General features: G+C 68.7%; 42 protein-coding genes and 3 tRNA genes. 22 read left to right on the top strand and 23 right to left on the bottom strand.

Annotation, left to right across the window (positions count from 1 at the left end):
* Positions 1-52: 52 nt before the first annotated feature.
* Together WEF05_00260 and WEF05_00255 are read right to left on the bottom strand one after the other, a co-directional pair.
* Positions 53-2005 carry a delta-60 repeat domain-containing protein gene (locus tag WEF05_00260; GenBank protein ID MEX1100332.1) on the bottom strand — a complete coding sequence of 651 codons (1953 nt, stop codon included), beginning with the start codon at positions 2003-2005 and terminating at the stop codon, positions 53-55.
* A gap of 139 nt (positions 2006-2144) precedes the next feature.
* Entirely contained in the window at positions 2145-5255 is a 3111-nt protein-coding gene (locus WEF05_00255; GenBank protein MEX1100331.1) for a hypothetical protein, read from the bottom strand.
* 191 nt (positions 5256-5446) lie between these two features.
* Here WEF05_00255 and WEF05_00250 point away from each other — a divergent pair.
* Together WEF05_00250 and WEF05_00245 are read left to right on the top strand one after the other, a co-directional pair.
* Positions 5447-5520 (top strand) — tRNA-Ile (locus WEF05_00250).
* 24 nt (positions 5521-5544) lie between these two features.
* Positions 5545-7593 carry a spermidine synthase gene (locus tag WEF05_00245; GenBank protein ID MEX1100330.1) on the top strand — a complete coding sequence of 683 codons (2049 nt, stop codon included), beginning with the start codon at positions 5545-5547 and terminating at the stop codon, positions 7591-7593.
* 22 nt (positions 7594-7615) lie between these two features.
* Here WEF05_00245 and WEF05_00240 read toward each other — a convergent pair whose 3' ends face one another.
* The 4 genes from WEF05_00240 to WEF05_00225 all read right to left on the bottom strand — a co-directional run bounded on the left by WEF05_00240 (position 7616) and on the right by WEF05_00225 (position 15137).
* On the bottom strand, positions 7616-11038 hold the full coding sequence (locus WEF05_00240) for a hypothetical protein (GenBank protein MEX1100329.1): 3423 nt from the start codon (positions 11036-11038) through the stop codon (positions 7616-7618).
* A 269-nt stretch (positions 11039-11307) separates the two neighbouring features.
* Positions 11308-12690: a class II fumarate hydratase gene (gene fumC / locus WEF05_00235; protein ID MEX1100328.1), complete on the bottom strand. Its 1383-nt coding sequence runs from the start codon at positions 12688-12690 to the stop codon at positions 11308-11310.
* A 118-nt stretch (positions 12691-12808) separates the two neighbouring features.
* Positions 12809-13891, bottom strand: a complete 1083-nt coding sequence (locus WEF05_00230) for a hypothetical protein (protein MEX1100327.1) — start codon at positions 13889-13891, stop codon at positions 12809-12811.
* Between the two features lie 118 nt (positions 13892-14009).
* A complete protein-coding gene (locus tag WEF05_00225) occupies positions 14010-15137 on the bottom strand; it encodes a hypothetical protein (GenBank protein MEX1100326.1) in 1128 nt (375 codons plus the stop codon).
* A gap of 264 nt (positions 15138-15401) precedes the next feature.
* Here WEF05_00225 and WEF05_00220 point away from each other — a divergent pair, with 264 nt between their 5' ends.
* Together WEF05_00220 and WEF05_00215 are read left to right on the top strand one after the other, a co-directional pair.
* Complete coding sequence (locus WEF05_00220) at positions 15402-20210, top strand: NAD-glutamate dehydrogenase (protein ID MEX1100325.1); 4809 nt, start codon at positions 15402-15404, stop codon at positions 20208-20210.
* Positions 20211-20368: 158 nt separating this feature from the next.
* On the top strand, positions 20369-20902 hold the full coding sequence (locus tag WEF05_00215; GenBank protein MEX1100324.1) for a hypothetical protein: 534 nt from the start codon (positions 20369-20371) through the stop codon (positions 20900-20902).
* Between the two features lie 44 nt (positions 20903-20946).
* On the opposite strand, the gene WEF05_00210 is transcribed toward WEF05_00215, so the two are convergent.
* Both WEF05_00210 and WEF05_00205 read right to left on the bottom strand, forming a co-directional pair.
* On the bottom strand, positions 20947-22911 hold the full coding sequence (locus WEF05_00210) for a PAS domain-containing protein (protein ID MEX1100323.1): 1965 nt from the start codon (positions 22909-22911) through the stop codon (positions 20947-20949).
* Between the two features lie 142 nt (positions 22912-23053).
* On the bottom strand, positions 23054-24682 hold the full coding sequence (locus WEF05_00205; GenBank protein ID MEX1100322.1) for a gamma-glutamyltransferase: 1629 nt from the start codon (positions 24680-24682) through the stop codon (positions 23054-23056).
* 39 nt (positions 24683-24721) lie between these two features.
* On the opposite strand from WEF05_00205, the gene WEF05_00200 reads away from it, so the two are divergent.
* The 3 genes from WEF05_00200 (at position 24722) to WEF05_00190 (ending at position 26344) form a co-directional block, all read left to right on the top strand.
* A complete protein-coding gene (locus tag WEF05_00200) occupies positions 24722-25156 on the top strand; it encodes an META domain-containing protein (GenBank protein MEX1100321.1) in 435 nt (144 codons plus the stop codon).
* A gap of 56 nt (positions 25157-25212) precedes the next feature.
* Positions 25213-26226 (top strand): hypothetical protein, encoded by a 1014-nt coding sequence (locus WEF05_00195; protein MEX1100320.1) that lies wholly within the window; start codon positions 25213-25215, stop codon positions 26224-26226.
* Positions 26227-26272: 46 nt separating this feature from the next.
* A tRNA-Val gene (locus WEF05_00190) sits at positions 26273-26344 on the top strand.
* Between the two features lie 18 nt (positions 26345-26362).
* On the opposite strand, the gene WEF05_00185 is transcribed toward WEF05_00190, so the two are convergent.
* A complete protein-coding gene (locus tag WEF05_00185; protein MEX1100319.1) occupies positions 26363-28579 on the bottom strand; it encodes a hypothetical protein in 2217 nt (738 codons plus the stop codon).
* Between the two features lie 113 nt (positions 28580-28692).
* The gene (locus tag WEF05_00180; protein MEX1100318.1) at positions 28693-29547 is read right to left on the bottom strand and encodes an adenylate/guanylate cyclase domain-containing protein; all 855 of its coding nucleotides are present in this window, start codon (positions 29545-29547) and stop codon (positions 28693-28695) included.
* Positions 29548-29773: 226 nt separating this feature from the next.
* Between WEF05_00180 and WEF05_00175 the strand changes: the two genes are divergently transcribed.
* Entirely contained in the window at positions 29774-29932 is a 159-nt protein-coding gene (locus WEF05_00175) for a hypothetical protein (protein ID MEX1100317.1), read from the top strand.
* On the opposite strand, the gene WEF05_00170 is transcribed toward WEF05_00175, so the two are convergent.
* Entirely contained in the window at positions 29929-30300 is a 372-nt protein-coding gene (locus WEF05_00170; GenBank protein MEX1100316.1) for a DUF488 family protein, read from the bottom strand. The genes WEF05_00175 and WEF05_00170 overlap by 4 nt on opposite strands.
* A 183-nt stretch (positions 30301-30483) precedes the next feature.
* Here WEF05_00170 and WEF05_00165 point away from each other — a divergent pair, with 183 nt between their 5' ends.
* Together WEF05_00165 and WEF05_00160 are read left to right on the top strand one after the other, a co-directional pair.
* Positions 30484-30840 carry a hypothetical protein gene (locus WEF05_00165; GenBank protein ID MEX1100315.1) on the top strand — a complete coding sequence of 119 codons (357 nt, stop codon included), beginning with the start codon at positions 30484-30486 and terminating at the stop codon, positions 30838-30840.
* A 39-nt stretch (positions 30841-30879) separates the two neighbouring features.
* A complete protein-coding gene (locus WEF05_00160) occupies positions 30880-32523 on the top strand; it encodes an acetolactate synthase large subunit (protein ID MEX1100314.1) in 1644 nt (547 codons plus the stop codon).
* 13 nt (positions 32524-32536) lie between these two features.
* On the opposite strand, the gene WEF05_00155 is transcribed toward WEF05_00160, so the two are convergent.
* Together WEF05_00155 and WEF05_00150 are read right to left on the bottom strand one after the other, a co-directional pair.
* Positions 32537-34231 (bottom strand): MFS transporter, encoded by a 1695-nt coding sequence (locus tag WEF05_00155; GenBank protein MEX1100313.1) that lies wholly within the window; start codon positions 34229-34231, stop codon positions 32537-32539.
* A 23-nt stretch (positions 34232-34254) separates the two neighbouring features.
* Positions 34255-34650, bottom strand: a complete 396-nt coding sequence (locus tag WEF05_00150) for a nuclear transport factor 2 family protein (GenBank protein ID MEX1100312.1) — start codon at positions 34648-34650, stop codon at positions 34255-34257.
* Positions 34651-34794: 144 nt separating this feature from the next.
* On the opposite strand from WEF05_00150, the gene WEF05_00145 reads away from it, so the two are divergent.
* Positions 34795-35802, top strand: coding sequence for a DNA polymerase domain-containing protein (locus tag WEF05_00145; GenBank protein ID MEX1100311.1), 1008 nt, complete (start codon positions 34795-34797; stop codon positions 35800-35802).
* Here WEF05_00145 and WEF05_00140 read toward each other — a convergent pair.
* From WEF05_00140 to WEF05_00115, 6 genes are all read right to left on the bottom strand, one after another.
* The gene (locus tag WEF05_00140; GenBank protein MEX1100310.1) at positions 35794-36894 is read right to left on the bottom strand and encodes an ATP-dependent DNA ligase; all 1101 of its coding nucleotides are present in this window, start codon (positions 36892-36894) and stop codon (positions 35794-35796) included. The genes WEF05_00145 and WEF05_00140 overlap by 9 nt on opposite strands.
* A 12-nt stretch (positions 36895-36906) precedes the next feature.
* Entirely contained in the window at positions 36907-37338 is a 432-nt protein-coding gene (locus WEF05_00135) for a cyclic nucleotide-binding domain-containing protein (protein ID MEX1100309.1), read from the bottom strand.
* Positions 37339-37470: 132 nt separating this feature from the next.
* Positions 37471-38535 carry a DNA topoisomerase IB gene (locus WEF05_00130; GenBank protein ID MEX1100308.1) on the bottom strand — a complete coding sequence of 355 codons (1065 nt, stop codon included), beginning with the start codon at positions 38533-38535 and terminating at the stop codon, positions 37471-37473.
* A 1-nt stretch (position 38536) separates the two neighbouring features.
* Positions 38537-38749 carry a hypothetical protein gene (locus WEF05_00125; GenBank protein MEX1100307.1) on the bottom strand — a complete coding sequence of 71 codons (213 nt, stop codon included), beginning with the start codon at positions 38747-38749 and terminating at the stop codon, positions 38537-38539.
* 348 nt (positions 38750-39097) lie between these two features.
* Entirely contained in the window at positions 39098-39304 is a 207-nt protein-coding gene (locus WEF05_00120) for a cold-shock protein (protein MEX1100306.1), read from the bottom strand.
* Between the two features lie 157 nt (positions 39305-39461).
* The gene (locus tag WEF05_00115; GenBank protein MEX1100305.1) at positions 39462-39656 is read right to left on the bottom strand and encodes a hypothetical protein; all 195 of its coding nucleotides are present in this window, start codon (positions 39654-39656) and stop codon (positions 39462-39464) included.
* 111 nt (positions 39657-39767) lie between these two features.
* Between WEF05_00115 and WEF05_00110 the strand changes: the two genes are divergently transcribed.
* Genes WEF05_00110 through WEF05_00100 form a run of 3 tightly spaced genes read left to right on the top strand, consistent with a single transcriptional unit; the run spans position 39768 to position 41682 of the window.
* Complete coding sequence (locus tag WEF05_00110) at positions 39768-40319, top strand: TIGR00730 family Rossman fold protein (GenBank protein MEX1100304.1); 552 nt, start codon at positions 39768-39770, stop codon at positions 40317-40319.
* 25 nt (positions 40320-40344) lie between these two features.
* Positions 40345-40731, top strand: coding sequence for a globin (locus tag WEF05_00105; protein MEX1100303.1), 387 nt, complete (start codon positions 40345-40347; stop codon positions 40729-40731).
* A 12-nt stretch (positions 40732-40743) separates the two neighbouring features.
* The gene (locus WEF05_00100; GenBank protein MEX1100302.1) at positions 40744-41682 is read left to right on the top strand and encodes a TIGR03560 family F420-dependent LLM class oxidoreductase; all 939 of its coding nucleotides are present in this window, start codon (positions 40744-40746) and stop codon (positions 41680-41682) included.
* Positions 41683-41724: 42 nt separating this feature from the next.
* On the opposite strand, the gene WEF05_00095 is transcribed toward WEF05_00100, so the two are convergent.
* The 3 genes from WEF05_00095 to WEF05_00085 are packed head-to-tail and all read right to left on the bottom strand — an operon-like array spanning position 41725 to position 47297.
* Entirely contained in the window at positions 41725-46182 is a 4458-nt protein-coding gene (locus WEF05_00095; protein ID MEX1100301.1) for a DEAD/DEAH box helicase, read from the bottom strand.
* Positions 46183-46221: 39 nt separating this feature from the next.
* Entirely contained in the window at positions 46222-46509 is a 288-nt protein-coding gene (locus WEF05_00090) for a hypothetical protein (GenBank protein ID MEX1100300.1), read from the bottom strand.
* Positions 46510-46556: 47 nt separating this feature from the next.
* Entirely contained in the window at positions 46557-47297 is a 741-nt protein-coding gene (locus WEF05_00085) for an SURF1 family protein (protein MEX1100299.1), read from the bottom strand.
* 206 nt (positions 47298-47503) lie between these two features.
* On the opposite strand from WEF05_00085, the gene WEF05_00080 reads away from it, so the two are divergent.
* The 8 genes from WEF05_00080 (at position 47504) to WEF05_00045 (ending at position 54821) form a co-directional block, all read left to right on the top strand.
* Positions 47504-49462, top strand: a complete 1959-nt coding sequence (locus WEF05_00080) for a hypothetical protein (protein ID MEX1100298.1) — start codon at positions 47504-47506, stop codon at positions 49460-49462.
* Between the two features lie 204 nt (positions 49463-49666).
* Positions 49667-49738, top strand: a tRNA-Val gene (locus WEF05_00075).
* Positions 49739-49850: 112 nt separating this feature from the next.
* Positions 49851-50960 carry a tyrosine-type recombinase/integrase gene (locus WEF05_00070; GenBank protein ID MEX1100297.1) on the top strand — a complete coding sequence of 370 codons (1110 nt, stop codon included), beginning with the start codon at positions 49851-49853 and terminating at the stop codon, positions 50958-50960.
* A gap of 761 nt (positions 50961-51721) precedes the next feature.
* Positions 51722-52057: a hypothetical protein gene (locus WEF05_00065; GenBank protein ID MEX1100296.1), complete on the top strand. Its 336-nt coding sequence runs from the start codon at positions 51722-51724 to the stop codon at positions 52055-52057.
* A gap of 103 nt (positions 52058-52160) precedes the next feature.
* Complete coding sequence (locus WEF05_00060; protein ID MEX1100295.1) at positions 52161-53156, top strand: AAA family ATPase; 996 nt, start codon at positions 52161-52163, stop codon at positions 53154-53156.
* Positions 53157-53291: 135 nt separating this feature from the next.
* On the top strand, positions 53292-53543 hold the full coding sequence (locus WEF05_00055; GenBank protein MEX1100294.1) for a hypothetical protein: 252 nt from the start codon (positions 53292-53294) through the stop codon (positions 53541-53543).
* Positions 53533-53904, top strand: a complete 372-nt coding sequence (locus WEF05_00050) for a hypothetical protein (protein MEX1100293.1) — start codon at positions 53533-53535, stop codon at positions 53902-53904. Before WEF05_00055 ends, WEF05_00050 begins: the two co-directional genes overlap by 11 nt.
* Positions 53905-54017: 113 nt before the next feature.
* On the top strand, positions 54018-54821 hold the full coding sequence (locus WEF05_00045) for a hypothetical protein (protein ID MEX1100292.1): 804 nt from the start codon (positions 54018-54020) through the stop codon (positions 54819-54821).
* Between the two features lie 1011 nt (positions 54822-55832).
* Here WEF05_00045 and WEF05_00040 read toward each other — a convergent pair.
* On the bottom strand, positions 55833-56141 hold the full coding sequence (locus WEF05_00040; GenBank protein MEX1100291.1) for a hypothetical protein: 309 nt from the start codon (positions 56139-56141) through the stop codon (positions 55833-55835).
* Positions 56142-57671: the final 1530 nt, after the last annotated feature.

Raw genomic sequence — 57671 nt, 5'->3', positions numbered from 1 at the left:
GAGCCTCGAACACGGTGGCGGGGAGTGTCGGAGGGGCCGGCCGACGTGCCGGTCAGGAGACGAACAGGCCGCGTGATGTCCAGTCGATCCCGTCGATCCCCGGGCCGCTGATCGGCGTGGCCGGTCCGTCGGGAACGCCGTTCGTGAACGGGGCGGAGGCGAGCCGGTCGGCGGCGTCGACCACGAAGAGCTGCCCGTCAGCCATCGTCATGCCCTGCAGCGAGCCGTAGTCGATCCCATTCGCGCCGGAGGTATCGGCGACGTGCAGGACCGCACCGACGATCCTCGAGGAGGGGGTGAAGTAGCGGTAGTACAGGCGCGGCTCTCCGGCGACGGTGTAGTACAGGCGCCCCTGATCGAAGAACATCCCGGTCGCGTTCATCAGATGGCGATCGAACCGGGGGACGGGAAGGTTCGTGCCGGGGATGCGGAACGCGCTGGCCGGATCCCGGCTGTCCAGGTCGTACAGCTCGACCGTCTGGGCCGGGCCGGTGTTCGTCCCGTCGAAGGTTCGCGCGATCAGCCGCCCGTCGTCTCGGCCCGTGTACAGCACCCCGCTCACCTCGAAGGATCCTCGTGCGGTGGCCCAGTTCACGCCGGGCGCGACCGTCGATGGCGAACCGAGGTCCGATCCGTCGAACGAGCGGCGCACCATGTTGCCGTCGCTGCGGCGTAGCTCGTAGAGCTGGCCGGGAAGGGTGCCGACCACGCTGGGCGGAACGCTCCTGCCGCCCGCGAGCGGGAAGAACCCGACGCGGGAGTGGAACTCACCTCCGAGCCCGTCCGTGTCACTGCCGACCCACATCCCCTGGGAGGTCGGAACGAACGAGAACACCCCGACACCGCGATCGCGTGTGGGGTCCCAGTTCAGCGGGAGCCCGTTGAGGGGGTCGAGGGCCGCGATGCCCTCCCGCGGTACGGCTCCCGCACCCGCGGCGTTGGATGCATAGGGGTTGTTCCACCAGCGGAAGTGCCCGCCGACATACACCGCGGTTCCCGTCGTCGAGACCGAGTAGATCGTGTCCCCGCCGGTCCAGTCGATCCACGTGGGCTGCACGTTCAGGCTCTTGGCTCCCAGCTCCCAGCGCGAGGCGCTGTCGCACAGGAGGGTGGGGCGCCAGGCGCCGGTCGTGACGACCACGAAATAGCGCCCCTGCGGGTCGACGTCGACATCCCGCATGTAGGAGTCGAACGCCGGCGAGCATTCCTCCTCGAACCCGCGCGCACGCCAGTGAACCACCCTCGCCGGTGCCTTCGCGATGTTCAGGACGGCGACCTGGGAGCGGATCCTGCCGTTCACGCGCGTGAAGTTCCCGACCGCCACGAGCCGTCGTCCGGCGGGGTTCGCATCGATCTTGCGCACCGCCTGCGTCCCCTGTCCCAGGAACGGCTGCGTGAACGGCACGTTCACGCCGGGGTCGATCGCGCCCGTGGCGACGTCCACGGCCGCGAGCCCTTCGCGGTCCACCCCCTCGACCCCGTGGAACGCCCCCGCCACGAAGAGCCGCTGCCCGACCACGAGCAGGTCGAGGACCTTGGCGTCGAAGTCGGCTTCGAAGGCTTGGTCGAGGGCCCCGTCGCTCGCGCGGATCCGAGCCACCTTCCGCCGCGATTGCCCGTCGATCGTGTTGAAGCTGCCGCCCACGAGCACGTGGGCGCCATCGGGCGCCGGCTGGAGTGATTCGACCACGTCGTCGGGTCGAGGGTTGAAGTCGGTGTCGATCCGGCCGGTCGCCGCGCTGAAGGCGAACAGGTTGCGGCGCGTCAGCACCGTCTGGGAGCCTTGGTTGCGGACCTCGCTGAACGTTCCCCCGACGACCACCTGGTCGCCGACCTGCGCGATCGCGCGGACCTGGCCGTCGAGCACGTGCGGAGTGATGTCGATCGGGTTCTCGGAGACGAGGATCGGGTGCCCGACGGGCTGCGCCTTCGCGACCGGGGCGATCATGCCCGCCGTCAGGATCGTCGCGACCCCGAGGATGGAACCGAGCTTCTTCGCGAGCACTTTTCCCCCATTGGAGTTGGCACCGGCGACGGTCCGTCGTCGCCGCTCCGACACATGTTCGCCCGCGTCGATTCTGTACCCCGATCGGGGGACCGTGAAGCCTCCCGGACGGTTTCTCCTCCGGAACGACCCGGAGGAACTAGTTCGGCTCGCCGTCGGCCACCACGTCGTCCCAGTTCGCGGTGGCGGTCTTGCTGTTCGTGTCACCGATCTGGATCCGGCCGATGTCGGTGGTCCCGACGTCGGCCTGCCAGGCGTCGACGATCTTGGTGCCGTTCAGGTACAGGTCCCAGGTGCTCGTGGTCCCGACCTCGCCGCACATCTCCAGCTCGTTCCATCCGGTCGGAAGCGTTGTCCCCGACAGCTTCTGGGTGGCGGCCAGCTCGGAACGCAGGACGAGGACGTTCGAGCTGTTCACATAGGTCTTCGTGACCTTCCCATCGCCGGCGGTCCGAACGCGGAGCAGGTCGAGGCCGCTGGTGCCGCGGTCGAAGACGCGGATCCGGGCGCTCATGCAGATCTCATCGACCGGCGCCGGGAGGTTCACACGCAGCGACGCGTTGTTGCCGGCCGTCTCGTAGCGGGCGCTCGGCGGAGCGAGGCCCCCCTGGGAGTTATCGATCGTCATCTGGTCGATGTCGTCCCACGCGGCGAGGTTTCCCGACGAGAAGTCGTCGGCGAACAGCACGCCGCCGGTCGTGATCGGAGCGGACGCGGCGCTCGTGGCCGTGTTCCCGGCCTCGTCCTCGACCTCGATCACGTAGGTGTGGGTCGATCCCGGATCCAGTCCCGTATCGGTGAAGGGGATCGTTCCCGTTGCCGCGGAATCGAACTCGCCGACCGGCGTGGGATCGCCGTCCCGAAGGACCCGGTAGGTGAGCGTCGTGCTGCGGTCGTCGGTCGCCGCCTGCCATTGGAGGTCGATCTTCGTCTTGCCGTTCGCGACCCCGGTGGGCGTTCCGAGCCCGGTCGGATCGAGGGTGTCGGGGCCGAGCACGGTGACCTGGTTCGAGACCGCGCTCGTGGCGGTGTTCCCGGCCGCGTCCTCGACCTCGACGGTGTAGGTGTGCTGGGCCCCCGGCGTCAGGCCCACGTCGGTGTGGGTGACCTGGCCCTGGTCCGCGGTGTCGAACTCGACGATCGGGGCCGGGGTGCCGTTGCGGAAGACGCGGTAGGTCAGCACGTCCGATCCGGAATCGGTCGCCGCCTGCCAGGCGAGGTCGACCTCTCCCTCGCGCACGCTCGCTGCCGTGGGCGTTCCCGGCGTCGAGGGCGGGAAGGTGTCGACGAGCTGATCGAGGACGAAGAGCCCGCGCGCCGTCCACGTCTCGCCGTCGATCCCGGGGCCGCTGATCGAGGTCGGGGGTCCGCTGGGGTCTCCGTTCCCGAAGTCCGCCTCGGACAACACGCCGGAGGCGTCGACCAGGAAGAGGGAATCGCCGGCCATCGTCATCCCGCGCACCCCGCCCCAGTCGATGCCGCTCTCGGCGGTGGTGTCCGCGACGTGCAGCATCGCGCCGACGACGCGCGACGACGGCGTGAAGTACCGGTAGTACAGGCGTGGGTCGCTCTGCACCGTGTAGTAGAGACGCCCCTGGTCGAAGAACATCCCGGTGGCGTTGGTCAGGTGCACGTCGAGGCGCGGGACGTTCAGGGTGGTGCCGGGGATACGGAACGAGCTTCCCGGCGCGATCACGTCGAGGTCGTGCAGGTCCACGGTCTGCGCGGCACCGAGCGTGGTTCCGTCGAAGCTGCGAGCCAGCAGTGTGCCGTCGCTCCACCCCGTGTAGAGCGTGTCGTTCACCGTGAAGGCCCCGCGGGCCGAGTTCCAGTTGACGGCGGTCGTCTTCTTCACGCGCGGGCCCAGCGTCGTCCCGTCGAAGGCGTAGCGGAACAGCTGGCCCTGGTTCGTCCGGCGCATCACGTAGAGGTCGTTCGGCAGCTGCGGGACGTCGCTGGGCGGCACGGTCACGCCGCCGGCGAGGGGAAGGAACCCGATCTTCTCGTGGTTCTCGTGCCCGAGCGTGTCGGTGTCGCTGCCCACCCACAGTCCCGCATCGGTCGGAACGAACGAGAACACGCCCACACCCCGATCGCGTCCCGGGTCCCAGTCGAAGGGAAGCCCGTTGACCGGGTCGAGAGCGGCGATCCCCTCGCGGGGGACGGCCCCGGCGCCCGCTTGGTTCGAGGTGTAGGGGTTGTTCCACCAGCGGAAGTGCCCGCCGACGTACACCGCATGGCCGCTGAGCGAGACGCTGTAGGTCGTGTCTCCGCCCGCCCAGTCGATCCAGGTCGGCAGGATCGAGGTGCCCGTGACGTTCAGTTCCCAGCGAGACACGGTGTCGCAGAGCAGGTTCGGCCGCCAGGCTCCGGTGGTCGTGACCGCGAAGTAGGTTCCGTCGGGGGAGACGTCGACATCGGTGGGGTAGGAGTCGAACGCGCCCGAGCACGTCGGTTCGAACGAGCTCGTCTTCCAGTTCGCGAGCTTGGCCGTGGGCTCGGCCAGGTTCAGCACGGCGAGCTGCACGCGAGCCTTCCCGTTCACGCGCCTGAAGTTGCCGATCGCGACGAGCCGGCTGCCGTCGGGGGACAGGGCCATCTGCGCCACCTCGGAGTCACCCTCGAACGCCTGCGTGAACGGGAGGTTCACGTTTGGGTCCACGGCGCCGGAGTTCAGGTCGAGGGCGGCGAAGTGGCTGCGCAGCGAGCCGGTGGAGCCGTTCACCGTGGTGAACGCGCCGGCGACGTAGAGACGGTCGTTGGCGACCTCGAGGTCGAGCACCTCGGCGTTGAAGTTTGCCTCGAACGCCGTGATCAGGTTGCCGGTGCTCGCGCTCAGCTTCGCGACCTTGCGCCGCAGCGTGCCGTTGATGTTGTTGAAGACGCCGCCGAGATAGACGGCCTGCCCGTTCGGCGACAGGACCAGGGACTCGATCACGCCGTCCACGTTCGGGTTGAAGTCGGGGTCCACGACTCCCGTCGTGGCGTCGAAGGCGAAGATGTTGCGGCGCGTCAGGAAGGTCGAGGTCCCCGAGTTCCGCACCTGGTCGAAGTTGCCGGCAGCGATGACTAGGTTCCCGGTCTGGACGATCGCGTTGACGCGCCCGTCGACCACATGCGGGGTGTCGTCCTGCGGGTTCTCCGACGTCAGGCCCGGGTGCACGACGGGCTGGGCTGCAGCGGGGACCGCCGGGAGGGCGAGGGTCAGGAACGCGATGGCGACGACCGTGCTGCGGATGCTCTTCGCCACCAGATCGGCTCCTGTAGGACTCGATGCGTGCGGTCGACCCCGAGCGGGACCGGACGCCCGGAGAGTTCCCCCGAAGCGCACATGGTAGCCCCGGACGGGGGATACGGCATCGGGCGGAAGCCCCAGGACCTACGGTCCCCGGGCGGCTAGAGGCGCCGGCTGCCCCGGCAGGGTAGGTTCAGGGTCGGACAGGGGCGGTAGCTCAGTCGGTTAGAGCAGCGGACTCATAATCCGTCGGTCGCAGGTTCGAGCCCTGCCCGCCCCACCCCACACGGTAGGGTTCTCGCTCATGGCCGGGCCAGGGAACCGTTCTCGACTCGTCCTGCTGAGCTTCCTGATGCTGTTCGTGGAGCTCGGCCTGATCCGGTGGGGCGGCGCGTACAACGTCTACCTGTCGTTCTTCACGAACTTCGTCCTGCTCGCGAGCTTCCTGGGGATCGGGGTCGGGTTCCTGCGCGCGGGGGCCGATCGGGACCTGTTCCGGTTCGCTCCGCTGGCTCTCGCCGTCCTCGTGCTCTTCATCGCCCTGTTCCCCGTGCAGGGCGGCCGTATAGACGGGGTGCTGCAGGTCGTGGGCGGGTTCGGGTGGCCGGCGCTGCCCAAGTGGGTGTCGTTGCCGGTCATGTTCGTCCTCGCGTTCGTCGTGATGGCCACGATCGCCGAGGGCGTGGCTCGGACCTTCGCGCGGTTCTCACCGCTGGAGGCCTACCGACTCGACATCCTCGGCAGCATCCTCGGCATCGTCGCGTTCTCCGTGCTCGCCTTCGCGGGTCTGCCCCCCGTGATCTGGGGACTGGCGGTCGTTGCCGTCCTGATCGCGGCGAACCTGCGGACCGCGTTCGCGGTCGGTTCGCTCGCAGTGTTCCTCGTGGTCCTCGCCACGCTCTCGCTCGCGGCACGGACCTCGTGGTCGCCCTACCAACGCATCTCCCTGTCGGAGACGGCCGAGGACGGCAGCATCGACATCAGCGTCAACGGTCGTCCGCATCAGCGGATCATGCCCCTGTCCTACCTGCGGGCCGAGCAGCAGTTCCGCTTCGAACCGTACGAACGCTCTCCCGACAATCCTCTGCGGAACGTCCTGATCGTCGGCGCGGGCAGCGGGAACGACGTCGCGATCGCGTTGTCGCAGGGCGCGCAGCACGTCGATGCGGTCGAGATCGATCCGACGCTCGCCGATCTCGGGCGGGAGCTGCATCCGGATCTCCCGTACGGCGATCCGAGGGTCTCGGTGCACGTGCAGGACGCGCGGGCGTTCCTGCACGACACCGACACCCGGTACGACCTCGTGCTGTTCGCGATCCCGGACTCGCTGACGGCGCTGGCCGGCCAGTCCTCGCTCCGCCTGGAGAACTACCTGTTCACGCGCGAGGCGATCGAGGAGGTGCGCGACCACCTGACCGGCGAGGGTGTCGTGTCGATGTACCACTACTTCCTTCCGAGCGTCGTGGACCGCTACGCCGACACCCTGGACGGCGTGCTGGGCTCGCCGCCCTGTGTCGACGTCTCGCCCGGGGCGGGGCCGCGCCCGCGGGTCGCCCTGACGGCCGGGGTGGGAGCTTCGAACGTGGTCTGCGAGGAGGTCTGGAAGCGCCCCGCGACGAGCCCGGTGCCCGATACCGACGACTTCCCGTTCCCCTACCTCGCCGAGCGTGGGATCCCCGGGTTCTACCAGCTGGCGCTCGTGGCGATCCTGCTCGCCTCGGCGCTCGCGATCCGGCTGTCGGGGGCGCGCTTCGGGCAGATGCGGCCGTACCTGGACCTGTTCTGCATGGGGGCGGCGTTCCTGTTGCTCGAGACGATGAACGTCGTCCGGTTTGCCTTGCTGTTCGGCACGACGTGGTTCGTGAACGCGCTCGTGTTCGCCGGCATCCTCGTCTCGGTCTACCTTGCGGTGGAGATCACCCGCCGGTGGCCCGTCCGGCGGCCTCGGCTGCTGTACGTGCCGCTGTTCGCGTCGATCGCGATCGCGTGGGCGATCCCGCCGGGTGCGCTGCTGGGCCTCGATCTCGTGCCGCGGTTCGCCGCCGCCGTGGCGCTCGGGTTCGCGCCCGTGATGTTCGGGAACCTGATCTTCGCGGATCGGTTCCGCGACGTGGGGTCGTCCACGATCGCGTTCGGAACGAACCTGTTGGGAGCGATCGCGGGTGGGGTCCTCGAGTACGGCGCGCTGATGGTCGGCTACCGCGCTCTGTTCGTGCCGGTCGCGGTCCTCTACGCCCTCGCCCTGGTCCTGGGCCGCTCACATCTCGGGCGCTCGAGTGACGCGGGCTCGGGCCGGATCGTTCGCGAGCCTGTCGGATACACGTCGGGGGGCGTCCCGGCCACCGAGGCCTGACGCAACTCCGGGTTCGTGTGTGCTACTCGGGAACGGTGTCGACGATCACGTCGTCCCACCCCGCGGTGACCGTCTTGCTCAGGGTGTCGCCGATCTGGACGCGTCCCACACCGAGGGTGCCGGTGTCCGCCTGCCACGCGTCGACGACCTTCGACCCGTTCAGGTACAGGTCCCAGGTCGAGGTCGGTCCCGGTGAGCCGCACAGCTCGATCTCGTTCCATCCCGCAGGCAGGCTCGTCGAGGAGTTCTTCTGCGTTGCGGCGAAGTCGCTCCGGATGAAGAGCACGCCGGCCGCGGACACGTAGCTCTTGACGAGCTGTGTGTTTCCCGGCCCGCGGAGGCGCAACAGGTCCAGGGCGGAGCCGCCGGTGCTCTGCACGTTGACGCGCGCGCTGACGCAGGCGGTCGCGAGCGCGTCGGGGAGGGTGACGAACGCGTTCGCACTTTCGGAGACCGTTTCCATCTTCGCGCTCGGAGCCGAGGGGCTGCCGTCGGTCGCGTCGATCGACATCCGCACAGAGTTCGTCCACTTCGAGAAGTCCTCGGTCGAGAAGTCGTCGGAGAACACGATGCCCAGCGTGGCGACCGGCTCGGACGGATCGCTCGGGGCGCTCGTGTTGTCGGCCTCATCGGTCGCATCCACGGTGTAGGTATGAGTGCTCGCGGGCTCGAGCCCCGTGTCGGTGAAGTTCACGAGACCGTCGGCACTGGTGATCTCGCCGACCGGCGTGGGATCCCCGTCGCGGAACACGCGGTAGGTGATCTGCGCGCTGTGATCGTCGCTCGACCCCGCCCACCACAGGTCGATCTTCGTCTTCGACAGCGCGGTGGCGTTCGGGATGCCCGGAACGGTCGGCGGGGTCGTATCGGGGGCCAGCACCTGGATCGGCGCGGACGCCGGGCTCTCGGCGGAGGCGTTGTCGAGCTCGTCCCGCGCGTCGACGGTATAGGTGTGCGTCGCGCCGGGAACGGCGGTCGTGTCGGTGAACGTCACGGTCGTCGTCGACGAGCTGGACACCTCTCCGACCGGCGTCGGCTCGGCGTCCCGGTAGACGCGGTAGGTCAGGTCATCGCTCGTTTCGTCGTCGGACGCTCCCCACTCCAGGTCGACCTCGCCGATCCGCGTGCTCGTCCCGCTCGGTGTCCCGGGGATCGACGGGGGAACCGAGTCCGGTGCCTCCACAGTGATCGGATCCGAGGCCGGGCTCTTCGCGGAGGCGTTGTCGGTCGCGTCTCGCGCGTCGACGGTGTAGGTGTGCATCGCGCCGGCAACGGCAGTCGTGTCGGTGAATGTCACCGTGGACTTCGACGAGCTGTCGACCTCGCCGACCGCGACCGGGTCTCCGTCGCGATAGATCCGGTAGGTCAGGCTGTCGCTGACGGTGTCGTCCGAGGCCGCCCACTGCAGGTCGACCTCCCCGATCCGCGTGCTGGTCCCGCCCGGCGTACCCGGGACCGTGGGGGCGTTGGTGTCGACGGCTTGTGCGAAGGCGAAGATGCCGCGCGAGGTCCAGTCGTAGTTGTCCGGGGTGCCCGACCCTCCGACCTGGACGGAGGACCCCGTGGGCTTCGAGCCGTTCCACGCGACGCGGTACAGCTTCCCGTCCGTGAGGGCGTAGTACAGGTTGCCGTTCGCGAGGGTGACGCCGCGGACGTTGTTCCAAGCGACGCCGTCGGCGGTGGTCGACGCCACGAAGAGCTCGGCACCGACTATGTCGCTCTCGGGATTGAAGTGACGCGCGTACAGGCGGGAATCTCCCGAGATCGTGTAGTAGAGGCGGCCGGCGTCGTAGAACATCCCTGTCATGAGCTTCAGGTGATCGCTGAACTTCGGGATCGTCGTGGTCGTACCCGGGATCTTGAACCTCGTTCCGGGCGTCGTGTCGACACCCGCTATCGGCACCAGTTGCGCTGCCCCGAAGGTCGATCCGTTGAAGGAACGGACATAGAGCCTTCCGTCGCTCCAGCCCGTGTAGACCTTGCCGTTCAACGCGAACGCGCCGCGTGCGTTGGCCATGCTCGGCACGGACAGGGTGGTGCGGGTACCCATCGTCGTCCCGTCGTAGGAACGGCGGATCAGCTGACCGTTGCCCCCGCCGGAGACGGCCGAGATGTTGACGAGGTCGTTCGGCAGGCGGTAGGGACGATTCGCCGGCACGATCGCGCCGCCCTGCAGGGGGAAGAAGCCGATCCGCGCGTGGAACTCACCGGCAAGCATATCCGTGTCGCTACCGACCCACAGGCCCGCTGCGGTCGAGACCAAGGAGAAGACGCCGACACCACGCTGGCGACCCGGGTTCCATCGGAACGGGATCCCGTTCTGCGAGGACAACGCCGCGAGGCCCTCGCGGGGGACCGCGAACGGTCCCTCGGCGTCGGCCCGGTACATGTTGTTCTGCCAGCGCTGGTGACCGCCGACGTAGACGACCTCACCCGTGATCGCGGCGCTGTAGGTCGAGTCGCCGCCCGTGAAGCTCACCCACGTCGGCTGCAGGTCCGTGCCGACCGAGCCGGTCTCCCATCGCGCGATCGTGTCGCACAGGCTCGGCGGTCCCCCGCCGTAGCCACCGGTCGTCGTGACGACCAGCCACGAGCCATCCGGAGCGATGTCGAGGTCGCGGACGTAACTGTCGAAGTCGTCGTAGCACTGGAACTTGTATCCGTTCGTCTGCCAGTTCGCGACGGTGGCGGGAAAGGTGGTCAGGTCGATCGCGGCGATCTGGTACCGGTCGAGTCCGCCGACGATCGTGAAGTTGCCGATCGCGAAGAGCCTCGAGCCGTCCGGCGTGACCTCGATCTTGCGCACCATGCGAACGCCGTTCGCGGGCACCGTGAAGGGAACGGCAACGTTCGCGTCGACCGCACCGGTGTTGAGGTCCACGGCGGCGAATCCCTCGCGAGGGATGCTGTTGATCTTCTTGAACTGGCCCGCGATGTAGAGGCGGTCGTTCGCGATCGCGAGGTCCATCACCTTGCCGTCTGCCGCGGCCTTGAACGCGGTGACGACGTTGCCGGTGGCCAGGTCGATCTTCACGACCTTGCGGCGCTTGATGCCGTCGATCGTGTTGAACTCGCCGCCGAGATAGACGTGTTGCCCATCCGGGTGGGCGACGACCGCGTTGACCTGCCTGTCGAGCACCGGCGCGAAGCTCGTGAGCTTGCCCGTCGAGGCCAGGAACGACGCCGCGTTGGTCCGGGATTGGATCGTCGGGCTGCCGCTGTCGCGCGTCTGGGTGAACTTGCCGGCCACGACCACGCGATCGCCGATCTGGGCCATGTCGTTGATCCGGCCGTCGAGGACGTGGGGGGTGCCGTCGTCGGGGTCTGGCGAGACGATCGAGGGGTGGGGAACCGGTTCGGCAACGGCGGGCGCCGCCGGGAGGGCCAGCACGATGCCGGCCAGCAGGAAGAAGGTGAGGAGTACGCGCAGTGACTTGAGCCCCATACGATCCGCTTCCGTCCGCCTTGTGCCGGGGCCCGACGCCCCGCCGCCACGCCCGGGGGAGTCCGGTGTCGGCCTCGGGCAACGGTAACCGGTTCAACCGCCTACGGCATCCGCCATAGGACGCATCCGAGGGGCGTAGGACGCCCGCCCTCCGACTACCCTCGAACGGCCGGGCGCCGCTGATCGGCGGTCGATCCTGCCTCAGGCTAGGCTGGCAGGCATGGGAGGCGGGAAACAGGAGCACGACGCGGGGCGCTGATCATCCCGGATCAGACCATGTCCTCGGGGCGGACCCATTCGTCGTACTCGGCGTCGCTGAGGTAGCCGAGGGTGAGGGCGGCCTCGCGCAGGGTCGTTCCCTCCTCGTGGGCCTTCTTGGCGATCTGTGCCGCCTTGTCGTAGCCGATCCGCGGGTTCAGGGCGGTGACGAGCATCAGCGAGTCGTTCAGCAGCTGATCGATCCGCTCGCGGTTCGGCTCGAGTCCCTCGATGCAGAACTCGCGGAACGTGCGGCACGCGTCGGCGAGGATGTTCGCCGAGTGCAGGAAGTTGCGCACCATCACCGGTTTGAACACGTTCAGCTCGAAGTTGCCCTGCGAGCCCGCGAACTTGATCGTCGTGTCGTTGCCGAGGACCTGGCAGCAGACCATCGTCATCGCCTCGGCCTGCGTCGGGTTCACCTTTCCCGGCATGATCGACGAGCCCGGCTCGTTCTCCGGCAGGGCAAGCTCCCCGAGACCGCTGCGGGGGCCGGAACCGAGCCAGCGGATGTCGTTCGCGATCTTCATCAGGCTGCCGGCGAGCGTCGCGAGCGCTCCGGACGCGAATACGACCGCATCGTGGGAGGCGAGCGCCGCGAACTTGTTCGGCGCGGTCGTGAACGGCAGCCCGGTCAGGTCGGCGATCTTGGCCGCGGCCGCCTCACCGAAGCCCTCGGGCGCGTTCAGGCCGGTGCCGACGGCGGTGCCACCGATCGCCAGTTCGTACAGCCCCGGCAGCGTCTGTTCGAGTCGCTCGAGATCGTCATCGAGCTGCGCGACGTAGCCGGAGAACTCTTGTCCGAGCGTGATCGGCACGGCGTCCTGCAGGTGCGTGCGTCCGATCTTCACGATGTCGGAGAACGCGGCGGCCTTCGCGTCGAGGGCATCGCGGAGGGCACGCACGCTGGGAACGAGGTGCTCGACGATCGCCGTCGCGGACGCGACGTGCATCGCGGTCGGGAACGTGTCGTTCGAGGACTGCGACATGTTCACGTGGTCGTTCGGGTGGACCTGATCCTTGCGACCCGGCTCTCCGCCGGCGAGCTCGGCGGCGCGGTTCGCGATCACCTCGTTCGCGTTCATGTTGGTCTGGGTGCCCGAGCCGGTCTGCCACACGTACAGGGGAAAGTGCTCGTCGAGATCGCCTGCGATCACCTCGTCGGCGGCGGCCACGATGTGCCCCGCGACCGCGGGGTCGAGGCGGCCGGCGTCCTGGTTCGCCAACGCGGCAGCCTTCTTCAGGACCCCCATCGCGCGGACGATCTCGTCCGGCATGCGGTCGTCGCCGATCGAGAAGTGGTGAAGAGAGCGCTGCGTCTGCGCCCCCCAATACTTCGAGCGGTGGACGTCGATCTCGCCCATCGTGTCGGATTCGGTGCGGTACTCGCTCATGGGTAGCCGGATCTCCCCTCGGTTCCCGGGCGCACGGGCCCGGGAACGCACAGCCCTGGTGGACCGAGGTCATCCTAGTCAGGCAGGGAACCGCCCGGCGGCGGTCCCGCGTGGAGGGTCAACGCTCGGCGAGCGCGGCGGCGACCTCCGACCCGCAGGATCTGGCGCCCTCACCCCTGGCCGCCGCGTGCCAGGCCTCCAGGTACGGGGTGAGGAAATCCGCGAACTCGTGCGTCCTCTGGGGCAACAGGTGCACGCCGTCGGGCTGGAGCGCGTCGTCGGGAACGGCGCGGTTCCAATCGGCCAGCGTCGCGTTCGGGGCCGCAGCAACCGCGCGACGGATCTGCCGGTTGACCTCGACAGCGGGCTCCATCGGCGACCGTACCGTCACCCAGACGACCACCGGAGTTCGCGCGAAGCTCTCCAACATCGTCGCCGCGCTTTCGGCCAGCAGCGCCGGATCGGCGTCGTTGGTCCCGAGCTCGATGACCGCGACCGTGGGGCCGGTGCCGCCCGTGGCGGCCTGCGAGGTCATGTGCTCCTGTGCCGAGACGATGCCGGCCGCCGAACCCCGTCCGATCTCCGCGTCGATCGTCGTCACCCATCCCGCGAGGTCGGCCTCGAGCTCGTACCGTGCGCCGTCGAGGATCGAGTCGCCCAGCAGGAACGCTTCCGGAGGGTCGCTCACCCGGCCGGCCGCGGGCATCTCGAGCCACCGACGGATCGTCCCGGCCTCGTCCACGTAGACGGTCTGACCGCCGGAACCGTCGTCGATCGTCCACACGACTGCGGCGTCGGTGGCACCGATCCGGCGCGCTCCCTCGGGGAGCTCGCGCACCCCGACCGAGAACCGTCCGCCGATGAACGAGCGCGGGTGCGCACCGGCGAGCCGGAGCACGACGACGGGGTCGAGGCGACGCCCGCACCGATAGGCGACGAGCCGTCCGGCGTCCACGCACGCCTTCGATCGCGTTCGGAACGTCGTCACGGTCCCCGTCGCGGCGTCGATGTGGGCGCAGTCCTCCTGTGGGGTCGGCTCACCGACGGGAGGAGCGGCCCCGATCGCGGCGCTCGGTGAGGGCACATCCTCCGTGGAGCCGGTGCACGACGCCAGCAACGCGACCAGCGCGAGCACCGACAGCGTGTGAACGGCTCGGAACCGTTCGCGCGCGGATCGAGTGTGGGGCCGGCGAGTCTGCATACGAGCGGATGGGCCGGGTCGGCGGCCGAGGCGAATCCTGCAACCGAACGTCCTGCCCCGTCAACGGGGCTCGGAACGTTCGTGCCTGACTGGGATGTCGTTGGGCGCCGCGGGTCCGCTAGAGAGCCGCGCCACAGGAGCCGCAGACCGACGCGGTCGGATCGTTCGGCTCCCAGCAGTAGTTGCAGACGCGGCGACCGCGCCGGGGCGCCTCGACCTGCGGCTCGGCGACCGCCGTCGCGATCGAAGCCGTCTGCTCGGTTCCGGAACCCGCACCGCCTGCTCCTCCTTGGAGCGGAGCCTCGCCGGAGGCTGCCGCCGGGTCGAGCTGCTCCCAGGCGATCTCCCCTCCGGCCGCGGCGATCCGCTGCGGCTCGGCACCGGGATGCGGCGTCGCGGGCGCCGGCGGAGCGGCCGGAGCGGGCGGCGCAGCGGGATCGGTGTTGGGTTGAGTGCCCCAGACCTCCTCGAACTCGGGTGGTGTCGGAGCGTGCGCGGGAGCGACCGGCACCGGTGCGGGTGGCACCGCTCCCGCGGGTGCCTCGGCAACGAACGGGTCGGGGGTCTCGCCCATCGAGTCGGGGAACAGCGGCCCTTCGTCCTGGTCCTTCTTCCGACGACGACCGCGGCGCTTCGTGCTGCCGTCGTCGGCGTCGGCCTCCGGGGCCGGTCCCGCTTCCTTGCCCTTGCCCACCGGTTGGTTCAGCTTCTTCCAGAATGAGACCTTCTCGGTCGGGGCCGGTTCTGCCGGCTGACCCTGCGCGGGGGCGGCGAGGGGGGCAGCCGTGGCGGCAGCGGGGGTTCCCACTCCGGCCGGCGACGGCGGGACGGCGCCTGCCGGCAGCGGTTCGGCCGTCGGTTCGGGGTCCGTGGATCCGCGCCGGTGCTTGCCCTTGCCCTGCTTCGCGGCCTTGGGTTCTCCGCCGCCGACGGGCTTGTTGAGGCGCTCCCACAGAGATCGCTTCTCCGCCACGGCGACCGCGGTGCCGTTGGCGGCGGGAGCCTCCACACCGTTGGCTGCAGCGAGTGGGTTGGGGGCGTGACCGTTGGTCGCGGCGGCGCCGTTCGAGGCGACCGTCTCCGTCTCGGTCTTCGCACGCTTGTCCTTCTGGAGCTGGCCGATCCCCGCCAGCAGGGTCACCGCGCCGACGCCGGTGAGTACCAACGACGTCGGGGTGTCCACGATCTCCAGGTAGTCGAGCAGGCCGAACGCGGCGGCCACGATCCCGATCGCGATGAACAGCATGGTTCTCCTCACCTCGCTCCCCACACAGACACGCGCGCGCGAGGATCCGCCACGCACGGCCTTCCTTACCACCCCATCGGCGGCCCGGAGGGCTCCTTGAGTCGTTCCGAGCGCCTTGACCCGCCGGGACGCACGAGATGCCGGTCGGCCTCCTGTCCACTCCGGACGGTTGCTGGCCCCCGGAGCGTCCACTACCGTCGAGGACGACGTCCCCGAACAGGTCAAACCGCCCGCCGACGGGGCGTGCCGGGAGAGGGATACGCAGTGACCACGACAGATCCGTGGTCGGCGCTCGCCGACGACACCCTCCTCAAAGGGCTGCTGGAACGGATCGCCGAGCGGCTGCCCCCCGATCGCGCCGAGGCGCTCTCCCTGTTCGCCACCCTGTACCTGCGCCGGCTTCCGGACGAGGAGTTCTCCCGCGCCCCCGTCGAAGAGGTCTACGCGCACGTTCTCGGCCTGTTCGATTTCATCGACGAGCGGGGCAACGAACCCGTCGCCGTCCGCGCCTTCACCCCGGATCTCGAACGGGACGGATACGCGACCGTCGGATCGGTGATCGAGATCAGCACCGAGGACGCCCCCTTCCTCGTCGACTCGGTCACCGAGGAGATCGTGGCGCACGGTCTCGGTGTCCACCGCCTGATCCACCCGGTGATCGGGACCGACCGCGGACCCGACGGACGGATCCGCCGGGTGCTGCACGCGCGCGAGGCTCCGACGCGCGAGTCGGCGATCCACGTCGAGGTCGATCGCCGCCCGTCCTCCGGCGACCTCGAGGATCTGCGGGTCGCGATCCTGCGCGTCCTGCGCGACGTGCGTCTCGCGGTCCGCGACTTCGTTGCGATGCAGGAACGGGTGCGAGCGATGGCCGAGATCGCACGCGCCGGATCGCCCCTGTACGACGAAAAGGAGATCGCGGATACGGTCGCGTTCCTCGAGTGGCTGCTCGACCTGAACTTCGTATTCCTCGGCTACCGCGAGTACGACCTGCTCGACACGGCGAAGGGCAAGGCGCTGGCGGTGCGACCGGACACGGGGCTGGGGATCCTGTCCGACCCGGAACGCTCCGGGTACTCGGCGCCCGTTCCGCTCGCGAAGATCGATCCGGACCTACGCGCGCGGATCGAGGGCGGCGAGCAGCTCGTGATCTCCAAGACGAACGCCACCTCGACGGTGCACCGCCGCGCGAAGATGGACTATATCGGCGTCCGCCGGGTCGGTCCCGACGGAACGCTCCTCGGCGAGGCGCGGTTGATCGGTCTGTTCACCTCGAAGGCGTACATGGAGTCGGCGAGCGACACTCCGTTGCTCAACCGGAAGCTGCTCCGGATCCTCGAAGCCGAGGACATCTTCGAGGGCTCGCACGACCACAAGACCGTCGTGCAGCTGTTCGAGTCGTTCCCGAAGGACGAGCTGTTCTCCGCATCATGGGAACAGATCCGCGACAACGTGATGGGGCTCCTGGCGCTGCAAGAGCGCGAGTCGGTGCGCCTGTTCGTCCGCCGGGACCTCGTGGATCGCAGCGTGTCGCTGCTCGTCGCTCTGCCTCGTGACGCGTTCAACGCCGAGCTGCGGCACAAGCTGCAAGACCTGTTCATGGAACGGTTCCACGGCAGCTCGATCGACTACCACCTCGCCCTCGGCGAGGCGGACCCGGCGCAGATCCATTTCCGGGTCTGGGTCGAGGGGAACGTCCCCGACGTGTCGTTCTCCCAGCTCGAGGGGGAGGTCGCCGAGCTCGCGCGCGGGTTCGAGGACAAGTTGCGCGATGTGCTCGCCGAACGGGTCGGGGACGAGCGCGGACGGCTGCTGGCCGAGCGATGGGTTCCCCGGTTCCCCGAGTACTACACCTCGTCGGTCGAGCCTTTTCTCGCCGCAGCGGACGTCGAGATGCTCGACCGGCTCGACAACAGCGATCGATCGTTCGTGATCGGTCTGCAGAGCGAGACGGGAACGCACGAGGACCTGACCCGCCTCGCGCTCTACCGCAAAGACGGCAAGCTCCAGCTCTCGGAGATCCTGCCGGTGCTCGAAGCGCTCGGGCTGCGCGTGGTCGAGGAGGTCCCCACACGGCTGGTCGGGGATCGGAGCGGCACCTTCGTCCACGACTTCGGCGTGCTCGGATCCGACGGAGCGCCCCTGGACCTGGAGGCGTGCGGGAGCCGGGTCGCCTCCGCGATCACGGCGATCCTGGAAGGCGAGGCCGAGTCCGATTGGTTGAACCGGCTCGTGATCGCGGCGGACCTGGAGATCTCTCAGGTGGGCGTGCTCCGGGCGTATCGCACCTTCCAGCTGCGGGTGGGCTGGTCGTTCACCCCCTCGTTCGTGAACGACACCCTCGTGCGCTATCCGCACATGGCGCGCAAGCTCGTGCGGCTGTTCGAGGCGCGTTTCGACCCGGATCGACCCGCCGGCGACGACGAAGCGGAACAGACCGCATCCGAGCTCCGAGCCGATCTCGATCAGGTCACCTCGTTGGACGAGGACCGGATCCTGCGCGGAACGCTGGGAGCGATCCTCGCGACGACGCGGACGAACGCCTACCGCAGCGACCGGCAGAGCCTGGCCCTCAAGCTGCGCTCGGCCGAGGTGCCGGAGATGCCCAAGCCCCACCCCCTGTACGAGATCTTCGTGTGGGCGTCGGGGGTCGAGGCGATCCACCTGCGCGGGGGGATGGTGGCACGCGGCGGGATCCGCTGGTCGGACCGCACCCAGGACTACCGCACCGAGGTGCTCGGCCTCATGAAGGCACAGATGACGAAGAACGCGGTCATCGTTCCGACCGGCTCGAAAGGTGGGTTCGTGCTCCGCAGGCCACCGAGCGATCCGGCCGAGCTGCGCGAGGACGTCAAGCGTCAGTACACGGTGTTCATGCGCGGCTTGCTCGACGTCACCGACAACCGGATCGACGGCGAGATCGTGCGTCCCCACCGGGTGCGGGCTCACGACGGCGACGATCCCTACCTCGTCGTCGCCGCCGACAAGGGAACGGCCGCGCTGTCCGACACGGCGAACGCGATCGCGCAGGAGTACCGCTACTGGCTCGGCGATGCGTTCGCCTCCGGTGGCTCCGCCGGCTACGACCACAAGGAGCTCGGGATCACCGCGCGCGGTGCGTGGGAGTCGGTGAAGCGCCACTTCCGTGAGATCGGGGTGGACGTGCAGGCCGATCCGTTCAGCGTCGTGGGGATCGGCGACATGTCCGGGGACGTGTTCGGCAACGGGATGCTGCTGTCCGAGCAGATCCGGCTGGTGGCCGCGTTCGACCACCGCCACATCTTCGTGGACCCGAGCCCCGACGCGGCAGCGAGCTTCAAGGAGCGCCACCGGCTGTTCGAGCTCGGAACCGGGTCGTCGTGGGAGGACTACGACGCGCCATTGATCTCGGCCGGCGGCGGCGTGTGGCCGCGCACCTCCAAGTCGATCCCGATCTCGGCGCAGATGCGCGAGGCCCTCGGCATCGAGGCCGAGGCGATGACCCCGCCCGAGCTGATCCACGCGATCCTGCTCGCGCCGACCGATCTGCTCTGGAACGGCGGGATCGGAACGTACGTGAAGTCGCGCGAGGAGTCCCACGACGACGTCGGCGACCGCGCGAACGATGCGATCCGCGTGGACGGCCGCCAGCTCCGGGCGCGGGTGGTCGCCGAGGGCGGCAACCTCGGTGCGACACAGCTCGGAAGGATCGAGTACGCCCTCGCGGGTGGGCGGATCAACACCGACTTCATCGACAACTCCGCGGGCGTCGACTCTTCCGATCACGAGGTGAACCTGAAGATCCTGCTCGGGCTCGCGATCTCTCGGGGCGAGCTCACCGTCGAAGGCCGCGACGAGCTCGTCGAGCAGGTGGCCGGCGACGTCGTCGCGCACGTGTTGTACGACAACTTCCTGCAGGCCCAGATCCTTTCCCAGGAGGTCGAGCGTTCGGCGCAGCGGCTCGAGGCCTACGAGGATCTGATGTCGCTGCTAGACAGCAACGGGATGCTCGACCGGCAGATCGAGTTCCTCCCGTCCAGCGAGGAGATGGCCGAACGCTCCCGGCAGGGAACCGGGATGGTGCGTCCGGAGCTCGCGGTCTTGCTGGCGTACGCGAAGCGGCTGCTCTATTCATCGCTGCTGGAATCCGACCTCCCCGACTCGCCCTACCTCGAAGGGGATGTGCGCGGCTACTTCCCGCCGAAGGTGATCGAGCGCTTCGGTCACCTCGTCCCCGAGCATCCGCTGCGTCGGGAGCTGGTCGCGACGATCATCGCGAACGACATCGTCAACTCCCAGGGCATCACGTTCACGCAGCGGCTCATGCTCGAGACCGGCGCGCAGGTCTCGCAGGTCTCTCGTGCGTACCGGATCGCGCGCGACGTCACCGATGCCGTGGAACGCTGGGAAGACGTCGAGGAGCTCTCCGGCCATCTGGATCCCAAGCTGCTGAACGAGCTGATGGAGGGCATCGACTGGCTCGTCGAGACGACGTCGCGCTGGTACCTCGCGCGCTCGAGCGGCAAGCGGCTCGCCGAGGCCGTGGGGGAGCAGCACGAGTCGTTCCGCCGTCTGTCCGACGTGATCGCCGAGGCCGGGCCGCCCGCCTGGCGCGAGGCGCGCGAGGCCGAGGTCCAGCGCCTGGTGGCCCGGGGAGCGCCCGAGGACGTCGCGCGCCGGCACGCGTTCCAGGCCGAGCTCGCCCACGGGCCCGACATCATCGAGCTCGGCCGGATCACCGGCCGCCCGCTCGAGGAGATCGCGCGCCTGTTCTTCGTCCTGGGCGACGTCCTCCACATCGATTGGCTCGAATCGCAGCTCGAGCGGATCGAGGGCGCGTCGCGCTGGGAACGGTGGGCCGTCCAAGCGACCGAGGACGACCTGCTGCTCGCGCGGCGCCGTCTCGCCGAGTACGTGCTCCACGAGGGAGGCGAGGGTCCACCCGAGCAGGTGGTTCGGCGGTTCCTCGAGGCCCACGACGATGCCTGGGATCGGCTGCAGCGGTTCTTCGGATCGCTGCGCGGTGAGACCACCCTGGACCTGAGCATGGCGACCGTCGCCGTACGCCAGCTCCGTGGCTTGATCCCCGACTGACGGCCCCCGCGGCACTTCGGCCGTTCGCCCGTGCGAGGCGGTCCGAAAGACAGGACCTTCGGTAACTTCCCAGCTGGGGTTGTCGCGGCCTAGGATGCTTCCGCCGTGGTGCGGCCGAGGAACGCTGGCCCACCGACGAGGAGAGGAACCCGACGACGATGGCACCGCAGGGAGGCAGCACGCCGGCCTCGGGGGCACCCGACCGAGATCCGGATACGCACGCGGAGGTGGTCGACACCCTGCTCGGCTTGCAGCGACGGCTCCGAGGCGAGCGATCCGAGCCCGGGGCGCCCGCCGCGCGTGCGGCTCCATCGTCCCGTTCCTCCGAGCCCGAACCGGCCGAGGACCCCGTCGTCGTGGTCGACGACGTGGACGTGTCCGTCGAGGTCGATTCGGGACCGGCGGAAGGGGACACAGGCCGCGTCGGGCCGCTCGCCGAGCGGGTGCGCAAGCTCGAGGGCGATCTGTCGGGCATCTTCGAGACCGTCGGCCGGCTCGCCGACGACGTGGACACCGCGAGGTCCACGGGCGCGAGCGCCGAAGAGCTGCGACGCCTCGAGGAGCGGCTCGGATCGATGAGCGCCGATCTGCGCTCGGCGATCGATCGGGAACGCATCGCGCTCGAGGACACGCTCGAGCGCCACTTCAGCCGGCTCCGCAGCGCGATCGATCCCGAGTCACGGGCTCGCTGATCGTGCCCTGAGGTACGCGCTGAGGCCCGGCCGGACCCTGAGGGCTACCCGACCGGCGCCGAGGCGTCGCCGAGGAACACCTTGAACGATGCCCCGCCTCCCGGGCGGTCCTCGACCCACGCGCGTCCCGCATGCAGTTCGGCGAAGCGCGCCACGAGCGACAGGCCGACCCCCACGCCGGGCGAGTGTTCCGAGCTCGACGGGCCGCGCCGGAACGCCTCGAAGATCTCCGCCCGCAGGTCGGGTGGCACACCGGGTCCGTCGTCCTCGACCGTCAGCACCGCGCCGCCGTCCTCACCCTCGATCCGGACCCACACGCGCGCATCGGGCGGGGTGTGCTTCGCGCTGTTCGCGAGCAGGTTCTCGACGATCCGCTCCAGCTTCGCGGCGTCGACGGGGATGATCACCGGGACGGTGTCGACCTCGACCGTGCGATCGCCGAGCAGGTCGGACTCCGCGACGATCGAGGCGACGAGGTGGCCGACATCGGTCGGACGCAGGACCGGCTCGATGATCCCGCGCGAGAGTCGGTCGAGATCCAGCAGGTCGGTCACGAGCCGGTCGAGCTTGCGGGCGTTCGACGCGATCCGTGAAGACATCTCCGTGACCTCGTCGGCCGAGATCGACACCTCCGCGTTGCCCATCGTGATCGCGAGTCCGAGGATCGCGGCCAGAGGCGTCCGAAGATCGTGGGACACCGCCTGGAGGAACGTGTTCTTCATCTCGTCGACCTCACGCAGTCGCTGTGCGGTCTCGCGTTCGATCTGCAGATCCCGTTCGAGGTCGTCGGCCCGCTTCTGCTCGGTGATGTCGATCATCACGCCCTGCCAGTGCAGGGGATGTCCGTGCTCGTCCCGAACGAGCGCCGCCTCGTCATGGAACCAGACGGTGCGCCCGTCCCGGGAGATCATCCGGTACTCGGCGAGGAACGGCCGGGCGTCGCGGTCGGCCACCGCGTTCAGTTCGCGGACGCGCTCCCGGTCGTCGGGGTGGATCGTGCGCAGCCAGACGTCCGGATCCGCCATCCACTCGGCGGGGTCGATCCCGAGCAGATCGCGCGAACGGGGACCGATGTAGGACACGTCCATCGAGTCGTCGCCGATCGGCTCCGTGTAGACGATCGCCGGCAGCTGTTCCACGAGCGCTCGGTAGCGGGCCTCGCTGCTTTCCGCGCGCTCGGTCGCGTCTCGATGCGCCGTGATGTCGTACATCACGCCCTGCCAGAACAGGGGAGTGCCACGCTCGTCGCGAACCAGGACGGAGTCGTCGCGGATCCACACGATGCGCCCATCCCGGTGGAACATCCGGTAGTCGGCGGTGAACGGCTCGTCGTCGTCGAGCGCGTGGATGTATGCCTCACGGGTCGACGACTCGTCGTCGGGATGGAACTGGCGGCGCCATGCCACGGGATCGTCCAGCCAGTCGGCGGGTTCGAACCCGAGGATCTCCTCGAGCTTGGGGCTCACATAGAGGAGCCGGCCGGGATCGGGGCTCTCGTCGTCGAACGCCTCGATGTAAACGATCGCCGGCAGCCGCTCGACGAGAGCGCGGTACCGGGTCTCCGCATCCCGATGCTGTTCCTCGAGCGCGTGGCGCGCCGAGATGTCGATCATCAAGCCGCGCACGAGCAGGGGCTTGCCCTGATCGTCGAGGATCACGTGCCCGATGTCACGGACCCACACCACCTCACCGTCCTGTGCGATGAACCGGTACTCCGAGTCCCGTGCGGCGCCGTCGGTCGCCGCGCGCATGAACTCGCGGACGGCCACCGATCGATCGTCGGGATGGACGTGGTCGGCCCAGAAGGTGGGGTCGGCGAGCCAGTCCTGCGGCGCGTACCCGAGGATCTCGCGCGAACCTTCGCTGACGAAGGTGAAGCGACACGACGCGGCGTCGGCTTCCCACACGACCGCGTCGAGGTCGGCCACGAGCGAGCGCAGCCGGCGAAGCTCGCTCCCCGGTGTGCTCATCGCACCCCGTGAGGTGATCGGCCGATCCGGTGTGTCCATCCTCGAACCTCGGTCTCGCAGGGCCCCGTTCCGCCGCTCGGGTCGTGTGCCGCCTTCCGTTCGCGCACGCGCGACAGCAGGGCCGATACCGGCCCTGTATGCGAGGCATCGGTCGTCCTCCGTTGCCACTGGAGCCGGTCGGTCATCCGGCCTCCGTCGCTCCGTCCGACCGGGGGTCCGCGGCGACGGTGAACCCCGCATCACCGGCCGCGATCAGGTGGGCATGGCCGGTGTCCTCATCGACCTCGGCGTCCACGACGACCTCCAGACCCGTCGAGGCCAGGGCCTCGCGTACCGCGGGCGGAACCCGCCCCTCGGCCCGGATGAACGGGGTGTCGCCGTCCGGTCCCGTGTCGTCGACGATCCACCGGGGTGCGGCGAGTGCGTCCGCCGGATCGAGTCCGAGCGCGACGGAGCGCAGGATGTTGAGCGCGTTGATCTGCGGCTGTGCCGCGCCGCCCTTCGTTCCCGATATGAACGCGAGCTCTCCGTCTCGCGTCAGCATCGCGGGCATCAAGGTGTGGGCCGGGCGCTTCCTCGGCGCGAGGACGTTGCGCGAGGCGGGGTCCAGCACGAAACACGCCCCACGGTTGTGCGCGATGATCCCGGTCGAGGGTTCGAGGATCTGTGCGCCGAACCCGTCGTAGAGGCTCTGGATTAAGCACACGGCGCGGCCGTGTGCGTCGGCGGTGACGAGCGCGATCGTGTCGCCGTCGCCGTCGCCGCCCGGTCTGTCCGGGATCGATGCGGTGGGGGAGGCCTGACGCGTCGCGTGATCGAGCGCGTCACGGGCGCTCTCGGCGACGTCGGCGACGTGGCCCTCGTCGAGCAGTGCGTCGATCCGCACCCCGCCTCCGCGCGGATCCGCGTTGTGCCGGTCGCGATCCTGTGACGCCGCGAGGAACAGGGCCGAGAGCATCGCCGCATCGGGACCGAGCGGGTCGGGGTCGAGCCCGAGCCGCTCTACCCCCGCGAGGATCAAGGGCAGGATCCACCCCTGCGAGTTCGGTGGAACGACGAGCACGTCGAGGTCGCGGAAGCGGCCGCGCAGCGGTCCGCCCAGTTCCGCCTCGTGTTCGATCAGGTCCTGCCGGGTGATCGGCGATCCGGCCGCGCGCAGTCCGGCCGCGTACCGGGTTCCGACGTCGCCTCCGTAGATCGCGTCGGCGCCGGTGGCGGCGATCGCCTCCAGGGTCGCGGCCAGAGCCGGTTGCCGGAGCGTCTCGCCCTCGGTCAGCGGCCGGCCGTCGTCTGTGAAGACCGCAGCAAGGCCGGGGTCGTCGGTGAGCCGCGGGCCGCGCCACGCGATCGATGCCGCGAGGGAGCGCGCGATCGGGACGCCCTCCCGCGCCTGAGCGATCGGGTCGTCGAACAGCCGGCGCCAGGGCAGGTTCGTACCCTCGCCGTGGAGCATCGCCCATCCCGCGACGGCGCCCGGCACGGTGACGGCCAGCGGTCCGTGTTCGGGCATCCGGTCGTGTGAAGCGCGGACGGCGTCCGGATCGATCGCCGCCGGGGCCGCTCCGCTCGAGTTGATCGCGACGACCTGTCCGTCCGGCTCGCGCACGAGCGCGAACAGGTCGCCCCCGACGCCGCACATGTGCGGGTAGACGACCGCGAGGGAGGTGGCGGCGGCGAGTGCCGCGTCGACCGCGGTGCCGCCTTCGGCGAAGGCACGCGCTGCACTGCGCGTGGCCGCCGCGTGCGGCGTCGCGACCGCCCATCGCCGGCCGGTCGCCCGGAAAGCGGGGGCATCCGCGGGGCTCGGCATGGGCGGCAGTCTCCCAGGTCGGGCGATACGCTCACCGATATGCGACGCGCGCTTGTGTTCCTCGCGCTGATCGGCCTCGCGACCTGCGGGGCCGGATGTTCCTCTTCAGGAGATGCGGACCGTCTCGCCGGCGCGTGGTCGGTCGAGGAGGTCGTCGGGGGTCCGGCGTTTCCTCCCGGAACCGATCCCGAGATGCGATTCTCAACGGCGCAGCAGGAGATGGATGGAACGTCGGGCTGCAACTCCTTCGGGTCCGACTACTCGGCCGACGGCAACGGCTCTCTGTCGTTCGGACCGATCGAATCGACGGCGATCGGCTGCCCCGAACCCATCTTGGCGGTCGAGGCGTCACTCTTCGACGCTCTTGGGGTGGTCGACGGGTACGTGTTCGACGGGACCATGCTCGTGTTGACCGACGAGGAGGACGCACCGCTGCTGCGACTCGACCCGATCGTGGCCGAGGCTGCGGGTTAGCGGGCCGCTGCCCGCTGCCCGGTCGTCCCCTCGCCGCCGGTAGGATGCGGGAACCGATGCTCCGAACCATCCTTCGCTCCGTCGTTCTGCTCGCCCTCGCGGTTCCGTTGCTCGGGGTGCTCTGGGTCACTCCGACCCTCGCGCAGGTCGACCCGCGGGTCGAGCCGCCGGATCAGATCGTCCTGTCGGGGCGGGTCGACGTGCCGCGAGGACGCACCGTCGGGCAGGTCGTCGTGTTCCGGGGGTCGGTGAACGTGCAGGGTGTCGCCCTCGGGGACGTCGTGGTCGTGAGCGGGAAGCTCGTGGTCAGCGGTCAGGTGGGGGGAAGCGTCGTCAACCTCGACGGCCCTGTGGTGCTTGCGGAATCGGCGCAGGTGCGTGGTGACGTCCTGTCACGTCAGGAAGTGATCGTGCGCAGGGGAGCGCAGGTCGAGGGCAGCGTGCGCTCCGACGTCCCCTTCAGCCTGCGCGGACCGGTCGGTTGGTTCGGAGCGTTCGCCGCGTGGCTCGCCGTGACGATCTCCGCGCTCGTGCTCGGGCTGCTCCTGTTGTGGCTGCTGCCGCGCGCGTCCGATGGCGTTGCTGAGACCGCTCACGAGGCGTGGCTCCCGTCGGCAGGGTGGGGGCTCGCCTGGTTGATCGGCTTCCCGATCCTCGCCCTCTTGTCGATGCTGACGTTGGTCGTGCTCCCGCTCGGGCTGACGTTCCTGCTCGCCCTCGGATTCTTGTTCTCGGTCGGCCACGCGTGGGCCGGCTGGATCGTCGGGCGACTGGTGCTGCCGGAAAAAGGTCCGTACGTCGCGTTCCTCGCCGGGCTCGGGATCGTGCGCGTCGTCGGGCTCATCCCGTGGGTGGGAGGGCTCGTATGGATCCTGGCCGGCGGATTCGGGCTCGGTGCCGCGACGGTGGCCGCATGGCGAAGCCGGGACGCGGGCGGCAAACATCGCCACGGTCGGCGACGGCTCGAGATCCCCGCTCCTTCCCGCGAGGCCGCGAGCACCGCGTCCACCGCAGGATCGTCCAGATCCGGGTTCGACCCGGAACCTCCGCCCCAGCGGGCGGCTCCATAGGCTGACGCGGGCGACCTGTCCGTGGGCTGTCTATCCTGGTTCGACCGGGCGCTTAGCTCAGCGGAAGAGCGCCGCCCTTACAAGGCGGAGGTCGTAGGTTCGAGCCCTACAGCGCCCACCCGGCTCGTGCGTTCGTCTACTTCCGGGTTGCCAGTCGGGGATCGAGGGGCTGGATCAGGATCGTCGCGAGAAGGTCGCCGACGCCGCTGCGGGATCGCTTCAGGACACAGGGCGGACTCGGGTGCTGCTTCCGACAGTCGGGCAACCGTTCCGACGGGGTTCCCGGGCCGTCGTCCTTGCAGAAGACGAAGTTCGCGACCCCGGTGCCCGGCGCTTCCGACTTCTCGATCTCGAGGTCGATGCGGACCGGGGCGGTGAAGGATTCTCCCGCCGGTGGGTCCACCCAGATCGCCGATCCGGACGCGCTCGTCGCCTGCGCGCAGTCGGCGTCGTTCTGTGGATCGAGCGTGAGGGACAATCGACCGTCCTGCCCGTCGATCCCTTCATAGTCCGGGACGGTAACTGTCGCCGAGGTCGTTGCATCCGAAACGGTCCCTGTACAGCCGCCCTGCTGCGCACAATCCTCGAGGACGTCGGAGATCTCGAACGCATCGCTGGTGGCGGATCCGAGCCCGGGTGAGGTCGCGACGAGCGTGTAATCGACACCTGAGAGATCGATCGAGAGATCCTCGAACGTCGCGACCCCTCCGTTCGCAGCCACGGGCCCTCCACCGCTCAAGGTGCCGGCGTCGGGTGGGTTCGGCCCGATCGCGAGCGAGACGGGTGTGGCGGAACCGGCGGCCAGGTTGCCGAACTCATCGAAAACGAGCACGGTCACCGCAGGCGAGATCGTGGTGTCGACCTCGGTCCGGGAGGGCTGCTGCGAGAACGCGAGGTGATCTGGTGCCGCGGGGTCGACCTGCAGATCGGCAGTGTCGGAGAACGCGCCGACGTCAGCCGTGACGAGGTGCGGGCCGGCGACCGTTGCGCTGCACCGGCTGGGACCGCAGGTTCCGTCCGGAGCGATCGACAGGGACGCGTCGGACGTGAGGTTCCCACGGAGATTGCCGAACTCGTCGAAACCGCGAACCGTGTACCCACGGCTTTGGCCGGCGGTGATCGTGGCGGACCGGGGCGTCAGACGGATGCGGTCGAGTGCTGCGGGCTCGACCTGGATCTGCTCGAGCGTCTGCGCGGACCCGTTCGTCGCGGTGACGGTCTGCTGACCCGCCACCGTACCTGTGCAGGAATTCAACACGCAGCTGCCATTGGTCATTTCGAAACCGGTCGAGGAGGTCACGTCCCCCAGCGCATTGCCGAACCGGTCGCTGCCCGTCGCCGTGAAGGTCACGGACCCCCCGGCGATGATCGTGGTCGCACTCGCCGTGATGTCGAGCTCGGCAACGGCGGGATCGGCGCCCACGGCGACCGACGCGGTGCCGGTGGCGCTTGTCAGGGCCGCGTCGCGGACCGAGATCGACTGTGTCCCCGACGTTCGGAGCGCGATCCCGGTGAAGGTTCTGCTCCCCTGATCGTTCGTGGTGAACACGGTATCCGCCGGAAGATCGCTGTTGGGATCGCTACTCGTGAACTGCACCGTTCCCACGTAGTTCGACACAGGCTGATCCGTTGCGTCCTCGGCCACGACGGTGATGGGGAAGACTTCCCCGGCGACCGTCGAGGCCGGAGCCGACACCGTGAAGTGATCGAGGCTTCCGCCACACGCCCCGGTCACCGTCACGGTCGGGGAACCGCCCACGAGCGTGAAGTCGTTCCCCACACCGCTGAAGTCGTTCGATTGCTTGACCACGGTGGCCCACGCCGCCGGGCCACTCGAGCACGGCGCTTCCGCGGCAACGGCGACATCGACGTGTTCGCCCGGACGGAGGCGGTTGGCCGAGGTGGGGCCGGGGTTCCGCAGCTTGATCACACTGGCCGAAGTCGTGGCATTCCAGGTTCGTGACGGCGAACCGGACGTCTTGAGATCGGAGGGATCCTGCGTGACTCCCGAACAAGGGGCGGCCGGCGAACACACCGCGACGGTCCAGCCGGCGGGGATCGAGATGTTCGCCGACCCCAGTCCCTGGGTGCTGAGGGTGCTATTGCCGATGCGGAACGTGAGGACGGAGGTCTGTCCTGCGGCGGCCGAGGTCGGGGTGACGACAGCGGTGTACTTCTTGGTCGAGGGAGCGGCCAGGGTGGGCGGGATCCCGATCGCTACCAGGGTGAGGACCGAGACCGCCAGCGCGGCGACGCGCACCCTGGTCATTGCCGCGGCTTTCTGTCCTCGCATCTTCGCCTCGCTTGTATATCCGCCCTCAAGCGGTGCCGGGATCATTTGTTCGTTCGCCACGCGGAAGGGGAGTTCCTAGAGAGGCCGGCTCACTCTGCTATCCGATCGGGTCCCGCGTCAAGAGTCTGCCGCCGCCATGTTCCCTCAGACGTCGCCAGGGCACCAGAGGGGACCTACCCGGCGGGAGTCGCGGAGAGGACCTGCCGCGGTCCGCTCAAGCCCTTCAGCTCGTGGGCGCCACGATCGTCGAACGTGAACCCGGCGCCCGCCGCGAGCTCGGCGGTGGTCGCCGAGACGAAGACCTCCCCGGCGTCCGCCAGCGACATCACACGCGCGGCTGCGTGCACGGCGATGCCCCGAACGGTTCCCGCCGCGAACTCGACCTCACCGGTGTGAACGCCCGCGCGGAGTCGGATCCCTTGGCGCTCGGCGGCCTCGATCGTGGCGCCCGCGCAGCGGATCGCTCGGGCGGCGCCGTCGAAGACCGCGAGGAATCCGTCGCCGGTGGGCCCGAAGGAGCGTCCGCGGAAGGTGTCGACCTCGAACCGGGCTTCGTCTTCGAAGCGTCCCAGCAACTCGCGCCACGCCGCGTCCCCGATCCGCTCGAGGGTGCCGGTGGAATCCACGATGTCGGTGAAGAGGATCGACGCGAGCACACGCTCGTCCGGACTCTCCGGCCGGGCGAACGCCCGCATCCCGGCGAAGTCGACCGCAACGTGCGCTTCGTCGCCGACCACCCACGCGTCGTGGCGCGGGGGCACCTGCAGGGCGGAGTTCGCCGGAACGTCGGTGATGGTCCCGTCCTCGAGCTGCACGCGCAGCACGCCGGCGAGCGTGTAGCCCACATGCCGATACATGCACAGGTCGGTCCCCGCGACCGGCTTGATGTGTTCGGACCAACGCCAGCCTGGCTCGAACGTACCCACCCCGATCACCACATCCTCGAGCTGGAACAGCTCAAGGCGGCCGAGAGGGAACTCCCGGACCTCGTCCGGGTCACCCAGCGTTCGGTGGAGCAGCTGCGCCATGGTCGTCCTTCACCGGATGCGCCTGGCGTCATTCTGTCCGAACGTCGACGTGCCGAAGGCCTCCACGGTGAAGGCCGGGAACTGAAGGTTCGCGCTGTTGTTCCCGCGGGGGAGCACGTTGCTCTCGGTGAGATGACCTGGTGTGTCTACTCCACCGGTCACGGATTGTCGAGAGCCGGAACGGCGGGGGCCGGGCGGTACTGGCCGATGCTCCCGACCTTGCGGAGTGGACGACGACGTCGCCGGAGGTCAGGCTGCAGCCCCGGTGTGTGCAGACGTCGCTGAACGCGAGCAGGTCGCCGCCGACCCGCGCGACACCGACGACCTGGTCGCCCACCAGAGACGCTCCGAGACCTTCGGGCGCGACCTCTTCGCCACCGTCTAGGTCCGCCCCCCCGTTTTCGGCAGTCCACGACGGAGGACCTCGGCGAGCACGACTGCGTCGTTGTGCTCGGTGTCCTTCGCGGCGTAGACGAGCGTCAGCGTGCCCTTCCGCGCTCGTCGCCGGAGTTCGGTAAGCAGAGGTCGTTGACGGCGAAGTTCCTCGATGTAGCGACGACGGAACGCCTCGAACCGATCCGGGTCGTGACCGAACCACGTGCGAAGCTCGGCGCTCGGGGCCAGGTCCGGTTCCCAGGCTGCCAGGGAAGCCCTGTCGCGCGAGATCCCGCGCGGCCACAGGCGATCGATCAGCACTCGGTGTCCGTCCGCGGACGTCGCGGCTTCGTACGCGCGTTTCGAACGGACGGTCACGGCGTGTCCTCCTTCATCGCCCGTTCCAGCCCGCATCGCGTTCCGGCCGGCTTCGACGGGCGCTTCCAGCCTACTCGCGATCGCGTGCACGTCTTGGCCCGGCGGGGCCAAGGTCGCTTCACCGCCCGAGGCGGAGGAGGATGGGCAGCGAGCACGACGGAGGAACCGGGAAGGGGGCCCCAGATGGAGCAGCTGCAACTGATCGACATGGAGCGGCGGCTCGAGCGGATCGAGCGATTGCTGCGTGCCGTGACCGACGAAACCAGGAGTGCGCGGATCGACCTCGGGCTCGATCGGAGCCAGAACGATCGCTGGGCGCGGATGATGTTCGGCGTTCTCGACGAGCTCGATCGGGAAGGTGGAGAGGTGTCTCGTCGGCGATTCCTCGAGATCGGCGACCGACATGCGTTCGGTCGGGGCCGCGGCGTCGCCGGGTTCTATCAGCACCTCGTGGAGCCGGTGCCCGGGCTCAGGACGAAACTCACAACCGCGGGACGGGAGCGCTTGCGCGTGCTCCGAGAGCGCTACGACGCCGCGTAGGCGACCACGTCTAGGGAAGTCCGGCGGTACGGTGTCGTGATGAACGCGGCCGAACTGCTCGTGCGTTGCCTGGAGAACGAGGGGGTCGAGTACGTGTTCGGCATCCCGGGGGAGGAGACGATCGACCTGAACGAGGCGATCGCGAACTCGGACTCGATCACGTTCGTTCCCACCCGCCACGAACAGGGCGCGGCGTTCATGGCGAACGCCTACGGACGGGTCACCGGCCGTCCGGGTGTGTGTCTGGGCACGCTCGGTCCCGGCTCCACGAACCTGGCGACGGGAGTCGCCGACGCCTTCCTCGATCTCGCCCCGATGGTCGCCCTCACCGGGCAGGCACCGCTCGCCCAGATGCACAAGCAGAGCCATCAGTACATCGACGTGATGCGGATGCTCCGACCGGTCACGAAGTGGAACGCGCGGGTGCACGATCCGGCGACGGTCCCCGAGGAGGTGCGCAAGGCGTTCGCGGTCGCCGCGCAGGAGAAGCCCGGGGCCACGCACCTGGAGCTCCCGATGGATGTGATGCGCGCGGAGGCCGCGGGTACCCCGCTGCGCCGGACGCCGGGGCCACGCTCGGCGCCCCTCGAGGAGGAGATCGCCCGCGCGGTCGACCTGATCCGCGCGGCGGAGCACCCGGTCGTGCTCGCCGGGAACGGCGTGGTCCGCCAGCACGCGGCGCCCGCCCTGCGAGATCTGTGCGACTCGTCGGGTCTCGGGGTGATCAACACGTTCATGAGCAAGGGGGTGATGGAGCACGGGAGCGGATGCTCCCTGTTCACGGCCGGGCTCGCTCGGCGCGAGTACCTGCGAGGGCTGCTCGGCACCGTCGACCTGGTCGTGTGCGTGGGCTACGACCTGATCGAGTGGTCGCCGCAGGCCTGGAACCCCGATGGCGATCTCGACATCGTCTGTGTCGACACGGTCCCAGCGGAGATCGACGCGCACTACGTGCCGAGGGTGCAGCTGATTGGCGACATCGCCTCGTCGGTGTTGCGCCTGGCCGCGCTCCTGGAACCGCGGCAGGTTCCCACCGCCACGCGGAAGTACGAGGCGCTGCTGGACCGCGCGCTGCGCTCGGGCGCCGGTGAACCCGCCGACCCAGCGACGCCCCAGGCGGCGCTGCTCGCGATGCGTGAGGCGATGGATCGCGGCGACGTGTTGATCAGCGACGTCGGTGCCCACAAGCTCTGGGTCGCACGCTTCTGGCCGACCTACGAGCCGAACACCGTGCTGATGTCCAACGGTGCGAGCTCGATGGGCTTCGCCCTTCCGGCCGGCATCGCGGTGGCACTCGAGGCTCGAGACCACCGCAGGGTCGTGACGCTGTCGGGTGACGGAGGGTTCCTGATGAACATCCAGGAGCTCGAGACCGCCAAGCGACTCGGCGTGCGACTCACCAACATCGTGTGGACCGACGGCGCGTACGGCGTGATCGAGGTCCACCAACGGCGAGCGTTCGGACACGTCAGCGGCACACGGTTCGGGAACCCGGACTTCGTCGCGCTGGCGGACGCGTTCGGCGTGGCCGGGTTCCGTGCCTCGACCGCAGCCGAGGTTCCCGGCGCGCTGCGGTCCGGACTCGCGCACGAAGGAACCAGCGTCGTCGAGATCGCGATCGACGCCCGGGAGAACGACCGCCTCGCCGACGACCTCTCCGAGCTCGTGGCCCGCGGTCGCTGAACGGACGGGCGCCCTACGGTCCCGCGGGATCGTGCGCGGGGCCCGTGTGCTCGCGGACCGGGGGTGCGCGACGCCGGTGCGGCTCCTCGCGGGTGCCGCGCACCGGGCCGGTCGAGCCCCCGCTGCCGTGTTCGGGAGGCGGCTGCTCGGCGCCGGGCCCGGTGGCCGCCCGGGACGGGTTGCGGATCCCGATCGCGTTGACGGCGGCGCCGACGATCAGCAGGCCGGCGACCACGAGCGCCGACAGGTGGAACGCATCCGTCGACGCCGTGCGCGCTGCCGCTTCGATCTGCGGCGACACGCCCTCGGGCTCGTTCAGTGGGGCGACGTCGCTGCGGAACGACCGCGAGTTCACGTCCGTTCCCGGAACTTGCTCGGCGATCGAGGCGTAGAAGGCCGACGCGACGGCCACGAAGATCAAGGCGTTCACCAGTGGGGAGCCCACGCGGGAGATCGCGTTGTTGATCGCCGAGGCCACGCCCGATTTGCTGGACGGAACGGACGTCATCAGGGCGGTCGTGAGGGGAGCGACCATGATCGTCAGCCCTATCCCGAACACCACCAGCGCGGGCAGCAGATCGATGAAGTAGTCGGCCGGCGGCAGCAAGGATGCGTTGCCCGACGTCCCGAGCACCCACGCCTCGCTGTCGGAGGGGAGCCGCACGAACCACAGCACACCGAGCGCCATGAGCGCGGGGCCGAGCGCCATGAAGAGGCGAGGTCCGTGCCGCGCGGCGAGTGCACCGAACCTCGTCGAGAACAGCACGAGGAACAGCGTGCCCGGGACGCCGGCGATCCCTGCCGCCGGTTCGTTGTAGCCGAGGGTCCCGATCAGGAAGATCCCCTGGAAGGTCAACGAGACATACAGCGCCCCGTAGATCACCAGGGTGGAGATGTTGGTCACCGTGAAGTTCCGCGATCGGAACATGCTCGGCGGCACGAGCGGGTCGCGGCGCTTCACCATCATGATCGGGAACGCGATCGCGGCCGCCACCCCCACCGCGAGACTGATCTGCGCGCTCGGCTCGCCCCATCCGGCCTGCTCCCCTCGGATCGTTCCGAACGCGAGCCCACCGACGGCGAGGGCGATCACGACCGACCCGAGCCAGTCGAAGTGGCCGGTGGCTTCCTCGTCCCGCGACTCGGGCACGTACCGGAGCGTCGCGAGGATCGCCACGACCAGGAAGGGGAGGTTGATGAAGAAGGCCATGCGCCAGCTGATCGAGTTCACGAGGACGCCGCCGACGAACGGCCCCAGGATCGTCGTGGCGGCCGACGCGCTCGCCCACACGCCGAACGCCCGGCCCCGTTCCTCGCCGTCGAAGCTCGCGGTGATGATCGCGAGGGATCCGGGCACGACGAGGGCGCCCGCCGCGCCCTGCAGCACCCGTGCGACGATCAGGAACTCCATCGAGGGAGCGAGCCCGCACAGCAGGGAGGTTGCCGCGAAGCCCGTGAGGCCGATCGCGAACATCCTGCGTCGCCCGTAGTAGTCGTTCAATGCGCCGCCGAGGATCAGCAGCGCGCTCAACGAGACGAGGTAGCCGCTGGACACGTAGGACTGCGCCTCGAGCGTCCCGAGCAGATCCGACGGCAGATCCTCGCCGATCCGGGGAAGGGCGAGGTTCACGACGGAGGAATCAAGGAAGACGATCCCCGAACCGAGGACGACGGCGACCATCGTCCATCGCTTCTGCGTGCTCGTCATGGTTCCTCCCGGTCGAGCCGGCGCTACATCCGTTGGACCCAGGCCGAGCGCCACTCCGGTGCTCGGAAGGGCTCGGCGAAGTAGTCGGTCTCTCTCACGACCTTGCCGTCGCGCAACTCGATCACGCTCACTCCGTGATAGGTGCTTCCGTCCGCGTAGCGAAGCTCGGTCTCGACGATGGCGAGATCACCGTCGGCGACCGTGCGGCGGAAGGTCATCGCCGGGAGCCCGCCAGGGAAGTTGCGATCGATCTCCAACGCGTCGTCGCGGCCGACGATCCGCTCGCCCGACTGGGGCCATTCCTGGACGAAGTCCTCGTGCAGCATCGAGCGCGCGGCGTCCCAGTCGCCCGCACCGAGCGCCTCCCACAACCCCTGCGCGATCGCCGCCGCTTGCCCCGTTGCTCCCCGCTCTGACATCTCCGCCCCCGTTCGGCCTGCGGGCAACCTCAGCTCGAAGCCGCCATCCTGCCACAGCTGCTTCGAGGGCGTGCTCGACGCTTCGCTCGGCGGGGGAGAGGATGGTCGCGTCGCGTCCTGCCCCGCGGCAGGGAAGGTATGGGTGTGAGCAGCATCGAACTCGACGTCGGCGGCACCGAGGTGCGCATCAGCAACCCGGGCAAGGTGCTGTTCCCCGAGGCGGGCATCACCAAGCTTGACCTCGTTCGCTATTACATCGACGTCGCCGAACCGGCGCTCGTCGGCTGCGGCGAGCGTCCGACGATCATGCTGCGCTTCCCCAACGGGGTGGGCCAGGAGAGCTTCTTCCAGAAACGCGTCCCCGCGAAGCGGTCCGACTGGATCCGAACCGCGACGATCCGGTTCCCCTCGGGACGGTCCGCGGAGATGATCGCGCCGGCGGACGCCGCGCATCTCGCATGGATGGCGAACCTTGCGTGCCTCGACCTGAACCCCTGGCCGGTGCGCAGCGGGGACGTCGAGCATCCCGACGAGCTGCGGATCGATCTCGATCCCGTTCCGGGGGTGCCGTTCGACGACGTGCGATCGGTCGCGCTCGTCGTCCGCGGCGTGCTCGATGAAGTCGGCTTGACCGCGTTCCCGAAGACGAGCGGCAAGCGCGGGATCCACGCGAACGTCCGGATCGTCGCCGAGCACGACTTCTCCACGGTACGCCGTGCCGCGCTGGCCCTCGCCCGCGAGGTGGAACGCCGCGTTCCCGACCTGGCGACCTCCGCGTGGTGGAAGGAGGAACGTCATGGCGTGTTCGTCGACTACAACCAGAACGCGCGCGACCGCACGACCGCGTCCGCCTACTCGGTGCGGCCGGTCGCCGACGCCCGAGTATCGACGCCGCTGGACTGGGACGAGGTCGCCTCGGTCGATCCGGCGGCGTTCCGGATCGATACGGTCCGGGAACGGCTGGCGACCCGTGGCGATGTCGGTGCGGGGCTCGCCACGATCGAACCCGCATCGCTCGACCGGCTGCTCGCACTCGCCGATCGGGACGAGGAAGGCGGACTCGGCGACGCCCCGTGGCCGCCGCAGTTCCCGAAAGGACCGAACGAGCCCGTCCGGGTCCAACCTTCGCGCCGCCGGCGTCGGTCAGACTGAGCCGGGTGAGCCGGCGATCGCCAGCTGCTCGAACGTGCAGCTCGCGGCGTCGCGGTCGGGCCGCCATCGCACGAGCGTCGCCGCGTGCCGGAAGCGCACGCCCTGCATGCGGTCGTAGCGCACCTCGCACACGAGCGTGGGCTCCAGCGCCACCCACGCACGCTCGTTGCTGCCGGTCCAACGACTGGGGGCTCCGGGGGTGCGTCCGTCGCGGAAGCTCGTTCCTCCTTCGAGTGGCTGAAGCTCCTCGCGAAGCGCACGGCGCTGTGTGGCCGGGAACGCGGACGTGTGGCCAACGTAGTGAAGTGTTCCCTCGGCGTCGTAGAGTCCGAGCAGCAGGGAGGCGACGCCGTCTCCGTCCTTCTCGATCCGATAGCCGCCGACGACGCAGTCGGCGGTGCGATGGTGCTTGACCTTGACCATCACGCGCTCACCGTCCACGTATCGCTGATCCCGGCGCTTGGCGACGATGCCGTCCTGGCCGAACCCCTCGAGGTCGGCGAACCAGCGCCTGGCCAGCTCCAGATCCCGGGTTTGGGGGGTGAGAACGAGACCCGGACCGGGCCGCAGATCCTCCGGTCCGCGCGGTGGGTCCTCGGCCCCGGCCGTCGCGAGAAGCGATGCAAGCTCGCTGCGGCGCGAGTCGGTGTCGAGGGAGCGGAGGTCGCGGCCATCGATCTCGATCGCGTCGAAGGCGACGAACGTCGCGGGGATCTCCCCGGCCAGCCGGTTCACCCGTGAGGCGGCGGGGTGCAGACGCATCTGGAGAGCGTCGAAGTCGATCGCCGGCTCGTCGATCGGATGTCCGAGCTCGGCGGCCGTCCCGTACGGGCTGCCGGCCGGGAGCACCAGCACGATCTCCCCGTCGAGCACGAACGGACGGGAGCCGAGGGTCCCGAGCAGCTCAACCAGCTCGGGGAAGTAGCGCCCGAGCGGGCGTTCCCCGCGGCTGTCGAGTTGGACGTCGTCCGCTCCCGCCCGGACGATCGCGCGGAAGCCGTCCCACTTGGGTTCGTAGCACCAGTCGCCGCCCTCCGGGAGCTCGCCGGCGGCCTTGGCGAGCATGGGACGCGGGCGCGGGTCCGGAGGCATCGCCACGCGCCGCTAGGTCATCCACGCTTCGAACCGCTGCTCGACCTCACGCAGGCGCTCGCTGAGCGCCTCGAGCATCGAGACGGCGATCTGCGGATGCCCGAGGAGGAATGCGCGGAACCCCTCGCCCGGGATCCGGAGGGTCCCCACCGGAGAGGTGGCCTTCACGGTCGCGAGCCGGCGGCCGGACGACATCAACGCCATCTCACCGACGAATTGGCCCGCGTGCAGCCGGTGGAAGCGGCCCCCGACGTCGACCTCTGCCGTGCCTTCCAGCAACACGTACATCGCGTCGCCGACGTCCCCCTGCGTCACGATGTGCTCGCCTTCGGCGAACGACGCCTGTTCGCCCATCGCGATGATCTCCGAGACGTCTTCGTCCGAGAGCCCGGAAAAGAAGGGGGTGTTCCGCAGTGCCTTCGCTTCGACGGCGGCGTCGCTCATGGGCTGTTTCCTCCGTGTCCTTGGCCTCGGATGCGCAGTGTAGCGAGGCGTGGTCCCGGACACAGGGTCCGCCGTTCATCTGCTGAGACCCGCCGGTCGATCAGGTCGGGCACGGAACGGGCCGGGCGTCGCCTAGGCGGCTTCCGCTCGCTCGCCGGTCACGCGTTCGACGCCTTCGGAGGTGCGAGGTTCCTCCAACAGGTCGATCACCGCGCGTTCCAGCTCGAGTTGCAGCGCTGCGCCGGGAAGGGCGTCGCCGGGCAGCTCGAGTGACGGCGCGATCGTCCATCCGGAGCGGAAGCGGTCGAACACGCGAGGATCGATGTAGGAGTCTCGCGCGACCGTCGGTGTGTTGCCGAGCGACGTCGCCACGGTCTTCACTGCGGCCGACACCACGCGCTTGCGTGCCGAGGGCGAGTGGGCTCCCGTCGCGTCGGAGGCGACAGCCACCGCCCCGAGCACCGTTGCGTGCCAGGTCCGGAAGTCCTTCGCCGTGCAGTCCGGGCAGGCGTGGTCCTTCAGGTACGCGTTGATGTCCTCGGATCGGACGTCGATCCACGTCCGGGCGTCTCGGTACGCGAGCAGCTCCTCGCCGCCGCCCCGTCGTCGCTTGAGGCTGGCCAGGACACGCGCCGTTGGCGGGTCCTCGATGCTTTGCGTGCGGCGGAGGCCGCCCTTAGCTGTGTAGTCGAACGACACGGACGTCCCTCGCACCTGCACGTGGTCTCTGCGGATCGTGGCGAGACCGAACGTCTCGTTCTGTGCGGCATAAACCTCCGACCCGATCCGAAAGAGGCCCCGATCCAGCATGCGGACGGCGCACGCGAGAACGCGTTCCCGGTCGGGACGGGTCCGGCGAAGGTGGGTGGTCACGGTTGTCCGGAGATCGGGGAGCGACTCGGCGAACCGGAGCATCCGGTCGAACTTCTCCGCGTCCCGGCGCGTGCGCCAATCGTCGTGATACCGATACTGACGGCGTCCGGCATTGTCGACCCCCGTTGCCTGCAGGTGTCCTCGTGGATCCGCGCAGATCCACACGTCGGCCCACGCCGGAGGAACGGCCAGGGATCGGATCCGGTGGAGCGTCCGATCGTCGCGGATCGTTGCTCCATCCGGGCCGAGATACTCGAAACCTCGCCCACGGCGACGGCGGGTGATCCCGGGAGCCGTCGGATCGGACCGACGGGTGCGCGGCATGTCAGCGTTCCCGTGCAGCGCGAACGAGTGGCTTCGCGAGCCGGTACACCGTGTACGCGAGCAGGAGCAGACCGACGATCGCACGAACCTGTTCCTCGGAGATCGACGTGCGCTTCGCGACCGGCCGGGCCACCACGCGATCCACCGCCGCCCCGCGCCAGCCCTTCAAGGAAGCGTTGCCCACGTTCGTGCCGATCGTTCCGATCCTGCTCATCCCGTTCGGCTCCATCTCGTCGCTCCCTGCTGGTCGTCCCGGCGGCGATACCCGGCTGGAGTCGATTCCATGCCAGGTCGTGCGCATCGTGGGGACGCACGGACGGGGGCACCGTGTCGCGAGCGTCGGACGAGATGGGCGCGGAGGGGCGAGCGGTACCCTGCGGGCCGGAACGGGGTACGCACGAGGGTCTAGGCGCAGAGCGACTTCGAAGGCGACGTGTGAGGGAGACCTCCGGCCGACCCCGGTCGGATCCGGATACCGGGTGGAGCCCGCTGCGCGAGCCGTTGAATGCGAAAGGCCCCGGCCGGAGCCGGGGCCTTCAGCGAAACGCTCTGGGTCTTGGGTTCAGGCGCTGGGCTTGACGTTCGCGGCCTGCGGGCCCTTCTGGCCCTGGGTCACGTCGAACTCGACCTTCTGCCCCTCTTCGAGGTTGCGGTACCCCTCGCCGACGATCGCGCTGAAATGCACGAACACGTCGGCAGAGCCGTCCTCGGGGGTGATGAAGCCGAATCCCTTGTCAGCGTTGAACCACTTCACGGTACCTGTTGCCACGAGCACTCACTCCTATCTTGCACGACACCCGGCCACGTCGGCCGGTGGAGGGAACTGCTCGAAGCACAGAACCACGATAGCTACCCTCGGCGTGAAGCCTAGCAGCTCCGGGTGACACGCGGGACCCCTTCGGACCTGGACGTTCGTGGGGCGGAACCTAGCCGGGGAGGCCGCGGATCTCACGCGCGGTGAGCTTCTTGGTGGAATCCGCGAGGCGCAGCCCGGCCATCCTGACGGGGCCGGGAGCCCATTCGTCCTGCTTGAGGAGCTCGACGGAGAGCCGACCCTCGTTGTCCTCCGAGATCCGCATCACCGTTCCTTGCCCGGTGCGGTAGATGCGAGGCTCGTCCATGAACCCATCCTACGTCATCCGGCCCCACTCGGGCCAGGGGCTGTGTGGAGCCCGCCGCCCAGCCCACCGCCCGAGCCGCCGCGCGGGCCCGTGTGCGGTAGCGTCCGGCGCGTGCGGATCTGTGTGTTCTGCGGCTCATCGAGCGACAGCGCCCCGGCGTTCACGAAGGTGGCCGTCGAGGTGGGCGGTGCCCTCGCGTCCCGTGGGATCGGCCTCGTCTACGGAGGAGCGAGCGTGGGGACGATGGGCGCGCTTGCCGACGCCGCCCTCGCGGGAGGCGGCGAGGTCGTCGGCGTGATCCCGGGATCGATGACCGGGCCCGAGGTCGCGCACGAAGGGCTGACCGAGCTGCATGTGGTCGAGGGCATGCACGAGCGCAAGGCACTGATGAGTGCGCTCTCGGACGGATGCCTCGCGCTGCCCGGCGGTGCGGGAACCTTCGACGAGCTGTTCGAGGCGTGGACGTGGCGCAACATCGGCCTGCACGACAAGCCGGTCGGGGTCTTGGATGCCGACGGGTTCTACGACCCGCTGCTCGAACAGCTCGACCGGATGGAGCAGAGCGGGTTCCTCCGCCGGGCGCATCGCGAGACGTTGATCGTGGGCGTGGAGGCAGGGGAGCTGCTCGACCGCGTCGTCGAAGCGGTGCGGACCGGCGGCTGAGACGACCGCCCGTAGACTCACCTGCATGGTCGATGCATCGCCGAGCGTGTACGAGGCCGTGGGCGGGATGCCGTTCTTCGAGCGCCTCGTCGATCGCTTCTACGAGGGTGTCGCCGCCGACGAGGTGCTGCTGTCGCTGTACCCGCAGCCGGAGGACCTGGCGCCGGCGCGACGCCACCTGACTCTGTTCCTCGCGCAGTACTGGGGCGGACCGACCACCTACAGCGACGAACGCGGGCATCCTCGGCTGCGGATGCGCCACGCTCCGTTCGCGGTCGGGCCCGACGCGCGGGACCGGTGGCTGGGGCACATGCGCGCGGCCGTCGATGCGGTCGATCCGCCTGCCGAGGTCCGTACCGCGCTGCTGGACTACTTCGACTGGGCCTCCGAAGGCCTGCGGAACCAGGACTAGGGAGCCGGTGCGATGCGCTACAGCCTGATGTTCGAGGGGCAGGAAGGCGTCACGTGGGAGGAATGGCTCGCGGCCGCTGAGGCCTGTGAGCGCCTCGGCTTGGAGGGGTTGGTCTCCTCCGACCACTACTTCCCGACGAACGGTTCGACCGATCGTGGTTCCTCCGACGCGTGGACGGTGATGGCCGCGCTCGCCGCGCGGACCGAACGGATCCGGCTCGGAACGCTCGTGTCACCGGTGACGTTCCGCCATCCGGCGCACCTGGCGAAGGTCGTGGCCACCGTTGACCGGATCTCCGGCGGCCGCGTCGACCTCGGTATGGGCGCCGGCTGGTGGGAGGAGGAGCACGCCACGCACGGCCTCCCGTTCCCTCCGACGGTCGAGCGATTCGAACGGCTCGAGGAGCAGCTGGAGATCGTCCAGGGGCTGTTCACGCAGGATCCGTTCGCGTTCGAAGGGACCCACTACCGGCTCGAGCGGGGATCGTTCTTTCCCAAGCCGGTGCAGCGGCCACACCCACCGATCGTGATCGGCGGCGCGGGCGGCCGATGGCTCACCCGTCTGATCGTGCGGTGGGCAGACGAGTTCAACACGGTCTCGGCCTCACCGTCGGTCGCCAAGGAGCGCTTCGAACGGGTTCGTTCCGCGCTCGACGAGGCGGGCCGTGGACAGCAGACCCTCACGACGTCGGTGATGACCTGGTGCTACGTGGGCGCTACCGAGGCACAGTGGCGCGCGCGGGTCGAGCGCGCGAAGCAGCTCGATCCCGAGCTCGACGACGCGTGGATCGACGAGACGTGCGTGTTCGGAACACCGGACCGGGCCGCCGAGCGGATCCGAGCGTTCGCCGACGCGGGAGCGCAGCGGATCGTGCTGAACCACTCGTTGTTCGACGACCTCGACATGATCGAGCTGCTCGCGGCCGAGGTCTTCCCATTGGTTGAAAACTGACCCGGTTCCGGCCGGTCAACGGGCGCCTGCCACGGGTACGCGTCAACCTCGAAGGGCCAGTCCGCGGAACGAATCGACGAACCCGGCGGCGCGGAGCTCGTCGGCGGTCGGGGCCTCGCCGGCCGGGGCCCCGTCGATCCGCTGGAGTTCGATCCTCCGCACGCGGCCATCCTTGACGAGGCCCGTCAGAGCGTCGATCCACGACGTCACGGGGACGCCGAAGGTCACGAGCGATCGTCCGCCCCGTTCCAGGAACGCTGCGAGCTCGCCGCCCACCAGCACGACGTAGGCACCGGCGACCCGCGCGGGCCGGCCCGCCGCGGTCTCGGGCCATCCGAGCGCGGCGCCGTAGGGCTGCGCCGGATCCGTCGCGGCGAGCGCGATCGCGTCGGTGGTCTCCGCCACGCGCACCGAGCGGATCCGGTCGACCGCCCCCGGCAGGGCGAACTGCGCGGCGCCGAGTCCGTCGACGAAGTAGCCTCGTCGCACGGCTCCCGTTTCCTCCATCACCTTGAGGACGCCGTACACGGCGGCGAAGCCGCCGGGGACGCCCTCGGCAAGCACCGCCTCGCGCGTCACGATCCCCTGACGCTGGAGGAGTTGTTCCGCCCGAGCGTGCGCGGTCTCCGTCTGGGTGTGGGAACTCGTCAGCAGCGGAGCGACGAGCGACCACCGACCGGCGCCCCCGGGTGGACCCGTCGTGCGGAGCCGGCCGGGTCGGGGCCGCCCTCCCCGCGCGTGTCCGCGGGTTCGCGTGGAGAGCACGGCACGCAGTGGTGCAAGGGTGTCGTTGGTAACCTCGCCCGCCCACACCAGGTCCCAGAGGGCGGTGAGGACGACCGGCTCGTCCGCCGTGCCGGCTGCCTCGACCAGATCGTTCCAGAACGACGCGCCGCGCGCGGCGAGCCGGGCCCGGATCGCGTCGTGGAGGGATCCTTCCGGGGGTTCGTCCGCTACCCGCGGTGCGAGGAGAGGGAGGCGGTCGCGGAACCACAGTGCGACGCGTCCGTCGGTTGCCCCGAGCGGCCCCGCCCCTGTCCACACGAGCTCGCCGCTGGCGGCCAGCGCATCGAGATCGGCCGGGCGGTACGAACGGACCCGCGCGGGGAGCACATCCTTCTCGAGCACCGAGGCGGGGATCGCGAGGCCCTGGAGCTGGTCGATCACGCGCTCGAGCGCGTCGGGTCCCTCCCGCGGCCGGATCACCGCCTGCCACGAGGGGAGGAACCGCCCGAGCGCTGCGGCCTCGACCGGCTCCACCTGCTTGCGCAGCACCGCGAGCGAGCGACGCCGAAGGACACGGAGAACGTCGGCGTCACACCACTCGCGCTCCACGCCGACCGGGCGGAACGCACCCTGGACCACGGTCCGGTCGGCCTCGAGGGTTTCGAGCGCCCGGCGGATCCGATCGACGCCGACGCCAAGCCGCGAGGCGATCTCCGCCGCCACGAACGGCCCGTGGGTGCGCGCGTAGCGCGTGACGAGTCCCTCCAGCGGCGCCTCGGTCGGTTCGACGAACACCGCCGGGAGGCCACGCGGCAGACTGACTCCGAGCGTGTCGCGGATCCGCGCGGCATCCTCCACGGCCGCGTAGCGATCCTCACCGGAGATCCGCACCGAGATCGCACGCTTGTCGTCCACGAGCTGCCGCAGCCAGCCCTCGACCTCGTGCGCCGGGGCCTCGGATCGCGCGCGGACCTCGGTCGCCGTCAGATCGCCGAGGCGTCGAAGCAGGTCGTGCACGTCGTCGAGCGAGCGCGCGCGTCGTCCCTGGACCAGGGATTGCAGTTCGAGCTCGAGGTGGTCGAGTGCGGACGCGTCGAGCAGATCCCGGAGCTCGCCGTCGCCGAGCAGCTCGCGGAGCAGATCAGGGTCGAGTGTGAGGGCAGCGGCGCGTCGCTCCGCCAACGGCGCGTCCCCTTCGTACATGAACACCCCGACCCAGTCGAACAACAGCGACTGCGCGAACGGCGACGCATGGGGGGTGTCGACGGCGACGACGCGGATCGTGCGAGACCGAAGGTCGCCGAGCACCGAACGCAATGCCGGAAGATCGAAGACGTCCCGCAGGCACTCGCGCGTCGTCTCGAGCAGCAGCGGGAACTCCGGATAGGCGGCCGCAGCCTGCAGCAGGTCGGCGGCACGCTGGCGTTGTTGCCACAGGGGCGTGCGCTCGCCCGGACGGCGGCGGGGGAGCAACAGTGCACGACCCGAGGCCTCGCGGAACAGCGAGGCGAACAGGGCGGTCCCCGGCAGGGTGCGCACGACCTCGTCCTCGATCGTGTCGGGGTCCAGCAGCAAGTCGTCGAGGGGGATCGTCTCCTCGGCCTCGGGCAGCCGGATCACGATGCCGTCGTCGCTCCACAGCACCTGCGCGCCGGGCCCGAGACGATCGAGCAGCCGGGCCTCGATCGCGAGCGCCCACGGCGCGTGCACCTTCGCCCCGAAGGGTGAGAGGACGCACATCCGCCAGTCACCGATCTCGTCACGGAACCGCTCGACCACGATCGTGCGATCGTCGGGAACCGCGCCGGTGGCCTCCGCCTGCTCGTCGAGGTAGGCGACGAGGTTGCGCGCCGCGAGCTCATCGAGTCCGTTCTCGGTACGTAGGCTCGCCACGGCCGCCGACGTGTCGGTCTCCACGAGCTCGCGGGTGAACGCTCCGAGCGCCCGGCCGAGCTCGAGGGGACGCCCGGGCTTGTCGCCCTTCCAGAAGGGCGTCTTGCCCGGTTCACCCGGTGCGGGGGAGACGACGACGCGGTCGCGCGTGATGTCCTCGATCCTCCATGAGCTCGCGCCGAGGACGAACACTTCCCCTGCACGCGACTCGAACACCATCTCCTCGTCGAGCTCCCCGACGCGGGTTCCGTCGGGAAGGAAGACGCCGAACAGTCCTCGATCGGGGATCGTTCCTCCGTTGGTGATCGCGATCCGTCCCGCGCCCTCGCGCGCCCGCACCGTGCCGTGGACCCGGTCCCAGACCAGGCGCGGCCGCAGCTCGGAGAACGCATCGGAGGGGTACCGGCCCGAGAGCAGGTCGAGCACCGCATCGAACACACCCTCGGAGATCTCCGCGAAGTTCGCCGCGCGCCGGACGACACGTCGCATCGCCTCGACCGGCCACTCGTCGACCGCTCCCATCGCCACGAGCTGTTGCGCGAGGACGTCGAGCGGCGCTCGGGGGAACCGCGTCTCTTCGATCAGTCCCTCGTGCATCCGGCGCACGACGACGGCGGCCTCGAGCAGATCACCCCGGTATTTCGGGAACAGCTTCCCGCGGCTCGGTTCGTCGACGCGATGACCGGTCCGCCCGATCCGTTGCATGCCGCGGGCCACGGACCCCGGCGATTCGACCTGGACGACGAGATCGACCGCGCCCATGTCGATCCCGAGCTCGAGTGAGGAAGTCGCAACGAGCGCACGCAACTCGCCCCGCTTGAGGAGGTCTTCGATCTCCAGTCGCTGCTCGCGTGCGATCGAGCCGTGATGGGCGCGGACGAGGTCTTCCCCGGCGAGCTCGTTCAGCTGCGCGCTGAGCCGCTCGGCGAGCCGACGTGCGTTCACGAAGATCAGGGTCGACCGGTGCGCGCGGATCAGCTCCAGCAATCGAGGATGGATCGCCGGCCAGATGCTCGCGTGCTGCGGCCCTGCGGCCGCGGGGCCACCCGCCGGCTCGTCGAGTCGCGTGCCGAGCTCTCCCATGTCCTCGACCGGCACCACGACCTCGACGTCGAGCTGCTTGCTGCGTCCGGCATCGACGATCGTGACCGGCCGCAGCGCCCCGCCGTCGTCGTGGCCACCGAGGAAGCGCGCGATCTCCTCGAGCGGACGCTGGGTCGCCGACAGGCCGATCCGTTGAGGCGGCCGGTCGCAGAGCTCCTCGAGTCGCTCGAGCGACAGGGCGAGATGCGCCCCGCGCTTCGTGGCGGCGACGGAGTGGATCTCGTCCACGATCACGACCTCGATCGAGCGCAGGAGCTCGCGTTGCTGTGAGGTCAGCATCAGATAGAGCGACTCGGGCGTCGTGATCAGCACGTCGGGCGGACGTCGCGCGATCTGCCGACGCTCGCGAGAGGGCGTGTCGCCGGTGCGGATCGCGACGGTCGGCTCGTGCAGCACCCTCGCCCCGGTCCGGTCGGCGGCGTGACGGATCCCGGCGAGCGGCGCGCGCAGGTTCCGTTCGACGTCGACCGCGAGCGCCCGGAGGGGAGAGATGTACAGGACGCGCGCGCGACGCTGCGGTTCCGGTGCCGCCTGGGTCGCTAGGCGATCGATCGCCCACAGGAACGCCGCGAGCGTCTTGCCCGAGCCGGTCGGGGCGAGCAGCAGTGTGTGATCGCCGTCGGCGATCGGCGGCCAGCCGAGCTGCTGTGCCCGCGTGGGAGCGTCGAAGGATGCTCGGAACCACTCCCGGACCGGGGGGGAGAACCTCTCCAGTGGTGCGTCCAGTGGTGCGTCCAGTGGTGCGTCGAGAGGTGCGTCGGGTGGTGCTGGGGCCATCCGGTCACCGTACCCGCGGCCGCCGACAAGCGGGGGTGCTCAACCCGCGGAGCGCGTGCGTCGACTCCGTGCGCCGCCACCGAGAACCCCGAGGTCGAGCACGCCACCGAGGATCACCAGCAGGACGCCGGCGAGCGAGCGAACACCGTCGTCGAAGGAGTTCTCCGCGACCGCCCAGGCGACCGTGGTGGTGGGCAGGAAGAGGAACCCGAGGAACGGCCAGATGAACGAGTCGAACCCTCGCGACAGATAGTCGGTGAAGACCCACAGCACGAACAGCACGAAGCGCGGCAGCGCGAACGAGAACAGGACGATCAGGCAACCCATCGAGGCATCCTGACCGAGGAGGTGAGCCCCGTCCAGCGTGGATCGGGCTATGGGACCCGGGTCCGTTCCTCTCGCGCGGTCTTCCGGAGCAGGAACGCGTAGCCGATCACGGCGATCATCGCGAAGATGAACCACTGCACCGCGTACGAGAGGTGCGGGCCTTCGGTCGGTGGCGGAAGCGGAACCGGCTCGGGGAGCACGTCCGGCTGCGGAGGCAGCTGCTCCTGGAGGCGCAGGTAGATGCCCGGGACGAGCGGAGCGCCCGAGGCGGAGATCGCGTCGACGTCGATCGCGCCGACGGTGCCGTTCGCGTCCGGGCCCGTTCCCTCCTCCTCGGACGGGACGAGGATCCCCGTGAGACTGACCTCACCCTGCGGGGGAGCGACTTGCTCGTCCTCCGGGCGGTCGATCTCGATCGGAACCCACCCTCGATCCACGAGCACGGACATACCACCGGTGTCCGGTCGGAGAGGGGTCAGGACGTGGTTCCCCGGTCTGCCGTCCAGCGTTCGGCCGAACAGGATCAGCTCGCCGGATCGGTCGTAGCTCCCGGTCACGGTCGCTCGATGGAACGAGGCTCCTGCCGCACCGGAACTCGCGAGCACCTCCTCGAGGGGAGCGGGCGGGGCCCGGAGTCCGGTCTCGACGCGGGCGTTCAGCGCGCGACGCTGCTCGAGGCGGTCGAGCTGCCAGACGCCCAAACGGGCGCAGACACCGGCTACGACGATCACGAGCAGCGTGGCGACGATCCACCGGGGGCGCAGGAACCAGTGTCGGGACGAGGCCATCGCGACGAAGGATAGCCGTGGACCCTGCCTGCCTCGGCCCTGCCCGGTCGTCGGCCTTAGGGCGAAGGACGACCCATCGCCTCCCCCGTCGGTGCCGACGGTGGGTGGTACTCCGTAGGACCAGCGGGCTAGTCTGAGTGCCGCCGCACCACCCCGGTGCGAACCGAACGAACGACGTGGAGAACCACGTGCCTTGGAGGTGCGACGTGCGGGATCGATCGAGCGACGCGACGGGCAGAGCCGTCGGGCGGGCGCGGGCGAGTGTGGTCGTCGCGTTCTGGGCGGTGGCACTGGTCGCGGGGTTGGTTCCCCTCGCGCCTGCGGGCGCAGTGAACGTGCCGCACGCGGTGATCGTGTCCGACGACCCCTCCGACGACACGCCGCACGTTCTCGACGGCAAGGTCGAAGCGATCGCGCAGGTCGGCTCGACGATCGTGGCCGGCGGGAAGTTCAACGAGGTCCGCAACGCAGGAGCGAGCACGCGCTTCCCGCGGACGAACCTGTTCGCGTTCGACGCGGCTACCGGCAAGGTCAGTCAGACGTTCGCTCCGCAGCTCGACGGGACCGTGGAGACGCTCGCCGCGTCTTCGGACGGGACGAGCGTGTACGTCGGAGGAACGTTCAAGAACGTCGACGGACAGGCGCAGAAGAAGATCGCGCGCCTCGATGTCGCGACCGGAGCCCGGGTGGGCAACTTCAAGCCGAACCCGAACGCCGCCGTCAAGGACATCGTCGTTCGCGGCTCCACGGTGTACCTCGCCGGCGACTTCAAGAAGGTGAAGAGCGTCCTGCGTGGCGGACTCGCGGCGGTCGACGCGACGACCGGCGCGCTCTCGGCCGACCTGAACATCCCGTTCACCGAGCCGCGCCTGGGCAGCAGCCCCAGTGTGAACAAGATCGACGTGACGCCCGACGCGTCGACCCTGATCGCGATCGGTAACTTCAAGCGTGCGGGCGGCCAGGTTCGCGAGCAGATCGCGATGGTCGATCTGTCGAGCACGCCCGACTCGCTCGCGAACTGGCAGACGAACCGGTTCCCGGCCTCGGATTGCTCCAGCTCGTTCGACACCTACATGCGTGATGTGGACATCTCCCTGGACGGGTCCTACTTCGCGGTGGCGACCACCGGCGCATACGACGGAGGGCCGCCGGTGCTGTGTGACACGGTGTCGCGGTGGGAGACCGGCGCCCGCGGCTCGAACCTGCAGCCGACCTGGGTCGACTACACGGGCGGCGACACCCTGTACAGCGTGGCGATCACCGGCACGGCGATCTACGTCGGCGGTCACCAGCGCTGGATGAACAACCCGTTCGCCGGCGACTCGAAGGGACCGGGCGCTGTCGATCGTCCCGGGATCGCGGCGATCGATCCGAACAACGGCGTGCCGTTCTCCTGGAACCCCGGACGGTCGCGGGGTGTCGGCGCGTTCGCGCTCGTGTCGACCGACCAAGGGCTCTACGTGGGCAGCGACACCGACAAGCTCGGCGGCGAGTTCCATGCTCGCGTCGGGATGTTCCCGGTCGCCGGCGGTACGACACCGCCGGTCGGCGTGCCGGGCTCGCTTCCCGGCGACCTGTACCGGGTCGAGACCAACGGCGCGTTCACGAAGCGCACGTTCAACGGCACGACCTACGGGACATCCCAGAGCACGGGAGCGAGCCTGTCGAGCCTGCGTGGGGCGATGATGTTGTCGGGCAAGCTGTACCACGGGGCGAGCGACGGGAAGTTCTACGTCCGGACCTTCAACGGATCGACCCTCGGTTCTGCGACGCAGATCCCGACACTGGGACTCGAGGGGCGTGGGTTCGCGCCGCAGAACCTCACCGGGCTGTTCTACGACAACCACCGCATCTACTACACGATCAGCGGCCGGAACGGTCTCTTCTACCGGTACTTCACTCTGGAGTCGAACATCCTCGGCGGCGAGGAGTTCACCGCGACCACGGGGGGCGGGATCTCCTGGGGCTCGGTGAAGGGCATGACGATGGCGTCCGGAACGCTCGTCGTCGCGGTCGAGAGCGGCAGCGGTCAGAACACGACGGGCAAGCTCTTTCGCGTGAACTGGGTCAACGGAGCTCCCAGCGGCGCCGTGACGCAGATCGGGGGCAGCGGGGTCGACTCGGTCGACTGGCGGTCCTTGGGCCTGTTCGTGCTGGCTCCGTAAAGGACCGTCTCGACCGGGTGAGGAATCTGCTTCCGGGGGTTGCGTCGACCCGCGGAGCGGGTGTATTACAGGTTTCGCTCTGGGGAAATCAAAGCGTCCGAGCTGCCATCCGCGGCTCGGCGACGACGGCGGCGCGACGCGGGCACGCGCCGCCGTCACCTTTTCCGGACCGGCTCGGTCCCGGTGCTAGGCTTGTCGACCCCCGGGCGTGTAGCTCAGCGGGAGAGCGCTCGCCTCACACGCGAGAGGCCGTAGGTTCGATCCCTACCACGCCCACCGGGACAACCCCAGGTCAGAGGCCGATTCTTGGCCCTCGGGCCGTTGCACTTCCGAACTTCCCCCCGGATTAGGTAGCAGATTAGGTAGCAACTCGGTACGCTTTCGGCCCGTGGGATGGATCCTGAAGGTCGAGGGAAAGAGAGGCCTCCGGTACAAGGCGGGGTGGCGAGACCCCTCCAAGCGGGTCCGCTACAAGTCCTTCCCCCGGTGGCGCGACGCTAACGAGTTCCTCAAGCAACTCGAGGGCTCGAAGTCGCAGGGAACCTATCGTGACCCGTCCGCCGGCCGCGAGCCACTCGAGTCCTACCTCACCGATTGGCTCGCCTCGGCAGTCGACCTGCGGCCGTCAACCAAGGCGCTGTACGAGACGGAGGCGCGTCTGTACGTGCTCCCGTGGTTCGGGCAGATGCCGCTCGCCGAGATCGGCAAGGGCGAGGTTCGCCGGTTCATCGCGGATCTGGACAAGAGGGGAGTGGGGGCGCGAACGATCCAGCTCTCTCGTCAGCTGCTCGCCCGTGTCCTGCGCCAAGCGGTCGACGACGGACTGATCCCGGCGAACCCGACGACCAACGTCCCCGCGCCACCGACCTCTCGCAAGGCGCCGCGTGTGCTGACACCCGCCGAGGTCGAGACGATCGCCGAGAAGATCAATCCGCGGTTCCGCGCTCTCGTTCTGACGCAAGCCTACGCGGCGCTGCGCTATGGCGAGGTCGCGGGCCTTCGGTGGAGTCGGGTGCGTCTGCTCGAGCGCAAGCTCGACATCGAGGAACAGCTGACCGAGGTTCGCGGCTACGTCGCGTTCGGACCGACCAAGAGCGGGCAGCGACGCACCGTCTCGATCCCGCAGTTCATCGCCGACGAGCTGGCTGCACACGCCGAGGCGTTCCCGTCCTCCGATCTCGTCTTCACCGCGTCCGAGGGCGGGCCGATACCAGGCAATCGCTTCCGCAAGCGGTACTGGGCGAAGGCGGTCAAGGCCGCGAAAGTGAAACCGTCGCCGACGCCGCACGATCTCCGACACTTCGGCGCGTCCGTCGCGATCCAGGCCGGCGCGCACCCGAAGGCGATTCAGTCGCGACTCGGACATGCGTCGATCACCACGACGCTGAACACCTACGGTGCGTTGTTCCCGCACCTTGACGAGGAGCTGGCCGATGCGCTGGACGAGATCGACCGATCGGGCGGGGCGGTCGTCGCTCTAGAAGAGCACTCGGGGTAGACGTTCGTCCTCGGCTTCTGGGATATCGACAGTGAGGAGACCCAGCTTGTCACCGCGCCGCTTCACGTCACGGTTGACCCGTAGGTTGCAAGGGCAGTACCGATAGAGGTAGCCCTCAAGTCGTGCGTCGAGGACGTACGAAGGTGCCCCCCAGACAAGGCCTTTGGTTCGCTGGCCGCCTTTGAGTTGTCCGTTCCTCGATTTTGTTCCGGGCCGAGTGCCTCGATTCGAGCGTGGTGTCCTGCTCCCAGGGAAGTGGAAGTCGGCGGGGGAGCGGAAGCCGCCGGTCGCGGAAAGGTAGTCGTCCACGCCCAAGATCCCGTCGTCTCCGCGCCAAGCAACGTGACGCCCGAGGTTCCGCCCACAATCCTGGCAGATCGCCTGAAAGACCCTTTGCTCATCTCCTCCGACCCACTCGGCCAGAGTCTTGTCTGTTCCGCTCATTGCCCCTAGAATTACACCGTTCAGATTCTACGGCAACCCCGAATAATCGGTGGCCGGTGACACCGCGAACTCCCGGCAGCTGATGTCGACCCAGGGACGGGTTGGCTCTGGGAGGCTGCCGTGGAGGCATCCACTTTCGAGCCGCTCCTCACCATCGAGGGTGCCGCTCAGATCACCGGGCTTTCGTCCGCGACCTTGTATGCCTGGGTCGAGGCCGTTCCGCCCAGAATTCCTCACGTTCGACTCGGTCGCGCGATCCGGTTCGATCCCGTGGAACTGCGAGCGTGGGTGGACGAGAACCGGCGCGGGGTGGCGTCGTGAACGGTGCCGCCGAGGAGCTCACACTCTGGACGGCCAACGCTCGAGCGCAGGGCATCGCGGGTGCCGAGCGTACGGACGGCGAGTGGATCGAAGGGCGGGTGCGGTGGGTCGCCTCGCTTCCCGAGGGCGAAGCCGTGAACGCCGATGGGGTGCACGACAGCACCTACAACGAGCCAAGCTCGCCGGGTAGCGTCGGCGCACTGTTCACTCGCCTCAACGCGCTCGGACTGATTGAGCACGATGGCTTCATGAGGTCGCGTCGGATCCGCCGTCACGGTGGATTGCAGAGCACATGGCGCAGGACGGCGGTGCCGTATGTCTCCCCAGAATGAAGCCCCCGGCGCGGGGAGCGCCGAGGGCCTGCGTACTAGGGAGCCTCACCAGTCCCCACAGTCTAACGGACAGCAAGGACGTAGACCGCTCACGGACAAGGAGATGCAGCAGGTCCTGGGTGGAATGCGGCAGCCGGACGGGAGCTGGACCTTTCCCTCCCTCGACGGTGCCGGAAAGGATCTCTCACCCTGGGATCCGTGGCTCGACGTTCGCGCTCTGCTCGCAAACGGGGTGCCGGAGCCGAAATTCCTCGACGAGGACAAGCTCCTTCCCGAGCGAGCGCGGGTGATCGGAGTTGGCCCGGCCGAGAGTGGCAAATCTCTGTGGGCACTGTGGACGGCGAGTGAGTTGTCAAAAGCGGGGATCGACGTCGCCTACTTCAGTGAGGAGAACCCGCTAACCGAGGACCTACGGCGGCTGGGCCGCCTCGGCCCGGACCTCGAGCATCTGAGGTTCGGGAACGGCGGCGTCGCACTCGTCCCGGACATGGTGCGCCCTATCGCTGATCAGGTGGAGGGGTGCGCACTCGTGGTCTTCGACACGCTATCGGCGTGCTGGTCAGGGGACGAGAACGACAACGCTCAGATCACCGCGCTCGACCGGGAGGTCCTAGTCCCGCTGATCGAGGCAACTGGAGCCACGGTTCTGGTACTGGATCACACCGGCAATCCACAGCCGAACGTGAGGCGGCGGGGCGTGAGTGCTCCCCGTGGCGCGAGCGCAAAGGGGCAGAAGTTCGACTCGCTGCTCGAGTTCCAAGCGACAGGTGATGGCTCCTTCACCATCACGCACGGGAAGGCCCGCGTCGGCGGTAGGAAGCAACGTCCCCTCTCGTGCTCGGTCATCGACCAGGACGACGGGTCCATGACGATCGTCACCGAGGTGGCCTCGCGAGCTGAGCAGGCATCCAGCGTGGCAGAGAAGGCGCTGGGCCTCCTCGATGCGGATGGCATCTCGACGAAGCGATTGAGGGAGCGGATCCGCACCGAGCTCAAGGTCGGGACGAACACCGCCTCGCAGGCGGTGGACATCCTCCGCGATGACGAGCGGGTGGCGACCCACAGGGAAGGGCCCGCGACCATGTGGAGGGGGGCATGAGGGTGTACCGGGTGTACTTGGGGTGTACCTGGGGCATACGGGACACCCCTGAGGATGTGGGGAGGGTGTACTGGGGGTGGGTGTCTATAGACACCCCGGTACACCCGTACACCCCTCGGCGCGGGGAGCACCTCGATGCCGCGTGAGGGTGTACCGCAGAAAGCCGATCGCTATCTGCTCGGCGGCCGCGTCAACATCCTCTACGCCGACGAGCGCGAGATCATCGCCGACGTCCGCTCCGATCAAGGTGTGATTTGGCGCTGTGCATGGGCCGAAGGCAACTGGTGGTGCGCCTGTCCCGCTCGAGGACGGTGCTGTCACCTGGCCGCGGTACAACGCGTTGTCGTCAGACCGACCGAGAGAGAGGCGCTCAACGATGACCAGTGAACTCACCTTCAACGTGCCGGCCGACAAAATGCCGACTCGAGACGAACTCGTCGAGAGCTATCAGGGCGACCCCACTCTGGCTTTGAACATCCGATACTTCTCGACCCCGACACCCGCCAACCGATGGCTCGGCGTCTGCGCGGTCCAGGCCGTCGCCACGTTCCTCGATCCCGACGCGCTGTGCCATGTCCATATCAGCGAAGGCGCCGACCTCACGCTCGTACAACACGCGCTCGCTGAGATCCTCGAACACCTCCCCGAGCAGTGGGCGATGCACACAAAGGCTCAGGAGCGGGCGGGCACGCTGCTGGAGCTCCCTGATCGGGCGCCCGACACCGAGTCGACACCACGCGGAGACTGACGAGCAGCGGAGGACACCGTGCAGAAAGACACTACTTGCCCCATGCGCAGTGCTGATTTCCTCCCTCCAGACGGAGTAGCGAATAGGCTTCCTCGATCGGGGGGAGTATCAACTTGGCGCAGGAGACAGACGGCAGAGCGGGGTTCCTGGGGATCGAGGCGCGGCGCTGGGCAGCGTTTGGGGTTCTGATGGGATTCACCGTTGCTGCAGCAACTTGGGCATACACGGCGGCTGACAGTGGACGGAACCCCCGACTCGCCGCATGGCTCTATGCAGTGTCCGGAGTCCTGGTTCTTGTGTCCCTGGTCGTGCTTCTTTGGTCCTGGGCGAAGCGGCTTCGGGTGCGGCCCCCCGTCTACACCAAGCGGACCGCGCAAGCGGAGCCAGCTGACGAGACAACCCTTGCTGTTCACGCCGATCTGAGTGCCTTCTACCGAGGATTTGCAGAGCCCCCCTACTCACTGGCGACGCAGATTGCCGAGAAGGTGAACGAACGCTTCAGGGATAGCGACAAGCCCCTTGGTCGGGTGGTTGCCTGGCAGGCCGACGCGTGGCTCTTGCGTGAGGTCGAGATGGCTCAAACACATGTGGAACAAGCCCTTTTGGGCTGGGAGGAGTTTTTAGGGGATTCTCCTTCCGCAGCAGATCGCGAACGGCTCCGCCGACTGCTCTTTGGAAGGAAAGCGCCGACTGAACCGCAGGAGCCGTTCTGGGACTTCTTCTTTCAGTACTGGGCGCTAGTGGCGTGGATCGAGCACGGAGTAGCAGTCCTCGGAGAGGACATTCAACAGGTCCCTGACTACGGTCAGCTAAAGCGGCTTCATGATGACCTCGACCGGGAAGCACGGAGGTTGGGCGGGAGGCCAGAGATGGAGCGTTTCAGGGACAGCACAGGGATGCTGCGCCATCTTCCTTGAACTTCTAGTCAGTCCGACCCTAGGCTTGGCCGCATGCCACCCATTACCGCGTTTGCGTTCGTGGATGACTCAGGAGACATTGGCACACGCAGCTCGTCCAAGCAGAACCATTTCTCCCTAGGCGGGTTCTTCAGTCTCCCCAGCGACGATCATGCGCTTGCGGATTGCCTGGCCCAGATGCGCCTAGATTGTGGCTTTGGGTCGAAGCAGGAACTGCACTTCTCCAACTACGTGTCGAAGCACAGAACGACGCTCGCAACGGCTGTGGCAAGTGCTCCAATCCAGGCGTTCTCCGCTGTCCTTTGCAAGCGAGCAGGTCCCGAGAAGCGACCATGGCGTTCTGAGCACCTATACAACTGGATGATCAAGCTGGTACTCGAACGAGCGTCTTGGTACTTCCAAGGTGCAGGACTGCACGGGTCGATCACGTTCGCGCACCTCAAGGGATCTCGTCCCAAGCGAGCTCATGACTATGTGCGATTACTCCAAGAGCGCACCACCAGTATCAAGTGGGATTCACTACATCTCCCAATCCGCTTCTCAACCCCGGGCGTAGATGAGCGCCTTCAGATCGCAGACATCATCACTTCAGCAACAGGGCAGGCGTTTGAAGGTCCGGGCGAGGGACGTCCAACCGATCAGACGTATTGGCAAATCCTTCACCCGTGTCTGTGGCGCAGGTACGGCAAGCTGAAGACATATGGGTTGAAGGTGCAGCCACCCGTGAACGTAGACCCTCCCTGCCGTCAAGATTCGGGCCACGCCTGGGTCGCCCCGTTCTTCGCTCCGACATAGCACAAAGCGCCGGGCCTGCCTCCAGTCCGCCAAGGCGGCTGTGAGCGTTTTGATCCGCCCACCGACAGGTACCCGTGCGCTTTGTTGACTCCATTTTTACAGGAGAAAGTCCGATCTGCAACCCCCGCCGAGTCGCTGATCAAATCCTTGTCGCCAAAGGCCCCTGACCGACCAACCTGAGCAGCGTGTCTCTGAACAGGGCCCTCCGAGTGCTACTCAGCTCGTAAGGGTGACCGTCGGCGTTGCTTGATCGGTTAGGCCAAGTCCCTCGATCCAGTAGTCGATACCAGGGCGCAGCCCGATCATGTCCAACGCCGAATGCACCTGGACCAACCGCTCGACCCGATCGCGGTGTCCCTCTCCTGGCACGGGGAAGTGCAGCACGGCCCTGGCGTCCTCCACGTGAATGACGAGCTCGGGGAGGAAGTGGCGGATCCGAGCCAGGTCCATCATGTCGATGGAGTCCTTCAATCCGAACTCGATGCACAGACTCTCGGACTCCCGCACCAACTCCGTCGTTGCCATGATGCGTTTCCTACCCCGAGGCTCCCGTCCCAAGACGTACCGAAGGGCCAGTTCGCCACCCGCTGTTCCGGACGTCTCTGGCCCTAGCCCGAATTGGGGACGAACGGCCACCCTTAGCGTCGCTCTACCAGGAGAGGGTCGACCACCCAATGAAGGTTCGAGGGGAGCGACACAGGCGTTGGCTCCCTTCAGCGAAGTACGTCCCTGCATCTGGACCCACCGAGAGATTCGCGACGGCAACCCGCTGTCCTGATGAGGCCACGGATTCCACGCATACCCAAGACTGGCGGTGGAGCTTTCCTGCCGCGGTGTATCGCCCCACGCGGACGATCACGTCCTCTCCGTTCGCCTCCGACATCGATCCCCAGTCCAGGCCGGGTTCCTCCTTCCGCAGGAGAGCTCGTCTCTGTTCGGTCGCCGTGCCGAGATAGACACCGGTGGAGATCTTCAGCGCTTGCTCGGCTCGATAGGCGCTCATCACCCGTTGTCGGACCGCAGCAAGCTCCGCGGCGCGAGCGGCACCCCGGAACGCGCTCAGACCGATCCCAATCAGGATCCCGATCACCAAGAGCACCACGCCAAGTTCCACGAGGGAGAAACCCTCCTCCCGACTGGCGACGGCGGTGTGTCCATCTCCCATACCTAATCTTAGGTATCGGCACGTACCCCCTCCGCGTTAGAGGCCGTTGCTCGAGACAGCTACCCGATTTGCCGTGACCATGGATATCTAGGCAGGCGTCCCAGTTCTCGGGCCGGTGCCGGCGGGGCGTGTGAGGATCTCACCCGTCGATCTCTAGTCGAACGGCGACGCCGACGAGCGCCAGCACCCTGCGAAAGTCCCCATTCGTGTGACATGCAGACCACGGTCGCCCGGCGCCCTGCCTCGGTCCGCGTCAGATGCGCAGGCGCTCCACGGTGAGATGCCAGTCATCGAGCGTGAAGAGCGTGTCAGGTCCGGACACGGAGGCTTGCACCTTGACCCTATGGACCCCTGGGGCGAGTCCCCCAAGAGACCTCTCTACGGACAGGCTCTCGTATTCGAACTGGTAGAGGCCGCCCCGTGGACGAACTTCGCTTTGGTTGTCGGACCTAAGCTACGAGAAGGCGTCCGCCCGTCTCGGAGTGTTGCTGACGATCGGTCTGCACGTCAATAGGCGAGACATCGGGGTGGTGGGTCAGGTTGAGCGGGGACTCGGGAAGATCTAGAGCGACCCCACGCTGTCTTTGCCCGCACTCCGAAGCCAGCGTTGAGCTTCTTGACCAACACGCAAAGTCAGCGTGGCGTCCACGCTGGCGCTAGATTCCTCAGTACGTCCAGCACGCCCGAGAGGGCCGGGCCTGCCTCTTCCACAGCCGACACGTCGACCTCGATCGTGGGCGGACTCACGGCTGCGCTCGGCATCGCGTTCCTGGCTGCCCGCGAAGGTCTAGAGATCTAGCGAGGCGAGCACGATGAGGCTTCTCTATAGCTGATGATGCAGCTGCTTCACGATCTCGTCCGGGACGACGTACATGATGCTCCCGTTTTCC

Source organism: Actinomycetota bacterium, assembly GCA_040881665.1.
GTDB lineage: Bacteria > Actinomycetota > UBA4738 > UBA4738 > HRBIN12 > JBBDWR01.
The sequence above is the reverse complement of the archived record's forward strand: the minus strand, read 5'-3'. Positions and strand labels throughout refer to the sequence as shown.

Coding starts and splice junctions, on each gene's coding strand:
- WEF05_00245 (MEX1100330.1), top strand. CDS start 5,545: ATGGCCGGGCCAGGGAACCGTTCTCGACTCGTCCTGCTGAGCTTCCTG.
- WEF05_00240 (MEX1100329.1), bottom strand. CDS start 11,038: ATGGGGCTCAAGTCACTGCGCGTACTCCTCACCTTCTTCCTGCTGGCC.
- fumC (MEX1100328.1), bottom strand. CDS start 12,690: ATGAGCGAGTACCGCACCGAATCCGACACGATGGGCGAGATCGACGTC.
- WEF05_00230 (MEX1100327.1), bottom strand. CDS start 13,891: ATGCAGACTCGCCGGCCCCACACTCGATCCGCGCGCGAACGGTTCCGA.
- WEF05_00225 (MEX1100326.1), bottom strand. CDS start 15,137: ATGCTGTTCATCGCGATCGGGATCGTGGCCGCCGCGTTCGGCCTGCTC.
- WEF05_00215 (MEX1100324.1), top strand. CDS start 20,369: ATGGCACCGCAGGGAGGCAGCACGCCGGCCTCGGGGGCACCCGACCGA.
- WEF05_00210 (MEX1100323.1), bottom strand. CDS start 22,911: ATGGACACACCGGATCGGCCGATCACCTCACGGGGTGCGATGAGCACA.
- WEF05_00205 (MEX1100322.1), bottom strand. CDS start 24,682: ATGCCGAGCCCCGCGGATGCCCCCGCTTTCCGGGCGACCGGCCGGCGA.
- WEF05_00200 (MEX1100321.1), top strand. CDS start 24,722: ATGCGACGCGCGCTTGTGTTCCTCGCGCTGATCGGCCTCGCGACCTGC.
- WEF05_00195 (MEX1100320.1), top strand. CDS start 25,213: ATGCTCCGAACCATCCTTCGCTCCGTCGTTCTGCTCGCCCTCGCGGTT.
- WEF05_00180 (MEX1100318.1), bottom strand. CDS start 29,547: ATGGCGCAGCTGCTCCACCGAACGCTGGGTGACCCGGACGAGGTCCGG.
- WEF05_00165 (MEX1100315.1), top strand. CDS start 30,484: ATGGAGCAGCTGCAACTGATCGACATGGAGCGGCGGCTCGAGCGGATC.
- WEF05_00160 (MEX1100314.1), top strand. CDS start 30,880: ATGAACGCGGCCGAACTGCTCGTGCGTTGCCTGGAGAACGAGGGGGTC.
- WEF05_00155 (MEX1100313.1), bottom strand. CDS start 34,231: ATGACGAGCACGCAGAAGCGATGGACGATGGTCGCCGTCGTCCTCGGT.
- WEF05_00150 (MEX1100312.1), bottom strand. CDS start 34,650: ATGTCAGAGCGGGGAGCAACGGGGCAAGCGGCGGCGATCGCGCAGGGG.
- WEF05_00140 (MEX1100310.1), bottom strand. CDS start 36,894: ATGCCTCCGGACCCGCGCCCGCGTCCCATGCTCGCCAAGGCCGCCGGC.
- WEF05_00135 (MEX1100309.1), bottom strand. CDS start 37,338: ATGAGCGACGCCGCCGTCGAAGCGAAGGCACTGCGGAACACCCCCTTC.
- WEF05_00130 (MEX1100308.1), bottom strand. CDS start 38,535: ATGCCGCGCACCCGTCGGTCCGATCCGACGGCTCCCGGGATCACCCGC.
- WEF05_00125 (MEX1100307.1), bottom strand. CDS start 38,749: ATGAGCAGGATCGGAACGATCGGCACGAACGTGGGCAACGCTTCCTTG.
- WEF05_00115 (MEX1100305.1), bottom strand. CDS start 39,656: ATGGACGAGCCTCGCATCTACCGCACCGGGCAAGGAACGGTGATGCGG.
- WEF05_00105 (MEX1100303.1), top strand. CDS start 40,345: ATGGTCGATGCATCGCCGAGCGTGTACGAGGCCGTGGGCGGGATGCCG.
- WEF05_00100 (MEX1100302.1), top strand. CDS start 40,744: ATGCGCTACAGCCTGATGTTCGAGGGGCAGGAAGGCGTCACGTGGGAG.
- WEF05_00095 (MEX1100301.1), bottom strand. CDS start 46,182: ATGGCCCCAGCACCACCCGACGCACCTCTCGACGCACCACTGGACGCA.
- WEF05_00090 (MEX1100300.1), bottom strand. CDS start 46,509: ATGGGTTGCCTGATCGTCCTGTTCTCGTTCGCGCTGCCGCGCTTCGTG.
- WEF05_00085 (MEX1100299.1), bottom strand. CDS start 47,297: ATGGCCTCGTCCCGACACTGGTTCCTGCGCCCCCGGTGGATCGTCGCC.
- WEF05_00060 (MEX1100295.1), top strand. CDS start 52,161: ATGCAGCAGGTCCTGGGTGGAATGCGGCAGCCGGACGGGAGCTGGACC.
- WEF05_00055 (MEX1100294.1), top strand. CDS start 53,292: ATGCCGCGTGAGGGTGTACCGCAGAAAGCCGATCGCTATCTGCTCGGC.
- WEF05_00050 (MEX1100293.1), top strand. CDS start 53,533: ATGACCAGTGAACTCACCTTCAACGTGCCGGCCGACAAAATGCCGACT.
- WEF05_00040 (MEX1100291.1), bottom strand. CDS start 56,141: ATGGCAACGACGGAGTTGGTGCGGGAGTCCGAGAGTCTGTGCATCGAG.